At 60.6% G+C, this 41,699-nt stretch carries 43 protein-coding genes and 1 tRNA gene (1 of these 44 only partly in view); 22 read left to right on the forward strand and 22 right to left on the reverse strand.

Features of this window, described 5'->3' with window-relative positions; translation table 11 throughout:
- The 5 genes from F4V60_RS09945 to nrdF form a co-directional block, all read right to left on the reverse strand.
- Nucleotides 1–89 carry the beginning of an aminoacyl-tRNA hydrolase gene (locus F4V60_RS09945; protein WP_075730438.1) on the reverse strand. 652 nt of this gene lie to the left of the window's left edge, so the window shows 89 of its 741 coding nt (coding positions 1–89); it begins with the start codon at nucleotides 87–89; its stop codon lies off the left edge, out of view.
- On the reverse strand, nucleotides 82–1,272 hold the full coding sequence (gene serB, locus F4V60_RS09950; protein ID WP_075730439.1) for a phosphoserine phosphatase SerB: 1,191 nt from the start codon (nucleotides 1,270–1,272) through the stop codon (nucleotides 82–84). Before serB ends, F4V60_RS09945 begins: the two co-directional genes overlap by 8 nt.
- Before the next feature lie 163 nt (nucleotides 1,273–1,435).
- Nucleotides 1,436–3,193, reverse strand: a complete 1,758-nt coding sequence (gene ctaD / locus F4V60_RS09955) for an aa3-type cytochrome oxidase subunit I (protein ID WP_075730440.1) — start codon at nucleotides 3,191–3,193, stop codon at nucleotides 1,436–1,438.
- A 302-nt stretch (nucleotides 3,194–3,495) separates the two neighbouring features.
- Nucleotides 3,496–4,656, reverse strand: coding sequence for a pyridoxal phosphate-dependent aminotransferase (locus F4V60_RS09960; RefSeq protein ID WP_075731294.1), 1,161 nt, complete (start codon nucleotides 4,654–4,656; stop codon nucleotides 3,496–3,498).
- Between the two features lie 42 nt (nucleotides 4,657–4,698).
- A complete protein-coding gene (gene nrdF, locus F4V60_RS09965) occupies nucleotides 4,699–5,688 on the reverse strand; it encodes a class 1b ribonucleoside-diphosphate reductase subunit beta (protein WP_075730441.1) in 990 nt (329 codons plus the stop codon).
- 335 nt (nucleotides 5,689–6,023) lie between these two features.
- Between nrdF and F4V60_RS09970 the strand changes: the two genes are divergently transcribed.
- Nucleotides 6,024–6,731 (forward strand): FadR/GntR family transcriptional regulator, encoded by a 708-nt coding sequence (locus tag F4V60_RS09970; RefSeq protein ID WP_075730442.1) that lies wholly within the window; start codon nucleotides 6,024–6,026, stop codon nucleotides 6,729–6,731.
- Between the two features lie 59 nt (nucleotides 6,732–6,790).
- On the opposite strand, the gene nrdE is transcribed toward F4V60_RS09970, so the two are convergent.
- The 5 genes from nrdE to F4V60_RS09995 all read right to left on the reverse strand — a co-directional run bounded on the left by nrdE (nucleotide 6,791) and on the right by F4V60_RS09995 (nucleotide 11,716).
- Nucleotides 6,791–8,953, reverse strand: coding sequence for a class 1b ribonucleoside-diphosphate reductase subunit alpha (gene nrdE, locus F4V60_RS09975; RefSeq protein WP_075730443.1), 2,163 nt, complete (start codon nucleotides 8,951–8,953; stop codon nucleotides 6,791–6,793).
- Between the two features lie 71 nt (nucleotides 8,954–9,024).
- The gene (nrdI, locus tag F4V60_RS09980; RefSeq protein ID WP_075730444.1) at nucleotides 9,025–9,456 is read right to left on the reverse strand and encodes a class Ib ribonucleoside-diphosphate reductase assembly flavoprotein NrdI; all 432 of its coding nucleotides are present in this window, start codon (nucleotides 9,454–9,456) and stop codon (nucleotides 9,025–9,027) included.
- A gap of 11 nt (nucleotides 9,457–9,467) precedes the next feature.
- Nucleotides 9,468–9,713 (reverse strand): glutaredoxin-like protein NrdH, encoded by a 246-nt coding sequence (gene nrdH / locus F4V60_RS09985; RefSeq protein ID WP_075730445.1) that lies wholly within the window; start codon nucleotides 9,711–9,713, stop codon nucleotides 9,468–9,470.
- A 420-nt stretch (nucleotides 9,714–10,133) separates the two neighbouring features.
- Nucleotides 10,134–10,256 (reverse strand): type B 50S ribosomal protein L36, encoded by a 123-nt coding sequence (gene ykgO / locus F4V60_RS09990; RefSeq protein ID WP_003847162.1) that lies wholly within the window; start codon nucleotides 10,254–10,256, stop codon nucleotides 10,134–10,136.
- A 119-nt stretch (nucleotides 10,257–10,375) separates the two neighbouring features.
- Nucleotides 10,376–11,716 (reverse strand): sugar porter family MFS transporter, encoded by a 1,341-nt coding sequence (locus F4V60_RS09995; protein ID WP_075730446.1) that lies wholly within the window; start codon nucleotides 11,714–11,716, stop codon nucleotides 10,376–10,378.
- Nucleotides 11,717–11,743: 27 nt separating this feature from the next.
- On the opposite strand from F4V60_RS09995, the gene nadE reads away from it, so the two are divergent.
- Complete coding sequence (gene nadE, locus F4V60_RS10000; protein ID WP_075730447.1) at nucleotides 11,744–12,568, forward strand: ammonia-dependent NAD(+) synthetase; 825 nt, start codon at nucleotides 11,744–11,746, stop codon at nucleotides 12,566–12,568.
- 58 nt (nucleotides 12,569–12,626) lie between these two features.
- Here the strand turns inward: nadE and F4V60_RS10005 are convergent, their stop codons facing one another.
- Nucleotides 12,627–13,358, reverse strand: a complete 732-nt coding sequence (locus F4V60_RS10005) for a fructosamine kinase family protein (protein WP_075730448.1) — start codon at nucleotides 13,356–13,358, stop codon at nucleotides 12,627–12,629.
- Nucleotides 13,359–13,396: 38 nt separating this feature from the next.
- Nucleotides 13,397–14,344 carry an arsenic resistance protein gene (locus F4V60_RS10010; protein ID WP_075730449.1) on the reverse strand — a complete coding sequence of 316 codons (948 nt, stop codon included), beginning with the start codon at nucleotides 14,342–14,344 and terminating at the stop codon, nucleotides 13,397–13,399.
- 118 nt (nucleotides 14,345–14,462) lie between these two features.
- Here F4V60_RS10010 and F4V60_RS10015 point away from each other — a divergent pair, with 118 nt between their 5' ends.
- The 3 genes from F4V60_RS10015 (at nucleotide 14,463) to F4V60_RS10025 (ending at nucleotide 18,310) form a co-directional block, all read left to right on the forward strand.
- Nucleotides 14,463–15,263 carry an SDR family NAD(P)-dependent oxidoreductase gene (locus F4V60_RS10015; RefSeq protein WP_075730450.1) on the forward strand — a complete coding sequence of 267 codons (801 nt, stop codon included), beginning with the start codon at nucleotides 14,463–14,465 and terminating at the stop codon, nucleotides 15,261–15,263.
- Nucleotides 15,264–15,411: 148 nt separating this feature from the next.
- Nucleotides 15,412–16,101 (forward strand): YdhK family protein, encoded by a 690-nt coding sequence (locus F4V60_RS10020; RefSeq protein WP_249041628.1) that lies wholly within the window; start codon nucleotides 15,412–15,414, stop codon nucleotides 16,099–16,101.
- 46 nt (nucleotides 16,102–16,147) lie between these two features.
- Complete coding sequence (locus tag F4V60_RS10025) at nucleotides 16,148–18,310, forward strand: heavy metal translocating P-type ATPase (protein WP_075730451.1); 2,163 nt, start codon at nucleotides 16,148–16,150, stop codon at nucleotides 18,308–18,310.
- 18 nt (nucleotides 18,311–18,328) lie between these two features.
- On the opposite strand, the gene F4V60_RS10030 is transcribed toward F4V60_RS10025, so the two are convergent.
- Nucleotides 18,329–19,570 carry a cobalamin-independent methionine synthase II family protein gene (locus F4V60_RS10030; protein ID WP_075730452.1) on the reverse strand — a complete coding sequence of 414 codons (1,242 nt, stop codon included), beginning with the start codon at nucleotides 19,568–19,570 and terminating at the stop codon, nucleotides 18,329–18,331.
- Nucleotides 19,571–19,838: 268 nt separating this feature from the next.
- Between F4V60_RS10030 and F4V60_RS10035 the strand changes: the two genes are divergently transcribed.
- The 7 genes from F4V60_RS10035 to F4V60_RS10065 are packed head-to-tail and all read left to right on the forward strand — an operon-like array spanning nucleotide 19,839 to nucleotide 24,554.
- Nucleotides 19,839–20,693 carry an ABC transporter ATP-binding protein gene (locus tag F4V60_RS10035; protein WP_075730453.1) on the forward strand — a complete coding sequence of 285 codons (855 nt, stop codon included), beginning with the start codon at nucleotides 19,839–19,841 and terminating at the stop codon, nucleotides 20,691–20,693.
- Nucleotides 20,690–21,343, forward strand: a complete 654-nt coding sequence (locus tag F4V60_RS10040) for an ABC transporter permease (RefSeq protein WP_075730454.1) — start codon at nucleotides 20,690–20,692, stop codon at nucleotides 21,341–21,343. The genes F4V60_RS10035 and F4V60_RS10040 overlap by 4 nt, the downstream gene beginning before the upstream one ends.
- Nucleotides 21,340–22,026 (forward strand): ABC transporter permease, encoded by a 687-nt coding sequence (locus F4V60_RS10045; protein ID WP_075730455.1) that lies wholly within the window; start codon nucleotides 21,340–21,342, stop codon nucleotides 22,024–22,026. Before F4V60_RS10040 ends, F4V60_RS10045 begins: the two co-directional genes overlap by 4 nt.
- Nucleotides 22,027–22,041: 15 nt before the next feature.
- Nucleotides 22,042–22,959: an ABC transporter substrate-binding protein gene (locus tag F4V60_RS10050; RefSeq protein WP_075730456.1), complete on the forward strand. Its 918-nt coding sequence runs from the start codon at nucleotides 22,042–22,044 to the stop codon at nucleotides 22,957–22,959.
- 34 nt (nucleotides 22,960–22,993) lie between these two features.
- Nucleotides 22,994–23,803, forward strand: a complete 810-nt coding sequence (locus tag F4V60_RS10055) for a glutamate racemase (RefSeq protein WP_075730457.1) — start codon at nucleotides 22,994–22,996, stop codon at nucleotides 23,801–23,803.
- Nucleotides 23,804–23,808: 5 nt separating this feature from the next.
- The gene (locus tag F4V60_RS10060) at nucleotides 23,809–24,198 is read left to right on the forward strand and encodes a hypothetical protein (RefSeq protein WP_075730458.1); all 390 of its coding nucleotides are present in this window, start codon (nucleotides 23,809–23,811) and stop codon (nucleotides 24,196–24,198) included.
- Nucleotides 24,198–24,554 carry an iron chaperone gene (locus F4V60_RS10065; protein WP_075730459.1) on the forward strand — a complete coding sequence of 119 codons (357 nt, stop codon included), beginning with the start codon at nucleotides 24,198–24,200 and terminating at the stop codon, nucleotides 24,552–24,554. The genes F4V60_RS10060 and F4V60_RS10065 overlap by 1 nt, the downstream gene beginning before the upstream one ends.
- Before the next feature lie 53 nt (nucleotides 24,555–24,607).
- On the opposite strand, the gene F4V60_RS10070 is transcribed toward F4V60_RS10065, so the two are convergent.
- Nucleotides 24,608–25,411, reverse strand: coding sequence for a LysR family transcriptional regulator (locus F4V60_RS10070; RefSeq protein ID WP_075730460.1), 804 nt, complete (start codon nucleotides 25,409–25,411; stop codon nucleotides 24,608–24,610).
- 171 nt (nucleotides 25,412–25,582) lie between these two features.
- Between F4V60_RS10070 and F4V60_RS10075 the strand changes: the two genes are divergently transcribed.
- Nucleotides 25,583–26,626: a YeiH family protein gene (locus tag F4V60_RS10075; protein WP_075730461.1), complete on the forward strand. Its 1,044-nt coding sequence runs from the start codon at nucleotides 25,583–25,585 to the stop codon at nucleotides 26,624–26,626.
- Here F4V60_RS10075 and F4V60_RS10080 read toward each other — a convergent pair.
- On the reverse strand, nucleotides 26,615–27,172 hold the full coding sequence (locus F4V60_RS10080) for an alpha/beta fold hydrolase (RefSeq protein ID WP_075730462.1): 558 nt from the start codon (nucleotides 27,170–27,172) through the stop codon (nucleotides 26,615–26,617). The two genes, F4V60_RS10075 and F4V60_RS10080, sit on opposite strands and share 12 nt — an antisense overlap.
- A gap of 329 nt (nucleotides 27,173–27,501) precedes the next feature.
- Between F4V60_RS10080 and F4V60_RS13005 the strand changes: the two genes are divergently transcribed.
- Nucleotides 27,502–27,882, forward strand: a complete 381-nt coding sequence (locus F4V60_RS13005) for an NUDIX hydrolase (RefSeq protein ID WP_366246744.1) — start codon at nucleotides 27,502–27,504, stop codon at nucleotides 27,880–27,882.
- 187 nt (nucleotides 27,883–28,069) lie between these two features.
- On the opposite strand, the gene F4V60_RS10090 is transcribed toward F4V60_RS13005, so the two are convergent.
- From F4V60_RS10090 to pgm, 4 genes are all read right to left on the reverse strand, one after another.
- Nucleotides 28,070–28,145: transfer RNA gene (locus F4V60_RS10090), tRNA-Ala, on the reverse strand.
- 76 nt (nucleotides 28,146–28,221) lie between these two features.
- Entirely contained in the window at nucleotides 28,222–28,971 is a 750-nt protein-coding gene (locus F4V60_RS10095) for a DsbA family protein (RefSeq protein ID WP_075730464.1), read from the reverse strand.
- Between the two features lie 101 nt (nucleotides 28,972–29,072).
- Complete coding sequence (locus tag F4V60_RS10100) at nucleotides 29,073–29,537, reverse strand: MauE/DoxX family redox-associated membrane protein (RefSeq protein WP_075730465.1); 465 nt, start codon at nucleotides 29,535–29,537, stop codon at nucleotides 29,073–29,075.
- 10 nt (nucleotides 29,538–29,547) lie between these two features.
- Complete coding sequence (gene pgm, locus F4V60_RS10105) at nucleotides 29,548–31,170, reverse strand: phosphoglucomutase (alpha-D-glucose-1,6-bisphosphate-dependent) (RefSeq protein WP_075730466.1); 1,623 nt, start codon at nucleotides 31,168–31,170, stop codon at nucleotides 29,548–29,550.
- Nucleotides 31,171–31,360: 190 nt separating this feature from the next.
- Between pgm and F4V60_RS10110 the strand changes: the two genes are divergently transcribed.
- Both F4V60_RS10110 and F4V60_RS10115 read left to right on the forward strand, forming a co-directional pair.
- The gene (locus F4V60_RS10110) at nucleotides 31,361–31,663 is read left to right on the forward strand and encodes a fluoride efflux transporter family protein (RefSeq protein WP_075730467.1); all 303 of its coding nucleotides are present in this window, start codon (nucleotides 31,361–31,363) and stop codon (nucleotides 31,661–31,663) included.
- The gene (locus F4V60_RS10115) at nucleotides 31,660–32,016 is read left to right on the forward strand and encodes a fluoride efflux transporter FluC (protein WP_075730468.1); all 357 of its coding nucleotides are present in this window, start codon (nucleotides 31,660–31,662) and stop codon (nucleotides 32,014–32,016) included. The genes F4V60_RS10110 and F4V60_RS10115 overlap by 4 nt, the downstream gene beginning before the upstream one ends.
- Here the strand turns inward: F4V60_RS10115 and F4V60_RS10120 are convergent.
- Together F4V60_RS10120 and F4V60_RS10125 are read right to left on the reverse strand one after the other, a co-directional pair.
- Nucleotides 32,013–34,517 carry an ABC transporter permease gene (locus F4V60_RS10120; RefSeq protein WP_075730469.1) on the reverse strand — a complete coding sequence of 835 codons (2,505 nt, stop codon included), beginning with the start codon at nucleotides 34,515–34,517 and terminating at the stop codon, nucleotides 32,013–32,015. The genes F4V60_RS10115 and F4V60_RS10120 overlap by 4 nt on opposite strands.
- The gene (locus F4V60_RS10125; protein WP_075730470.1) at nucleotides 34,517–35,245 is read right to left on the reverse strand and encodes an ABC transporter ATP-binding protein; all 729 of its coding nucleotides are present in this window, start codon (nucleotides 35,243–35,245) and stop codon (nucleotides 34,517–34,519) included. Before F4V60_RS10125 ends, F4V60_RS10120 begins: the two co-directional genes overlap by 1 nt.
- Nucleotides 35,246–35,429: 184 nt before the next feature.
- On the opposite strand from F4V60_RS10125, the gene F4V60_RS10130 reads away from it, so the two are divergent.
- Genes F4V60_RS10130 through F4V60_RS10155 form a run of 6 tightly spaced genes read left to right on the forward strand, consistent with a single transcriptional unit; the run spans nucleotide 35,430 to nucleotide 40,583 of the window.
- Nucleotides 35,430–36,467: a polyprenyl synthetase family protein gene (locus tag F4V60_RS10130; protein ID WP_075730471.1), complete on the forward strand. Its 1,038-nt coding sequence runs from the start codon at nucleotides 35,430–35,432 to the stop codon at nucleotides 36,465–36,467.
- Nucleotides 36,460–37,389, forward strand: coding sequence for a phytoene/squalene synthase family protein (locus tag F4V60_RS10135; protein ID WP_075730472.1), 930 nt, complete (start codon nucleotides 36,460–36,462; stop codon nucleotides 37,387–37,389). Before F4V60_RS10130 ends, F4V60_RS10135 begins: the two co-directional genes overlap by 8 nt.
- A 15-nt stretch (nucleotides 37,390–37,404) precedes the next feature.
- Nucleotides 37,405–39,069, forward strand: coding sequence for a phytoene desaturase family protein (gene crtI / locus F4V60_RS10140; RefSeq protein WP_084559199.1), 1,665 nt, complete (start codon nucleotides 37,405–37,407; stop codon nucleotides 39,067–39,069).
- 4 nt (nucleotides 39,070–39,073) lie between these two features.
- The gene (locus tag F4V60_RS10145; RefSeq protein ID WP_075730474.1) at nucleotides 39,074–39,403 is read left to right on the forward strand and encodes a lycopene cyclase domain-containing protein; all 330 of its coding nucleotides are present in this window, start codon (nucleotides 39,074–39,076) and stop codon (nucleotides 39,401–39,403) included.
- Complete coding sequence (locus F4V60_RS10150; RefSeq protein ID WP_075730475.1) at nucleotides 39,400–39,687, forward strand: lycopene cyclase domain-containing protein; 288 nt, start codon at nucleotides 39,400–39,402, stop codon at nucleotides 39,685–39,687. The genes F4V60_RS10145 and F4V60_RS10150 overlap by 4 nt, the downstream gene beginning before the upstream one ends.
- Nucleotides 39,684–40,583, forward strand: a complete 900-nt coding sequence (locus tag F4V60_RS10155) for a prenyltransferase (protein WP_075730476.1) — start codon at nucleotides 39,684–39,686, stop codon at nucleotides 40,581–40,583. Before F4V60_RS10150 ends, F4V60_RS10155 begins: the two co-directional genes overlap by 4 nt.
- A 14-nt stretch (nucleotides 40,584–40,597) precedes the next feature.
- On the opposite strand, the gene F4V60_RS10160 is transcribed toward F4V60_RS10155, so the two are convergent.
- Entirely contained in the window at nucleotides 40,598–41,407 is an 810-nt protein-coding gene (locus F4V60_RS10160) for a glycosyltransferase family 2 protein (RefSeq protein WP_075730477.1), read from the reverse strand.
- Nucleotides 41,408–41,699: the final 292 nt, after the last annotated feature.

Below are 41,699 nucleotides of genomic sequence, written 5' to 3' on the forward strand. Positions count from 1 at the left end.
GGGCGTGCGGGATCCTCTGGATCCTCGTGCCAATCCCGCCCGGTCGCCGCGGCCACAAGGCGCGCGTGTGCAACCTCGAAGTTAGTCAACAACGATCTCCTCGGAAGGGATCCCCAGGAGCTGCAGCACCTCATCCATATATGGGTGGTTGACGGAAGCATCCGCCACCTCACGCAACGCCGGCTTGGCGTTGAAAGCAATGCCGAGTCCCGCAGCCGCAATCATGTCGATATCATTGGCGCCGTCTCCCACCGCGACGGTCTGGCTCATCTGCAAACCGGAATCCGCGGCGAACTCTCGGAGGAACTCCTCCTTGGCCTTGCGGTCCACGACCTTGCCAACGACTCGGCCGGTAAGCTTGCCGTCCTCGATCTCCAACGTGTTGGCCCGAACATAATCAAGGTCGAGCTCCCGAGCCAGGCCCTCGAGGACCTGAATGAAGCCGCCGGAGACCACCGCAACCCGGTACCCCATGTGCTTGAGAGTGCGAATCGTCGTGCGCACGCCCGGGGTCAACTCAATGCCTGCTGCGGTCTTAGCGATGACGGACTCGGGCAGCCCGGCCAAGGTAGCCACGCGCTCGCGCAGGGAGTCCTCGAAATCGAGCTCTCCGCGCATGGCGCGCTCCGTGACGGCGGCGACCTCGGCCTCCTTGCCTGCATGCGCCGCAAGCATCTCGATGACCTCACCGGTAATCAGTGTCGAGTCGCAATCAAAGCAGATGAGGCGCTTGGAACGGCGTTGCAGGCCGGCACGCTCTATAGCAATGTCGATTCCCAGCTCGCCCGAAAGCTGCGTGAGCGCAGCGCGCACGGTGTCCTCGCTTCCCTCCAAGGTGACAAAGAATTCAATGCCGGTCAGCGGCTTGGAGGAAAGGCCGCGAATGCGGTCGATGTTGGCGTTGAAGTTGGCCAGAGTCTGCGCCAGAGAGGAGACGTCGTGCGCCGTAACCCTCGACCCCAGCACGACGAGGACATGGGTGGAGCGCGGACGCGAGCCGCGTGCGCCCTCCTCCACCATGATGGTGATGGACTGCCCGTAGATGCTGAGAGTGTTCTTCAGCCCGCGTTCAATATCTTTAACGCGGGCGGCATCGATGTGAGCGTAGGCAGCCAAGGAGATGCGTCCAGAAAAAATGGCCTGCTCCACATCAACCAGCTCAATGTTGTAGGAGGCTAAGACGCGAAAGAATGCGGCAGAGACCCCGGGCTTGTCTGGCCCCGAGGCGGTGATAACTGCAAAAGATTCGTTGAGAGTATCCACGCAGGACATTATTCCACCGCACGCAGCCGAAGCACACATCGCATCCAGCCTTTGTGCTGCCATGGCTGGCTATGCCCGGCAGTGTCTCAGACCACGGATCACAAAAGCCGCCGTCCCCGGAGAAGAATCTCTGGAGAAGGCGGCCTATCAGGAGCGTTGAATAACGGTCACGCTACTTAGCGGATACCGGCTCGGTAGGAGGTACCGACTGGTGAACATCGCTGCGGTGATCGACGCCTTGGTGGCCAACGTGAGCCTCCGCGCGCATGCGCTGAACCATGTGCGGGTAGTGCAGCTCGAACGCGGGGCGCTCGGAGCGGATACGCGGCAGTGAGACGAAGTTGTGACGCGGCGGCGGGCAAGATGTTGCCCACTCGAGGGAGTTGCCGTAGCCCCAAGGGTCATCAACGGTGACGATCTCGCCGTAGCGCCAAGACTTGAACACGTTCCATACCAGCGGGATAACGGAAGCGCCCAAGACGAAGGAGAAGATGGTGGAGATCTGGTTGAATACGGTGAAACCATCGGTCTCGAGGTAGTCAGCGTAGCGACGCGGCATACCCATGTTGCCGACCCAGTGCTGGACCAAGAAGGTGCCGTGGAAGCCAACGAAGGTCAGCCAGAAGTGAATCTTGCCCAGGCGCTCGTCGAGCATGCGTCCGGTCATCTTGGGGAACCAGAAGTACAGGCCCGCGAAAGCGGAGAATACAACGGTGCCGAACAAGGTGTAGTGGAAGTGCGCGATGAGGAAGTAGGACTCCGCGAGGTGGAAGTCCAGCGCCGGGGAGGCCAGCATAACGCCGGTCATACCACCGAAGAGGAAGGTAGCCATGAAGCCCAGAGCCCAAATCATCGGGGTATCCCAGGTGATGTGCCCCTTCCACATGGTGCCGACCCAGTTGAAGAACTTAACGCCGGTAGGAACCGCAATCAAGAACGTCATGAAGGAGAAGAATGGGAGCAGCACCGCGCCGGTGACGAAGAGGTGGTGAGCCCAGACGGCCATGGACAGGGCGCCGATGGCGAGAACCGCGAAGACCAGGCCAACGTAGCCGAAGACAGGCTTGCGGGCGAAGACCGGGATGACCTCGGAGATAACGCCGAAGAACGGAAGTGCCAGGACGTAGACCTCGGGGTGGCCGAAGAACCAGAACAGGTGCTGCCACAGAATGGCGCCGCCGTTGCCGGAATCAAAGATGTGGCCGCCGAGCTTGCGGTCATAGAGCACGCCCAGAGCCGCAGCGGTCAGCAGCGGGAAGATCATCAGTGCCAATGCGGAAGCGGTAAAGATACACCAGGTGAACACCGGCAGACGGAACATGGTCATGCCCGGTGCGCGAAGAGTCAAGATGGTGGTGAGCATGTTGATGGCGGAAGAAATGGTACCAACGCCTGTTGCGCCCACACCGACAATCCACATATCCGCGCCGATGCCCGGAGTGTGGATGGAGTCAGCCAAAGGCATGTACATAGTCCAACCGAAGTCAGCAGCGCCACCCGGGGTGGCGAAGCCGAGCAGCATCACGATGCCGCCGGTCAGAGTGATCCAGAAACCAAATGCGTTCAAACGCGGGAAAGCCACGTCAGGTGCACCGATTTGCAGCGGCAGAATGTAGTTGGCAAAACCCCAGACAACCGGCGTTGCAAAGAGCAGCAACATGACGGTGCCGTGCAAGGTGAACAGCTGGTTGAATTGCTCGTTGGAAAGGAACTGCAGGCCCGGGCTGAAAAGCTCAGCGCGGATGAGCAGTGCCATGAAGCCACCAAGGAAGAAGAAGCTGAAGGACATGATCAAGTACATGATGCCCAGCTGCTTGTGGTCGGTGGTGGTTAGAAATACCCAAGCCTTGGAACCGGTCTTGGAACTGCCGGTCGGCTCCGGACGTGTTGGTGGGACGTAATCGTCCAACCGTGGCGCCACAGCGGTCATTTAAATCCTCCTGATTTACAAGTGCCACTCGGCGAGGCCGAATGACACCTAGGTTTACTCGAACTATATTAGGGGAATTCACTATCAATTATCCAGCTTGCGGCCATACTCCTCCGCGCACTCACCCCCACCGCTAGGCGCCACATGCGTCACATAGCCCCAGCACGTAGCGCCGCAGAATCTAGCCTGTCCACACTCCCCCACATTAAGAAGTGGGATAGGCCACAATTTTTGGACAGTTCGAGCTCCAAAACGAGCTGTTCTTCTCCCCCGGTATGAATCAACCAATAGATTGATCCCTTCTAGTCCTCTCCTTGAATGCGCTGCGCGGAGGGCAGTCTGCTCAGGCCCTGCAGCAGTTCTTCGCGCTCCGCAGCAATACACACTCGGACCCAGCCCTCCCCCGCGGCCCCGAAAGCCACGCCTGGCGCCAGAGCGACCTTGCACTCGAGGAGGAACTTCTCTGCCCAGGCGGCCACGTCTCCTCCGCTGGCATAAGAAACGTCGATCCACAGGTACAGGGCACCTGCGGGACGCTGATAAGAAATTCCCATCGAATCGAGCAGCCCACAGGCAGCCTGAATGTTGCCTGCATAATGCGCGCGGGCAGCGGCAATATCGGATCCATCCCCGCCGATCGCAGCTAGGGCAGCCGCTTGACCCGGCGCGCTCACACAGCTGACGATTGCTTCTTGGGCCGCGCGGAATCTCTCACTGAGGCCGGGTGGCGTGACCAGGTAACCAATCCGTGCACCGGTAAGGCCATAGGTCTTAGAAAAAGAATAGATACTGAATACGCGGGCCTCGGTGTCTATTGCGGCGAAGCTGGTGAAGCCGGGTTCAAAAGTGAGGTATTCATAGACCTCGTCACTAATGATCCACAGGTCATGGCGCGCGGCGAAGCCCACCAACTCACGCACGGTCTCCTCCGGGAAGATCACGCCGAGAGGATTCGAAGGCGAATTCACCAGCAGCACGCGGGTGCGCGGCTCCACTAGCTTTTCTAGTTCGGCCACATCCGGCAGAAACCCTCGCTCCTGGCGCAGCTCATAGGGCACCGGAACTGCCCCGAGCAAGCGCGGAGCCATGGCGAAGGTGGCATAGCCCGGATCCGGAATCAGGATTTCATCGCCGGCACTCAACGTGAAGGTCATCGCCATGTGCAACGCCTGCGCGCCACCCGCCGTGACGTGGATCTGCTCCTCCTCCACGGCGTATCCATTATGCAGCGCCAGCTTCCCCCGAATGGCACTGCGCAGTGCGGGCAGCCCGCTATTGGGCGTGTAGTTTATCGGGTCCTCCCGCCAAGCGCGTGCCCCTGCAGCGCGAATCTCCTGCGAGACCGCAAGGCCTGGCTCCCCGACGCTAAGCGGGATTACATCCTCCATTCCCGCTGCGAGCTCGAAGATCCTCCGGATGCCAGAGGCGGGAACAGATTGAATGGTACTGGCTATAGGCGGCATGCCAGACACATTAACAGCAGATAAGCGGCTATCGCGCCCTCTTTAGAAGTCCCAGTCGTCGTCCGTGGTGTCCTCGGCCTTGCCGATGACATAGGAGGAACCCGAGCCGGAGAAGAAATCGTGGTTCTCGTCGGCGTTGGGCGAAAGGGAGGACAAGATGGCAGGCGAAACTCGGGTCTCATCCACTGGGAACAGGCCCTCGAATCCCAGGTTATTGAGCGCCTTATTGGCGTTATAACGCAGGAAACGCTTGACGTCCTCGGTCCAGCCCAAGTCATCATAGAGGTCCTCGGTGTAGGAGATCTCGTTGTCGTAGAGATCGTAGAGGAGATCGAAGGTGTACTCCTTGAGCTCCGACTGCTCTTCGGCGCTAAGTTTCTTGTAACCCTGCTGGAACTTGTAGCCGATGTAGTAGCCGTGCACAGCCTCATCGCGGATGATGAGGCGAATGATGTCCGCGGTGTTGGTCAGCTTCGCGCGTGAGGAGAAGTACATCGGCAGGTAGAAGCCGGAGTAGAAGAGGAAAGACTCCAGCAGAGTGGAAGCAGCCTTCTTCTTCAAAGGATCCTCGCCCTCGTAGTAGGACAGGACAATCTTGGCCTTGCGCTGCAGGTTCGCGTTCTCCTCCGACCAACGGAAGGCATCGTTGATGACGGGGGTGGAGGCCAAAGTCATGAAGATATTGGAGTAAGACTTCGCGTGGACGGACTCCATAAACGCAATGTTGGTGTAGACGGCCTCCTCGTGCAGCGTGGCGGCATCGGGAAGCAGGGAGACCGCACCCACGGTGCCCTGGATGGTGTCCAGCAACGTCAGACCCGTGAAGACCCGCATGGTGGTCTCTTTTTCTTTCTCCGTCAAGGTCTTCCAGCTGGGGATGTCATTGGATACTGGAACCTTCTCAGGAAGCCAGAAGTTACCCGTCAACCGCTCCCACACCTCGAGGTCTTTTTCATCGGGGATGGTGTTCCAGTTAATGGCTTTAACCGGCTTTTCGTGGTCTTTTACATATGAGTCGTAGTCGTGAGACACGCGTTATTCCCTCACTTGCTCTCTAGTAGATCGAGGTAGATTACAGAACTTAGTTCAGCACCCCAGCCTACTCAACCTCCGCACTGGCGGGAACTATTAGCTTGACCTGCCAAAGCAGCAATTCGCAGTACTTGAACGAGAAAGCAATGCAAAGGTGATACAAATGTTGCACATTTCGCTGATTTGCTGCAGGAAGCAAGGTATTTTAGAGAGACTTATATCGTTGTTCTAATCTCTAAAGCTTTAAGCGTTGTAGCTTCACCCCCTAACTCGTTGCTACTCCGCTTTCAGCTTCCCCAACCCTCTCCCCTATCCCCTACTGGAGGCCATAAGCCTTGACTACTTCAACGGACCACTCCCTGCCGCTGCTCAATAGCGTCCTCGACTGTGTTGGATCAGACATTGTTAGCGGCGCCATTGTCCCCGGGTCGACTTTTACCTTGCAGAGTCTCTCCGAGCGTTTCAATGTCTCGCGCACCGTGGCGCGTGAGGCCATGCGGGCGCTGGAGCAACTCGGCTTGGTTTCATCCTCACGCAGGGTGGGCATCACAGTGCTGCCCATGCAGGAATGGTCGGTCTTTGATCACGCCATCATTTCTTGGCGCCTGAGCAATGAGAAAACGCGGCAGGAGCAAGTTAGCTCGCTCAACCAACTGCGTCTTTCCATTGAGCCAATGGCGGCGCGTCTAGCAGCCACTAGTGCGCCGGTTGAAGAGCGCCGTGAAATCTTGGCGCTAGCGCGCAAGCTCCATGAACTGGAAAACACGCCATCACCGCGGACCGGGGAGGAGTTGGCCGCAGACCTGCGTTTCCACACAATGGTGCTGCACGCCTCGGGCAACGAGATGTTCGCGGCCTTGGCCCCTTCACTTTTATCCTTGCTCAAGGGCAAGTCTGTCTTTGGCTCGGCCAAGCGCAATCCCCTCGGCGGCACGGCGGAATTGCATCTCGACCTCGCCCGCGCCATCTGTGACTCGCGCCCCGACGAGGCCGAGGCGCTGGCGCGGGCAATCCTCGATACAGCACGCACCAGCATCAACTAAAAGCTGATGCTGGAGCTAATACTGGTACAGATTCTGGAATACTCCGAGCTAGGTGCACCCTAGAGCATGCAGGAAACGCAGCCCTCGACCTCGGTACCCTCCAGAGCCATCTGGCGCAGGCGGATGTAGTAGAGGGTCTTGATTCCCTTGCGCCAGGCGTAGATCTGAGCGCGGTTGATGTCGCGGGTGGTGGCGGTGTCCTTGAAAAACAGCGTCAGCGAGAGTCCCTGATCGACGTACTTGGTGGCCACGGCGTAGGTATCGATGATCTTCTCGTAGCCCACCTCGTAGGCATCCTTGAAGTACTCAAGGTTCTCGTTGTCCATGTGCGGAGCCGGGTAGTACACGCGGCCGATCTTGCCCTCCTTGCGGATCTCGATCTTGGAGGCGATCGGGTGAATCGAGGAGGTGGAGTTGTTGATATAAGAGATCGAACCCGTTGGTGGCACGGCCTGCAGGTTGCGGTTGTAGAGCCCGTAGTTGGCCACGTCCGCCTTCAACGCCGCCCAATCCTCGGCGGAGGGGGTGTGAATGGAGGAAGCAGCGAAAAGCTCCTTGACCTTATCCGTCTGCGGGGCGAACTCGGCGGGATCGTAGCGGTCGAAGAATTCGCCGGAGGCGTATTCAGACTGGGGGAACTCGGTGAAGTACTCGCCGCGCTCGCGGGCGATCCGGTTGGAGGCGCGCAGGGCGGCATAGAGTACCGCAGCGAAGTAGGCGTTGGTAAAGTCCAGTCCTTCCTCCGAGCCGTATTCAATGTGCTCACGCCCGAGGTAGCCGTGCAGGTTCATCTGACCAAGGCCGATGGCGTGGGAGTCATCGTTGCCCTTGCGAACCGAAGGGACCGAATCAATGGCGGTCTTATCGGCCACTGCGGTTAAGCCGCGGATGGCGGTTTCCACCGTGAGGGCGAAGTCAGGCGAATCCATGGTGGCCGCGATGTTGAGCGAGCCCAAGTTGCAGGAGATATCCTCCCCCATCTTCTTGTAGCTTAAGTCATCGGCGAACTCGGAGGCCGAGTTCACCTGGAGGATCTCCGAGCACAGGTTGGACATGTTGATCCAGCCGGTCTTGACCGGGTTGGCCTGGTTTACCGTGTCCTCGTACATGATGTAGGGATAGCCGGACTCGAACTGAATCTCCGCCAAGGTCTGGAAGAAGTGGCGCGCGTTGATCTTCTTTTTCGTGATGCGGGGATCTTCCACCATCTCTTCGTAGTGCTCGCTCACAGAAATATCTGCGAAGGGCTTGCCGTAGACGCGCTCGACGTCATAAGGCGAGAAGAGGTACATGTCCTCGTTGCGCTTGGCCAGATCGAAGGTGATGTCAGGGATGACAACGCCGAGCGACAGGGTTTTGATGCGGATCTTCTCATCCGCGTTCTCGCGCTTGGTGTCGAGGAAGCTCAAGATGTCTGGGTGGTGGGCGTTGAGATAGACCGCACCCGCGCCTTGGCGTGCGCCGAGCTGGTTGGCATAGGAGAAGGAATCCTCGAGCAGCTTCATCACGGGAATGATGCCGGAGGACTGGTTCTCAATGTGCTTGATGGGGGCGCCGGCCTCGCGGATATTCGTCAGCAGAAGGGCCACTCCGCCGCCGCGCTTGGAAAGCTGCAGGGCAGAGTTGATGGAGCGCCCGATGGACTCCATGTTGTCCTCGATGCGCAGGAGGAAGCAGGAAACCAGCTCGCCGCGCTGCGCCTTGCCCGCATTGAGGAAGGTAGGCGTGGCCGGCTGGAAGCGCCCGGTCATAATCTCATCAACCAAGTGCTCGGCGATGGTCTCATCACCATTGGCCAAGAAGAGCGCGGTCATGGAAACGCGATCCTCGAAGCGCTCCAAGTAGCGGCGGCCGTCAAAGGTCTTGAGCGTATAAGAGGTGTAGTACTTGAACGCGCCCAAGAAGGACTTGAAGCGGAACTTGAAAGAGTAAGAGCGCTTGAACAGGGACTTGATGAAGGCGAAGTCATACTGCGCAATTACTGCCGGATCGTAGTACTGGTTGGTGATCAGGTAGTCGATCTTTTCTTCCAAGTCGTGGAAGTAGACGGTGTTTTGGTTGACGTGCTGCAGGAAGAACTGGTTCGCTGCCTCGCGGTCTTTGTCGAACTGAATGTTCCCGTTCTCGTCATAGAGGTTGAGCAGCGCATTGAGTGCGTGATAATCAAGCTGTTCTGCCGCCTTGACGGGCTCAGCTACGGTTTTCCCCATCTGGATAGTCACTTTTTCTAAGAGACCTTTCTGTATTTATTTGACCCGGTAAAACTAAATAAGGTCCCCCGCCCCGCGCCTCATCAGGCAGCGAGCGGCAGACCTAGCGCAGAAGCGTTTTCTAAAAGCCCTTCGCGGCACAGGCGCACGTCTTCTTCGGTACCTAGAAGCTCGAAGCGATAAACATAGGGAACGCCGCATTTCGCGGCGATGACGTCCCCTGCCTTGCCAAAATCTGCGCCGAAGTTGCTATTCCCCCCAGAAATCACTGCCCGGATAAGGGAGCGGTTGTGCTCATTATTGAGGAACTTTATGACCTGCTTCGGAACCGGCCGTGAGTTCTGGTGGCTAATGGAGGCTCCCCCGCCATACGTGGGGCACACGAGGACATAAGGCTCATCGACGATGAGATCTGGGTCCCCGCGGTGGAGTGGGATGCGCGCTGAGGGCAAGCCCAACTTCTCCACGAAGCGGTGCGTATTTTCCGTGGTGGAGGAGAAATACACAACCAGCATGGCTCTAGCTCCTAAGCCGAGGCGGCAACGGCAGTGGTTGCCAGCGCCTTGATGCGCTCGGGGCGGAAACCGGACCAGTGCTCGCCATCAACGTAGACAACGGGCGCTTGTACGTATCCCAGGGCCATGACATAGTCACGGGCCTCATCATCGACGGTGACATCTACCATGGTGTACTCCAGACCTGCGCGGTCGAGAGCCTTCTTGGTGGCGTTGCACTGGACACAAGCTGGCTTGGTGTACAAGGTGATAGACATTCTTCATTCCTTAGACGATGGGCCCGGGGACCTGCGGACGGGGCGGGGTTCTGCTGCTTAAAAATATAGGCTCAGCGGGAGTTTCTTAACTCCGTGAGCGGTACCCATGACACTATACTTTGTGCCTCGTTCTCGCAACCAACACAACATGTAGTAGTTACACGCGTGGTATTCCCAGGATGGAATTTTCCCCGGCCCATATGTTGCCCCCTCCCCTTCACAGCCCCCGAAGCCATCCTGCACATTCGCTAGACGACGCCCCGATTTCGTGACGCATTTCACACGATGCGGGTGGAGGCGACATCGCCAAGCATCTGCCTAGCGGTCCAGGCAACGCAAAAGCCTCCGGACCCTAACTTGAAACGCCTTTCTTTAAAGAAAAGCAGAAGCTAAGGGCCGGAGGCCTTTGTTTATGCGAGACTAGCCTTGACGGGCCTTGAAACGCGGATCCTTCTTATTGATCACGAAGACCTTACCGTGGCGGCGAATAACCTGGGCGCCCGGCTTCTTCTTCAGCGACCGAAGCGACTTGCGGACCTTCATCGGGCGCTCCTTTCGTTATGCGCAATCTAAATGCGGTTGAATAGTTAAAGCAAAGCCGGGCATAAACCCGACCATGACACGATCGAAAATAATACCCCACGTGCACGAAAGAACCAAAACTAGGAAACCTTGGCGTAACGCCGCTCCATTTCCTCACTGACTTGCTCAAGGCTGCGCCCCATTGTTTCCGGAATAAGGACGCGCGTATAGCCCACGGCAACGAGCCCGAGGCAGGCAAAGACTAGGAAAGCCACCGAACCAGAAAGCCATTCCACCAGCGGCAAGAAATATTGAGCCACGGCCCAGTTGGTCAGCCAGAGGGAGAGCCCGGCAATGCCCATGCCCAGGCCTCGCACCTGCGAAGGAACTAGTTCCGAGATAAGCAACCACGTCGCTGGAGAAACCGCAGCCTGTTGGAAGGCGATAAACAACGCCATAAACACGAGCGAAATCATAGCCATCGTGGTCGAGCCATCCGCCTGCGAATAAGCCACGGAGAGAATAAGCAACGAGATGACGTTGCCGCTGAGACCTATAAGCAAAAGGCGCTTGCGACCAATGCGATCGATGACCTTGAGACCGATGATGCAGGCGACCACAGAGGCTAACCCGATGACTATTGAGGTATAGACGGAGTTCTCCGTAGATATGCCCACCTTATTCATCATCGTCGGGGCGAAGTAGATGATGGCGTTGACCCCGGTAATCTGCTGGGTAAGTCCCATGAGCATGGCCAGCAGTACTGTTACCTGCATCCACCGGAAGCGCCTAAGGCTAAACCACTCCGAGCGCCCTGCCCGGCGAGCGGCATTTGCCGAGGCTAATTCCTCAACATGCATCCCGGCGCGGGTAGCGATGGCCCGCGCTTTCTCCCCGTGCCCGCGAGTGGCCAGCCAGATTGGCGTATCTGGCAGGAAGAACATGCCCACCGCCAATAAAAGTCCAGGCACGGCAGCTAGACCCAGCATGAGTTCCCAGTTGGCACTCGTGGCCAGAGCAGAGTTGACCAGATAAGCCATCAGCTGTCCCACGACGATCATCAAGGTATTGAGTGAGACCATGCGCCCGCGCACGGCGGCTGGCACGATCTCGGAGATATACATCGGTGAAACAATAGAAACGCCACCGACTGCCACTCCCAGGAAAGCCCGCGCAAGCGCCAAGCTGCCGATAGTTCCGGCCAGAGCACACCAGATGGACCCGGCGACGAATATGAGGCCACCGAGGATAAGGGTTGTCCGCCGCCCGTAGCGATCTGCCACCCGCCCGGCTAGCAGCGCGCCGAGCATCGCGCCGATCAGCAGCGTCGAAGCCACCCAGCCTTCCTGGTGGGCGGTCATATTAAATTCCGGGGTGATAAACAATAAGGCGCCGGATATAACACCTGTGTCGTAGCCAAATAGCAGTCCACCGAGGGCTGCTATGCCGGCCACGACCTTGACATAAGTTTGGCTATTCACAAACAGTCATTGTGGCAGGCAGCTACCATGAACGTCATGTCAACTACACCACTCACACTGCAAGAAGAGATCATAAACGTCCTGGGTGTTAAGCCCTTTATCGATCCAGAAACAGAGATTGAAACGCGGGTCGAGTTCTTAGCCGATTATCTGCGCCGTACTGACGCCAAGGGCTACGTGCTCGGCATTTCCGGAGGTCAAGACTCCACGCTGGCTGGGCGCTTAGCGCAGCTCGCCGTCGCGCGCGTTGCAGGCGCGGAGTTCTGGGCGGTCCGCCTACCCTATGGCGTCCAGGCCGACGAGGCCGATGCCCAGATTTCGCTGGACTTTATCCGGCCCGCTCACCGCCCCACTATCAATATCGCCACCGCCACCCGCGCCCTCGAGGGCGAGGTGTCCGGAGTCCTCGACGCGCCCGGGCTCGGGGATCTCAACCGCGGCAATATCAAGGCACGCCTGCGCATGACAGCCCAGTACGCCCTGGCCGGTGAGGTCGGTGCACTGGTCATCGGCACCGATCACGCTGCGGAGAACCTCGCCGGATTCTTCACCAAATGGGGCGATGGCGCAGCAGATCTCCTTCCGCTAGAAGGACTCAACAAGCGCCAGGGCGCGCAGCTACTGCGCCACTTGGGAGCGCCGGATTCCACGTGGAAGAAGGTCCCCACGGCAGATCTAGAAGACAATAAGCCGCAGCTGCCCGATGAGGAGGCGCTGGGCGTTACCTATGCCCACATCGATGACTACCTCGAGGGCAAACAGGTTCCAGAGTCAGCCCGCGAGCGTATCGAGTTCCTGTGGAAGAAGGGAGCGCACAAGCGAGTCATGCCGAGTGGGCCTGCCACTGCTTAGGGCCGCGACGCCGCCAAGCAGCGTCAGCTGCTCAACAACCGCAAGGACATAGCAGGCTTTAAGCTGTGAGCAGTTCGAGGGTGAGTGCGGCAGCGCGCTGGAGCGGGCGGTGATAAGCAGCGCCGTGGGTCAAGGAGTGCACTGCCAGGGGGTGGAGCTGGTGCAGGGGAATCCAACGTTCGATATCGCGCGGGGCACCGTAGCCGCGGAAAATCTCCTCCAGATAAGGTGCCCCAAACAGTGCCAACATGCCCAAATCTGTGTGCGGGTGACCGCCGTGAGCGGCCGGGTCAATGACTATTCCTCCTGCCACACTAAAAAGTAGGTTTCCGGCCCAGAGATCCCCATGCAGGCGCGCAGGAGCAATGTCCCAGCTGGCTTCCTCGATGGCGGCGCAGGCGCGCTTAACGCTGTCGAGCTGCTCTGGGCGCAGCCCAGCCCCCTCGGCGAAGGGCAGCACACGTTGCTCGGCGTAGAACTGGCCCCAATCGTCGCTCGGCGTACATTCCTGGCTAACACGCCCGATGTAGTTTTTTCCCTCCCATCCCTGCGGTGGGCTGCCGAAGGCGGGGGCTCCGGCATCGTGGATGCGCCGGAGGTTAACGCCAAACTCGAAGGCAGCTTTTGGGGTCGGCCGCACCTCACGTACCTGTTGTGTCTCGACGAAGTCGGCACCATAGGATACGACGCGAACCACCGTTTCCGGGCAGGCCTGGGCGAGCCAGCGCAGGCCGGCTGCCTCCGCTCCGGCTTGGTCGCTTTCTTGCACTCTTTTCCGAAAGGTCTCCATGGCCCCCACCCTACGGCGCCCGGCGAGACTCGCACAGGTTATTTCACCCAGCGCGGTAGCGCTCGAACCAGAATGACCATGAGCACCAACTCCACCAGTGTCTGGGTCACCACGACGAGGGGTGCCAGCGCGAACTCCGCCGGCAGGGAGAGGACGAGCGGCAATACTACCAGCGAGTTGCGCGTGATAGCGCTAAAGGCCAGCGCGCGGGTACCTGCGGAGTCCATCCGGGACACCCGGGACACCGCCAGCGCGACCAGCAGCATGACGACCGCGAAAGAGACGAAGACCGGTACCACGGCCCAGAGCCGTCCAGACTGGGCGCTGACCTTGTCGATCTGCGAGGCGACCACCACCGCCAGCGTCGCCATCATTAGCGGCACCATCGCCGCGGCGACCGTTTCCTCCCAGTCGCTCGCCGACTTCGAGCGCTTCGCCGACCCCTGCGTGAGGATGGCCGCCGCAAGTGGTACCGCGATAAAAAGTACGAAAGCCTCAAGGAAAGGCCCGAATTCTCCTGCGCCAACCACGCCTCCTCCCGCGAAGAGCCTTAGGTAGAGAGGCAAGATAAGCATCTGCAGGCCCATGAGCAAGGGAGTGGCGGCGAGCAGCCGCTTGCTATCACCGCCGGCTAGTCCGGCGAAGACGATGACATAGTCCACACACGGGCACAGCAGCACGAAAAGCGCCCCCACCAGCAGTGCTTGGTCGTGGGCAAGCGGCCTGGTCAGCAGCCACACCACCGCTGGGCCCACCCCGAAGTTAAGCACAAGGATGGCCGCCAGGAACCGCCAGTCCCGAAAAGCCTGGGTCACCTTGGCAAAGGGGATGGCGAGGAAGGTGGCATAAAGCAACGCCATCAGACACGGCGTGATGGCTAACTGCGCGGGATGGGCCAAACCGGGAAACGCGAGGCCGACAAGCACACCCGCAGCGATGCTGAGTACATACAGCGCCACCTGCCAGCGCTCCATCCAGCCTCTCATGAGTTTCTCACCACGATTCCCATTGTCTCTTATCGCTCCCCCACCCGAATACCAAAGAGTAGAGTGATCTATGCAATTAGATCGGCCAATTGTGTGCCAATACACAAAAGATGCTCTCATGGACAGGTCAGGCAAGACCATCGTGGTAACCGGCGCAGGAAACGGAATCGGCCGCGCGGTCACCCTCCTTCTACTTACTAAGGGCGCGTTGGTCGCCGGCGTGGATCTCAACGCTGTCGGCTTGGCAGAGACTGCGAATCAAGCCGGTGCCGGCTCGCGCTTCACGCAACACGCCGTCAATATCACAGACCGAGAGGCCGTCGCCGCCTTGCCCGCCCAAGTCACAGAGGCGGATGGCCAGGTCGATGGCCTCATCAATATTACTGGCGTCATCCAGCAATTTGTGCGCGTCAACGATCTTCCTTTCTCCGAAATTGAGAAGGTCATGAACGTCAACTTCTGGGGCACGATGAACACCTGCAAGGCTTTCTTGCCGGTTCTCCTCGAGCGGCCCCAAGCCGCGCTATTCAATGTCGCCAGCATGGCCGCCTTCGCCCCAGTGCCAGGCCAGGCGGCCTACGGGGCATCGAAGGCGGCGGTGACGCTGCTTACCGAGGCCCTCTACGCCGAGCTTCTCGACACCAATGTGGCCGTGGGTGTCATCTTCCCCGGCGCCATCGCCACCGATATCGCCACCAACTCCGGACTGCGGGTGCGCAGCGAATCTAGCGAGGCTGCACAGCAAAAGACCACGAGCCCTCAGGAAGCCGCAGAGTCCATCGGCGAGGCCATAGAGAAGGAAAAGTTTCGCGCCACCATCGGCAGTGATGCTGCGATGATGGATAGGATCTCGCGGTTGAACCCAAAGCTCGCCACCAAGATGATTGCAAAAAAGATGGGCAGCCTGCTCGATTCATAGCTACTCGTGCCGGCCCACGACGGGGGAGACGGCACCCCACTGCCGCCTCGATCTTTGAGGCGGCTTTCTTCCTTCTGCCCCTTGAATTATACCCCCATGGGGTATAATGTCGATCGTGGATAGTACCGATCCCAAGGAGCTGAAGAGCATGCTATTTGCACTAAAAGACTCAATGGAAGCCGACTCCGGGCCCCGATCGCCCCTCCCCCGCACGCCGCGCCATGCCCTAAGTCTCGCCTCCGCGGGACTCCTCGCCGCTGCACTGACGCTGAATGCCTGTTCCACCGGAACCGATGAGCAGGCCTCCCCGACCACACAAACGGATGAAAACGAGATGCACAGCGGGCACGGCGAGGGGGAAATGAAGGACGGCGAAATGCACGCAGGCATGAACCTCGGCGACATGAAACATCCGGCCGATGGCGGGCCAGTGCCCGCGGGGATGACCGAGGCCACCGATCCGAAATACCCGGTCGGCAATGAAGTAACGTTGAGTACTGACCACATGGAGGGCATGCAGGGAGCAAAGGCCACCATCGTGGGCGCCTACGCCACCTATGTCTATGCCATCGACTACACGCCCACAACCGGTGGCGATCCCGTGCGTGATCATCGCTGGGTAGTCCAAGAGGAGATTGCGGACGCCGGCTCCGAGCGCCTAGCCGATGGCGCCTCGGTCACCGTCAACGCCGACCACGTGGAGGGCATGGACGGTGGCGCCGCGACCGTTTCCTCCTCGACCGACGAGACCGTCTATGTCGTCGATTACGAGGCGGGAGGCATGAAAATGACCAATCATAAGTGGGTAACCGAAAGCGAGATACAACCGGCCGCATAGTCGAACCACGACCGAGGCAGACTAAACAAGGAAGCTGGAACCGAGTATGAGCAAAGCACACAAACACCACTCCGAACACGCACACGCCATGCACGGCGATCACAAGACTATGCATTCCGAATCCGACGCTCATTCCGGGCATGACATGGCCAACATGCACGATATGAAGAGCATGCACGATATGGCTGGAATGCCGGGTATGGCTGGCATGCACGGCGGTCACGGCGACCATGTCGCGCGCTTCCGAGGACTGTTTTGGATCATGCTCGCTTTGGCCGTTCCAGTCGTGGGGTTCAACGCCATGTTCGCCCATCTCATTGGTTATCAGCTGCCCGCTGCCGCGTGGATCCCCTGGGTATCCCCGGTACTCGGTACGATTATGTACTTCTGGGGCGGACGCCCCTTCCTCAGCGGCGGGATAGGTGAAATTCGCTCCCGCCAGCCCGGAATGATGCTGCTTATTGCCCTGGCCATCACGGTGGCCTTCTTGGCCTCGTGGGGTGCGAGCCTTGAACTCCTCGACCACCAGCTCGACTTCTGGTGGGAACTGGCGCTGCTCATAGTCATCATGCTTTTGGGGCATTGGATTGAGATGCGCTCACTGGCCCAGACCAGCTCCGCGCTTGATTCCCTGGCAGCGCTGCTGCCCGACGAAGCTGAGAAGGTTGTCGGCGATGACGTGGTAGCCGTGGCCCCATCTGAGCTGGCGGTCGGCGACGTCGTGATCGTGCGCCCGGGCGCTGCGGTTCCAGCGGATGGCAAGATCGTCGAGGGATCGGCGGCGTTGGATGAGTCTATGGTCACCGGCGAATCCCGCGCGGTGCGCCGCGAGGTCGGTGACAAGGTCGTCGCCGGAACCATCGCCACTGACTCCGGGCTGCGCGTTGAGGTCACAGCAACCGGCGAAGATACAGCACTGGCCGGAATCCAGAAACTCGTCTCTGCTGCCCAATCCTCGACTTCCCGCGCCCAGCGCATCGCCGATACTGCAGCGGCGTGGTTGTTCTGGTTCGCTCTGGGTTCTGCGGCAATGACCGCGCTGGTCTGGAACCTCATTGGCCTGCCGGCGGAGGCAGTGGTGCGCACCATTACCGTGCTCGTCATCGCCTGCCCGCACGCACTGGGGCTGGCCATCCCGCTGGTGGTTTCCATTGCCACCGAGCGCGCCGCCCGCGGCGGAGTGCTTATCAAGGATCGCCTCGCCCTGGAATCGATGCGCAACGTCAACGCCGTGCTCTTCGATAAGACCGGAACCCTGACCAAGGGCGAGCCCACCGTCACCGGCGTCCAACCAGCCGGCGATAAAACCGAAGACGAGGTGCTCTCACTCGCTGCGGCCGCGGAGGCCGATAGCGAGCACCCACTTGCCCGTGCCATCACCCAGGCCGCAGCGGAGCGCGGCCTCGACGTCGCCCGGGCTCACGACTTCGCCTCCTCCCCGGCAGTCGGGGTCACTGCAACCGTCGGCGGCACCGCCATCGAGGTCGGCGGGCCTTACCTCCTCGAGCAACACGGCCTCGCTGAGCTAGGCATTGCGAGGCGTTGGCGGGCGGAAGGCGCCATCATCCTCCACGTTCTCGCCGATTCCCGCGTCATAGGAGCACTGCGGCTGGCGGATGAGATTCGCCCCGAGTCGCGCGCCGCCGTCGACGCACTACATGCCGCAAACGCCCAAGTCATCATGATCACCGGCGATGCCGAGGCCGTCACCGCCACCGTGGCCCATGAGCTGGGAATCGATCGCTACTTTGCCGGGGTGCGCCCCGTAGACAAGGCTGACACAGTCGCACAACTGCAAAAAGAAAGCAAGAAAGTCGCGATGGTCGGGGACGGCGTCAACGACGCTCCGGCACTGGCGCAAGCCGACGTCGGCATCGCCATCGGGGCCGGAACCGACGTCGCCATCGGCTCCGCCGGTGTCATCCTCGCCTCCTCCGATCCGCGTTCCGTGCTCTCGGTCATCGAACTCTCCCGAGCTACCTACCGAAAGATGAAGCAGAACCTGTGGTGGGCGGCAGGCTATAACCTCATTTCCGTCCCGCTGGCGGCCGGGGTGCTCGCACCAATTGGATTCGTCCTACCGATGAGTGTGGGAGCGATCCTCATGTCTGCCTCCACCGTCGTTGTAGCCCTCAACGCACAGTTGCTGCGGCGCCTCGACCTCTCCCCCGCCGCCAGCGCACGCCGGATGCTCGCTCACTCCGCCTAAAAGCGGTGTGCGACCGGCTTAGAAAAGCTCCGCGCTGGCGATCCGCGCGCCCTCCACGAGGGACTCGAGCTTGGCCCAGGCCAGCGTGCCATTGAGGCGTCCGCCGAGGCCGCAGTCGGTGCTAGCGATGACATTCTCGGGGCCGACAAGATCGGCGAATTTAATGATGCGATCGGCTACGGCTCGCGGGTGCTCGAGGATGTTGGTGGAGTGGGCCACCACCCCGGGATAGATGACGGTTTCCTTGGGCAGCGAACGGTTTTGCCACACACGCCATTCGTGAGCATGACGCCCGGTGGAGTTCTCGAAGCTGAATCCGGAGACGTTGGCGCGCAAACACTCGTCCACGATGAGTTCGAAGGGCACATCGGTCGAGTGCGGGCCGTGCCAAGAACCCCAACAGATATGAAGGCGGGCCTGCTCACGTGGCACGTCACGCAGCGCGCGGTTGATGGCGTCAACGCGGCGAGAGATAAAAGCCTGGAAGTCAGCGACATTGGGCTCGGGGTTGATGCGATCCCAGACGTCGGCAAGCTCTGGGGCGTCAATCTGCACGGTCAGGCCGGCGTCGGCGATGGCCTTATACTCCTGACCCATGGCATCGGCGGCCGCGCCGAGGAGTTCTTCCTCTGTCTCGTAGAAGCGGTTGCCGATATCAGCCGCCATGCCTGGGGAAATGGAGGCCACGAAACCTTGCTCGGCGCGAGCCGCACGCATGGCTTCGCGCAGCAGGTGCGCATCCCGCTTCACCAGCTCTTGGCCGGTATAGGTCAAGGGCGCGCCAATATAAGGGGCCTGAGCGCCACGGCCTTGGACCGCCGGGGCGGCGCCGCTGGCGGCATCGGCATAAAGATCGTGGAAGAGCTGCCAATCCCGGCGGGTATCGAAGGAAGCGACGCGTCCGATGTGGACGCGGTTACCTGGTGACTCCGGATCCCCAGCGGGGTTGAGAACTATCTCGCGCTCCGGATTCTCTTCATCAGCGGCGCCGAGTTTAAGCCCGCCGAGGCGAGAGAAGGAATAGCTCCACCACGAGCCCATGTCATCGGGGCCGGAAGCGGGGTGACCGTACTCGCCGTCGTTGACGATGTCGATGCCGATCTCGCGCTGCTTTTTGACCACCCACTCCACGTTTTCCTTCTGGATTTCACGGAACTCTTCTTGCGTGATCTCCCCGGCGGCCACGCTCCGGTTGGCCTCGAGGATCTCCGGGGTGCGCGGGAGCGATCCAACGTGGGTAGTAAGAATGCGATCTGCCATGTCTTTTCGTTTATTATCCAGTGACTCTAGGAGCGAGGGAGTCAGTGCCCGGTGCAACACGCCTAGGCGCGCTGCTGTGCCAAGCACAACCCTAGTGCACGGGCGATGAATACAACCCTATTGCTTTAATTGTTCAACCGCGCCACTGAATCTGTGCTCGCCCAAGGACAATTCTAGACTACGGTGGAGAACTTAGCGCGGGGCAGATATCCCGCCGCCACCTTAAGTAGCGGGTCCGCACTCCCGCAGCGTTGGATAAGGAGTATCCATGATTGAATTCTTGGACGTCAGCAAGGAGTACCCCGGCGAGGCTGTGGCGGTGCGTGATTTTTCCCTCCAGATTCCCGCACACCAGACCACAGTTTTTGTCGGATCTTCCGGCTGCGGAAAGACCACGCTGCTGCGAATGATTAACCGCATGGTGGAGCCCAGTAGCGGGCAGGTCACCATTGATGGGGAGAACATCCGCGAGAAAGACCCCGTGCGCCTGCGCCGTGGCATCGGCTACGTGCTGCAAAACGCCGGGCTCTTGCCGCATCTGCGGGTCATCGACAATGTGGCGTGCGTGCTGCGGCTGGGCGGCGTCGCCAAGCACGAGGCCCGGCAGCGCGGTGAGGAGATGATGGCGGCCGTGGGCCTTGACCCCGCCCTTGCGGGGCGTTATCCGGGGCAGCTCTCCGGCGGGCAGCAGCAGCGCGTGGGCGTGGCCAGGGCCTTGGCAGCGGACCCAAATATCTTGTTGATGGATGAGCCCTTCGGCGCGGTCGATCCCATCGTCCGTAGCGAATTGCAGGATGAGGTGGCGCGTCTCCAGCGTGATCTGCGCAAGACCATCGTCTTTGTCACCCACGACATCGACGAGGCTTTTCGCCTCGGCGACCAAATTGTCATCCTGCAGGCCGAAGGCCAGATTGCCCAGGTCGGCTCCCCCGCGCAGATTCTGGCCTCCCCCGCCAGTGATTTTGTGGCTGACTTCGTAGGCCTCAAGCGTGGTTCGCGCGCGCTTTATTCCCGCGAGACCGAGAAGGGCACCGTGCTTGTCGACGGCGCTGGGCGCCCTCAAGGCCGCCTCATCAAGGCCGCAGAAGCGGATGCGGCTAGGGAGACCGGGGTGGGCGAGTGAATTGGCTCAGTGAGAACTACCCGCTGGTGTTCAGTCTTTCGGTGGAGCACCTGCGCCAATGCCTCGTGCCAATTCTCCTCGGGCTGCTTATTTCCGTGCCCATCGGCTGGGTGGCATTCCGCTACGCGCGCACCCGTTCGGCACTGTTGGCCTTGACGGGGATTCTCTATGTCATCCCCTCCCTGGCACTCTTCGCGCTGCTCCCGCCGCTTTTGGGCATCAGCTTTCTTTCGGAGACCAATCTGAGCATTGCGCTGACCATCTATGCCGTGGCCACGATGACGCAATTCGCCGCCGACGCCTTCGGCTCGGTGTCCCCGCAGACGCGCTCTGCCGCCACGGCGGTGGGCTACAGCGGTTGGGGCAGGTTCTGGAAGGTGGAGCTACCCTTGGCGGGCCCGGTGATTTTGGCCGGGCTGCGGGTGACGGCGATGTCCACGGTGTCGCTGGCCACCGTGGGTGTGCTCATCGGCGTGAGCAACCTGGGGTACCTCTTCACCAACGGCTATCAACGCCAGATCACCGCCGAGATTCTCAGCGGCGTCCTCGCCGTTGCCCTCATCGCGGTGGTGCTTGATCGCTTCCTGCTCCTGGCCGGACGCGCACTCATGCCGTGGCAAGTCGACCAGCGGAAGGCGGCACGCGCATGAATCTCTTTTCCGAGGCTTTAGCCTGGATCTTTTCCCCCGAACGCACTACTGGCGCGCTACCGCTGGGCCAGGCCATTGCCACTCACCTGGGGTTTAGCTTCGCCGCGCTGCTCATTGCCGCGCTTATTGCTATTCCCACTGGCTGGTTCATCGGTCACACCGGACTAGGGCGCGACCTCGTCATCGCGCTTACGGGCGCCAGCCGCGCTATCCCCTCCTTTGGTCTACTCCTGCTCCTCGTAGTTCTGTTGGGCGTAACGCACAAGGAGGCGGCCACCGTCACGGCGCTAGTGCTGCTGGCGCTCGCCCCGATCCTCGCCGGTGCCTACTCAGGTATCGAGGGCGTTCCCGCCGCCACGAGGGACGCCGCCTCCGCCATCGGAATGAGTCAGTGGCAGGTGCTCTTTCGCGTCGAAGTCCCGCTCTCCCTGCCCATCCTCTTAGGCGCCATACGCTCCGCGTTGCTGCAGGTGGTTGCCACCGTCACCATCGCCGGATACATCAGCAATTGGGGGCTGGGCTTCTACATCATCCAAGGCATCCAGCTGCGAGATTATGCGCAGATCCTCGGGGCCTCGCTCCTCATCGTCGTCCTAGCCCTAGCCCTCGACTTCATCTTCGCCGGGCTGAACAAAGGTCTGAGCAGGTTTTTCGACCCGCTTGGAGCTTCGACCTCCACTTAGAAAGGCAACATCCCCATGCGTCTCAATTCACTTCGCTCCCGCACTGCAATCGTCGCCGCGCTTGGCGCCCTCGCCCTAAGCCTGACTGCCTGTGGCACCTCCTCAGATCCTCTCGCCACGGACGAAGGCGCCTCCGGCCAAGACCCCGACACCATCGTCGTGGGCTCTCAGGCCTACTACTCCAACGAGATCCTCGCCGAGATCTACGCCCAGGCGCTGGAGGCTGACGGCCACAAGGTGGAGCGCAAGCTCAACATTGGCCAACGTGATGCCTACATGCCTGCCTTGGAAAGCGGCGAGGTTGAGGTCTTCCCCGAGTACACGGGCAACCTCCTGCAGTACCTCGACCCGCAGACGCAGGCCAAGTCACCCGAGGAAGTGACCGCGGCGCTGCAGGGAGCGTTGCCGGATTCGCTGCGCGCGCTAGACCCGGCGCAGGCAACGGATCAGGATTCCTATAACGTCACTGCGGATTTCGCCGCCGAGCATGGACTCTCCTCCCTCGAGGATCTTGCAGGTCTCGACGTTCCAATCACCTTGGGTGGGCCCGCCGAGCTGGAGAAACGCCCCTATGGCCCCATAGGGCTCAAGGACGTCTACGGCGTGGACAGCACTTTCGAGGCCACGGGCGATACCACCGTTCCGGATCTGGTGGCAGGCACGGTCAACGTGGCCAATGTCTTCAGCGCCGATCCGCGCATCAGCACCGATAACCTCGTCACTCTAAAGGATCCGAAGAACCTCTTCCTCGCTTCCCAGGTGGTGCCGTTGGTCTCATCCTCGGTCTCCGAGGAGGTCGCGCCCGTGCTCAACGCCGTCAGCGCCCAGTTAAGCGCCGAAGACCTCGTGGCACTCAACGTGCAATCCACCGTGGACCAGCGCTCCAGCGCCGACATCGCCCGGCAGTGGCTGCAGGCGCATAATCTGGCCTAAACCGCTACCTGCTCACCGGAAGAAGATACCCCTTATGACATATATCCCGGCTCTCGCCCACCCGGTGGCAGTGTTCGACGCGGGGCTGGGCAGCTTCGACCTAGTGCGCCGGCTGCGCGCGGCCTATCCCACGCAGGACATCATCTATTTAGCTGATCGCGCCAGTTTCCCCTACGGCGCCAAGTCCGTGCCAGACCTCCTGCATTCGGTCGCTCGCGCATGCCAGTCCCTCGTGGTGCACGGCGCTAGCGCCATCGTGCTGGCCTCCAACGCGCCCAGCGTCACCGTACTCGACGAGCTACGGCCCCGCTTCGGCATTCCCATCTTTGGTATCACTCCCCCGATTCGCGCGGGCTTAGACCTGCTTGGCGAAGACTCCTTTCTCGCCATCGCCGGCGCCCGCGTCATGGTGGAAAGCACTGCCCTGCGTGCGCTCATCTCAGCCGAGGCCGGGCCCGACGCTGCCCGAGTAGTCTCGGTGGCCGCAGAAGAGCTCATCGGACTCGTCGAGTCTGGCGCCTTCTTAGATAAGGCGAGAATCCGCCATCCACTCGAGGACTTCCTGCACGCCTTGCGCACCCAGTATCCCAACCTTGCCGGCATGACCCTCTCCAGCACGCACCTTCCTTGGTTGGCCCCGGCCCTGCAGGAACTCGCCCCAGACCTCCGGCTTTTTGACCCAGCCGATGACGTTGTCGCTGACTTCGCCCCCTTTGTCATCCCCGGCTCGGGCCGGCTGCTCACCCTGGTCACTGAGTCCCCGGCGCACCCATTATCGGAGTTCAACGCCATGACCAAACAACTGGGCCTCAACCTTAATCCCCAACTTATCGAAATCCCCTGATACCCATGGACATCAACCTTCCTACCGATTGCGGCAATGCGCCGCGCATCGGCATCGTCTCCGAATTCGCCGTGAGCTGGGCTCAGGGCAATGCCGCGATGGTGCGCGCTGGGCTCGTCGAAGGCGCCGCTCTATCCGTGGCAGGCAGCAAGCACGCGGGCGCGTCCTCGGTGGAGGAATTCCTGCAGCTGCCCTTTTCTCCTGAGAGTATGGAGCTCTACTCCGTCATCACCCACGGGCGGCTCGCCTCCTGCGATGGAGTCCTGCGCGCCGGTGACAAGCGCCTTGATTTCAACCTCGTGTTCCGCTTTGCCAGCACTTCCAAGACCGCCAAGATAGCGCAGCTGCGCCTGTACTGTATTGAATCATCTCCCCCGGAAAGGAAGGCGCGTTGATGTCAACGGTCGATAGCTACCTAGAAAAGTTCCCTGAGGCCCACGCGGCACGTCTGAGCGAACTGCGGGCTTTGATTAGGGAGGAACTGCCCAAGGCCCAAGAAGAAATCAAGTGGAGCTCCCCCGCCTACTCAACAGAGACTATTTTGGTGACCTTTGCGGGATTCAAGAAGCACTTCAACGTCTACTTCACGCCCAGCACCATGCAGGCCTGCGCGGAACTGCTGGCCGAGTATAAGACCGGCAAAAGCGCCCTCAGCTTGGACTATGACAAGCCCCTGCCCCGCGCGCTGCTCACTAAGCTCCTCGCCTTCCGCCGCGCGGAGTATGAGCGCGATGACATCGGTTGGATGTAAGCCTTTTTCAGGCTTTCCCCTTGCTCTCCTGCATTTTTTCAGCCTTAGTCTCCTCAAACCCGCGGCAGGGAACCTTCAAACAGGGGCCGAACGTGCCGGGGAAGGCGCTTGCCGGCCCAGATGACAGTCAGCGGGCGCTGGATCGATAGACCGGTTACCTGGACCCTACACAGCCGGCCAGCCTCAATATCTTGTGCAACCGCCAAGGAGCTCAAAGGACCAGGGGCTAGCCCGCTGATAATCGCGCTCCTTACCCCAAGCGTGGTTTCCAGCACCGCCGCCGGTTCTGCGCTGCGCGGATAGCCTGCATCAGCCAGAGCGTGCTCAAAAGCCTCGCGGGTTCCGCTGCCCAGCTCCCGCAGCACCAACGGGGTCCGCGCCAGCTCCTGAAGGGCCACTCCCCTCTTCTGTGCCCAGGGATGTTTCCTCGCCACCACGACCTCGATGACCTTGCTGCTATTCTCTGCCTTGAGCTGGATGACGGGCCCTGCCCCACCCACCTTCTCGCGCCATTGCGCTATCCATTGCGGCATGAGGTGCTCCGCAATAGTCAGGCTGGCTTCCACCCGTACCTTGCTTCCTGAGTCATTGCGCAGGTTGACCGCCGAGGCATGAAAGCTCTCCGCAGCGGCGAGAACTGGACGCGCCCAGCCAATGACGAGCTCCCCCGCTGCGGTAGGCAGAGAGCCCCTCGCCGAGCGCTGCAGCAAACGCACCCCCATCTCCTTCTCGAGCCGCCGAATCCGCAGCGACACCGCCTGCTGGCTCAGCCCCAACGAAGCGCTCGCCGCCGAGATGCTGTGCTCCTGGCCTACCAGGGTGAGCGCGCGCAGTGCCGCCAGATCCAGATCCTGCATGCTCCTCTCCTGTCTTTGTTTATTACTACTTCTACTGCTTGTGCTGCTTCTTGTTCTTCTGCTTCCTGACTTCAGCACTCCACCGCGGTGCGCCCAGCCACAAGCTTTACTTGTAGCCTACGCGGCTCCCCGTACTTCCCCTCCCCCGACATCGACGCGCAAGCTAGATGCATGAGTTCTCTCCGCCTCGTCGACAAGCAACGCGCACTACTACCTGGAGTTGCTGTGTCCTTCGCCGCCGCCGCAGTATCCTACGAAGCCTCCCGCCTTATCCCCGGAGTCAGCGCGCTGCTCATTGCGATAATCCTCGGCATTCTTCTCACCAACGTCACAACGCTGCCGCAGTCTCTAGCCCCCGGGATCGACTTCGCGGCCAAGAAGCTCCTGCGCCTGGGCATCGTCTTCCTCGGGCTCCAGCTGGTGCTTTCCGACATCCTGGCCCTCGGCGCGCCAACGCTGCTCGTGGTGGTCTGCATCGTCACCGGCGGCATCGCCAGCACCCTCTTGCTTGGCCGGCTTCTTCGTGTCAGGTCCCAGCTCAGCCTGCTTATCGCCTGCGGCTTCTCTATCTGCGGCGCCGCCGCCGTGGCCGGAGTCGCCGGGGTCACAGATCCGGAGGATAAGAAGGAGGAAGACACCGTGACCGCCGTCGCTCTCGTGGTCATCTTCGGCACGCTGATGATTCCGCTTATCTCGCTTCTCTCCACCGCCTTCGGCCTAGATCCAGAAACCGCCGGCAAGTGGGCCGGAGGTTCCATTCACGAGATCGCCCAGGTGGTAGCCGTGGGCGGCATCATCGGTGGAAGCGCCCTGAGCACCGCCGTAGTCATCAAACTGGCCCGCGTCTTGCTCCTTGCTCCGGTGGCATTGATCTTGAGCATTCATCAGCGCCAACAACAACGTACCGCCGCAAAATCAGCCGATCCCGCTAGCAACAAACCGGAAGCCAAACTCCCTCCGCTTGTGCCGCCCTTCATCATCGGCTTTCTCGCCCTTGTGGCTCTGCGCTCTCTCCTCCCCGTGCCCGAATTCGTGCTTGACCTAGGCCAGTTTGCCCAAACCTGGCTCTTAGCAGCAGCAATGTTTGGCTTGGGCTGCGGAGTCAAGATCCGCAGCCTCATCACGGTCGGCCTACGGCCCTTCATTCTGGCAGCGCAAGCTACGCTCGTGGTCGCCACCATAAGCTTTATCGGAATGACAACGCTAGCGGCCTAGAGACTTTCTTAACAAGAAGTCGTTGAGAACGGAGGAAAATAGCTCTGGTGTCTGGGTGTTAGCTAGGTGCCCGGCGCCGTCGATAATGCGCAACTCGGAATCGCGGCTACCGCTCGCAAGTGCCCGAGGCGCTGGAATACTTGCCCAGTCCTTAGAACCGCAGATCACCAGCGTGGGAGCTGCAATCAACGCGAGCTTACTCGAGAAATCGGTATGAGAAACTGCATCCACGACCGCGATGAGCTGGGACTTGCTGACGCCTGCCGACGAGATCATCCTCGCCGGCAGCAGACGCATAAACGCCCTTTGGATCTTCATCAGCACCCTAGGTGGTTTCACTTGTCCGGCCGCCACTGTGAGCGTAATCGTTCGCTCGGGATGCTCGACCGCGATCTCGAACGCAAGCATCGCTCCCAGCGAAAGGCCGCAAAAATGCGCGGCCCCAATCTCAAGCCGGTCGAGGTCTGCAAGGATGCCTTCAGCGGCTTCGGCAAGCGCGAAATCCTCGGCACCCAAATTACCTTTCACGAGGCCCGGTGCGTCCATGCATCAGTAGTGTCTCCGAGCCCGTGGATGAAAACAACTACCTGTTCCATTCCCATGCTTTCATTCCTCACCCATCTATTGGCCAACGCTGCTGCTCAATGTAAGCAGCTCCTATTCCCGACGAGGATACCCACGCGCAGTACGACTCTGCCTCGCTCTCTGCCGCGGCGACTGGACGCACTCATCTACATCCAGAATCCGCCCGCATCCAAGCTAGAGTTATCAGCGTGGCCGGGTACCAAGGAGAGGATCGCCGTGAAGCGTTTAACGCCCCTGCGTGATGGTGAGAATATGCGCACCCACTCAAACGGCCAAGACTGGGTTGTGTCCTGGCATCACAGCACCGAGAAACCCACGGGGCCGCCGGCGTTTGCCTGACCCACCCCGGAGAGTTGGTTCTCATCAGCCACGAAGGCGATCACTGGGGTTTACCTGCGGGTCGCCCCGAGGGAAACGAACAACCCGAAGAGACCTTGGTGCGGGAAATACTGGAAGAGGCCTGCGCCCTAGTCACCGGTTACCGGTTGCTCGGATTCTCCCGCAGCCTCTGCATCGAGGGTCACGAGCGGGGCTTAGTACTAGTGCGATCGTACTGGCGAGCGGAAGTCATGGTGCAACCATACGAGCCCCGCTTCGAGGTCCGGCATCGCCGACTGATTCCAGCTGATCCCGGATCCACGTTCCCACTCCCGAGAATCCTAGCCATCTAGGCTGTCATATAGCCCAGTGCGAGCACCAAAAGGCCTACCACCCCCAGGTTCACGGTAAATAGGGTGCTCCCGATTGGGCCCCTCAGGGCGTGAACACGGCGTAGATGCCGAGTAGGAACCACGCAACCCCCACGGATCGCAAAAGTCTCGAGCACCGTTTTAGGAACGATGTCTCGAGACTTCATAATGGTGGAGCTAAGGGGATTCGAACCCCTGACCCCCACACTGCCAGTGTGGTGCGCTACCAGCTGCGCCATAGCCCCATTAAGCTCGCTACATTCTTTCGTTTGCAACGGGCTTAACTATATATGGTTCCATTTTGTAGAAACAAATCGCGTGCTAGAACACGGTTTGGGAGGTGACGATGGAGACCCAATCCTCGATGGACTGGCTGTCATCGGCGGGCACGTCCTTGCCGTCTTCGATGATGCGGGGTGAAGAAACCTTGCCGGTGGTCTTTTCCAAGAGGTCGTAGTTGGCCTTGGCCAGCTTATTTCCGTTCTTGATGTCGACGTCCTTAATGTTCTTCACGGTATCCGCGTCCGCGCCGAGCTCCTTGGCGGCGTTGCCGAAGTCCTCAAAGGACCACTGGTTCGCAACGTCCTGCTGGTGCTCAAGCAGGTAAGAACGCAGGTTCCAGTAGACCTTCGCATCCCCAGACTCCGCGACCTGCTCCATGACGGCGGCCGCCTTGGTGGAGTGGCCGGAATTGTTCTCAATGTCCTTGCCGTCCAAGAAGTTCAGCGTGCGAACGTTGACCACGAGTTTGCCTGCCTCGATGGCATCCTTCATCTGACCGTCGGTGGCGATGGCCAGCTCGCCGCAGTGCGGGCAGGAGAAGTCCTCGTAGAGGTCAACTTCGGCGGCATCTGCTGCAGCGTTGGCGGACTTCAAGGTGACGGCATTATCCGCGAACACCATGTCCATTGCGACATCCCGCTGCTCGTACTCTGCCAGTGCGGAGGTCTTGGCGCCGCGGCCATTCCACACGATGTAGCCGATCACGATTGCGATGATGACCAGAAGGACGCCCACAGCCCAGATGAATCCGTTGCTGTTTTTGGCGTTAGGGTCGGTTACTTTGCTCATTGTCTTCCTAAGCTTCTATGCACCGGAGGGCTAACAAGCAGTGCTGCCCGCGGCGCAAAATGAGTATCTATTCTGACTAATTAAGCCTACAGGTTTCCGTTTTAGGGATGCAGGGCAAACTTGGCGAAAGGACGCTTGATAGTCCACACCATCAGCACAATGTAAAACGTGTCACGTGCCAAGGTTGTCATGTAATTCATGACTTGCGCGTTCTCGTTGGGGTCCACGCTAAAGCAGCCACAATCGATGCCCAGTCCGCGCGCCCAGGCCTGCCCGATGCCCACCATGAACAGGCCCAAGACAATGGTGCCGATGACCGCAGACTGACGCAAGAAGATCCCCAATAGGAGAAGCACGCCGCCGATGAGTTCCAGAGGGCCGATGAGAAAAGCCAGGTAGTTGGACCATTCTGGCGTGAAAATCTCATAGGCCTTGATGGACTGGGTCACCGACATGTGCTCACCTATCTTGGCGGCGCCGGCCTTGATCCAGATATAGGCCATGTAGAAGCGCGCTATGGCACTGATGATGTCAAGGACGAGCTTCTTATCAATCTTTTTAGTCACGCAAAATAGTTTAACCCTCAACTTTGAGGGCGTGGGAAACGAGATCGCGTGCTTCCTGCTGAACCTGCTTCAGATGTTGCTCACCTAGGAAAGATTCTGCATAAATCTTGTACTTCTCCTCCGTGCCCGAAGGACGAGCGGCGAACCAGGAGTTCTCCGTCATAACCTTCAGCCCGCCCAGTGGCGCGCCGTTGCCGGGCGCATTGGTCAAGGTGGCGGTAATGGGCTCGCCAGCCAGCTCGGTCGCGGTGACCTGCTCGGGGGAAAGCTCTTTTAGGATTGCCTTCTGCTCGCGGGTGGCGGGGGCGTCGGTACGCGCATAGGCCGGATTGCCAAACTCGGCGGTCAGGCCGGTGTAGAGCTGCGAGGGCGTCTTGCCGGTGACTGCGGTTATCTCCGCCGCGAGCAGGTCCATGATGAGGCCATCCTTGTCAGTGGTCCACACCCCGCCTTCTCGGCGCAGGAAGGAGGCGCCGGCGGATTCTTCGCCGCCGAATCCCAAAGTGCCGTCACTAAGCCCGGGCACAAACCACTTGAAGCCAACGGGAACCTCGACCAAGGTCCGCCCGAGCTTGGCGACGACGCGATCGACCATCGAGGAGGACACCAACGTCTTGCCTACGCCTGCATTTCCCCACTGCGGGCGGTGGCTAAAGAGGTACTCAATGGCAACGGCCAAGTAGTGGTTGGGGTTCATCAGCCCAGCATCCGGGGTGACAATGCCGTGGCGGTCAGAGTCAGCATCATTGCCGGTGGCGAGATCGTATTTATCGCGGTTAGCAATGAGCGAAGCCATGGCGTCCGGCGAGGAGCAGTCCATGCGGATCTTGCCATCGGTATCGAGCGTCATAAACCGGAAGGTGGAATCGACCAGTGGATTGACCACGGTCATATCCAGCCCATAATGATCGGCGATGGCCGCCCAGTAATCCACGGAAGCACCGCCCATCGGGTCAGCGCCGATCTTTAGGCCAGAGGTGGCGATCGCATCCATGTCCACCACGGACTTCAGGTCTTCCACGTAGGACTCGAGGAAGTTATGCCGCAGGCAGCGCTCATCGAGCACGCCGGTGACGCTCACACGTTGCACTCCAGCCAGCCCAGCGCGCAGATACTCATTAGCGCGCTCGGCAATCCAATCGGTGGCGGAAGTATCGGCGGGCCCGCCAGTTGGCGGGTTGTACTTGAAGCCGCCGTCACGCGGCGGGTTATGGGAGGGCGTGACCACGATTCCGTCGGTGCCGGGGTGGGTCAAAATGGCGTGGGAGACGGTCGGAGTGGGCGTATAGCGTCCGCGATCATCGACGAGGACCTCTATCCCATTAGCCAGCAAGACCTCGAGCGCGGAGACCATGGCCGGCTCAGAAAGGGCGTGCGTATCGCGGCCGATGAACAACGCACCGGTGATGTCCTGCCCGCGGCGATAATCCACAATGGCCTGGGTGATGGCGAGAATATGCTGCTCGTTGAAGGCAGAATCAAAAGCAGATCCGCGGTGGCCAGAGGTGCCAAAGGCCACGCGTTGCTCGGGCACATCGACATCAGGGATGCGGGTGTAATAGGCCGTGACGAGAGCGGCGATGTCAACGAGATCCTGGGGTTGTGCTGGCGTACTAGCGCGGGGATCGGACATGTGGAATCATTCTCCTTAAATCAAGCGCAACGAGGCCACTGCGAGTCGAGCACGCTCCGCCGCGAGTAGAAGTTATTCTTCCTCCCCTAGCTTGCCCGCAAATGCGGGTCTTCGCAGCAGGTGCAAGCCCCTGCACGGGGGTAGAGCGTTAAAAGGTCCAATCCTGCTTCCTTCCGAGTAGCCTGAAGCCATGCCTCAAGCCCTCATCGTCGGTTGCGGCGCCGCACTCGGTGCCCTCGCCCGTTTTGCTGTCTCCTGGGCCCTAGCCGGCGGAATGCTTCCGCTACTGCTCATCAATGTCCTTGGCAGCGCGGCGATGGGCTACTGGAAGCCCGGCCCCTTCTGGGGAACGGGATTTTTGGGCGGGTTTACCAGTTTCGCCACTTTCGCTTTCCTCACCGGGGAGGCCTCGGCCGCAGCGGCCGCGGGCTATGTCGCCGCCACCGTCATTGGCTGCGTCGGCGCATATTTGCTGGGAGACAAGCTGCGATGACGCTTTCTGCACTCCTTTATGTGGCGCTGGGCGCCTTCGCAGGCGGCGTGCTGCGCTATGGCTTCACCCGGATTCTGCCCTCCCCCATATGTACTTTTGCTGCCAACCTCGTCGGCTCCCTCGCCATCGGCCTAGCCTATGGGGCACTGAGCCTGGGCGCGGGCGAGGAGATCATCTCCCCCCTCTGCATCGTTGGTTTTGCCGGCGGCTTATCAACGTGGTCGACTTTTGCCAAGGAGCTGGGTGAGATGGTCAAAGAAAAGAGGTACTGGGCCTTCATCCAGTACCTCTTTTGGTCCCTCGGGCTCGGCATAGCCGTGGCCTGGTTGGGCGCGACGTGGATTGCCTTTTAGGCGGCAATCGCCTCCAGCGGTGGCGTCTTGGCCGCACGGTGGGAGGGCCAGAGGGCTGCAACGATGCCAACGAGGCCAGAGCCCAGCAGCATGATGACGATAAGGTCCCAGGGCACGGTGACGGTGTCGAGGCCGACGCCTCCCAAGATGTCGATAAACGCCCAGCCCAGACCCAAGCCAATGATGACGCCGGAAAGGGCGCCGAAGATGGCTATTCCGACTGCCTCCAGGGTGATCATGGTGCGGATCTGGCGGCGCTGCGTACCCACGGCACGCAGCATGCCAATCTCTTGGCGCCGCTCGATGACACCGAGCGTCAACGTATTGACGATGCCCAGGATCGCGATGATGACCGCCAGTGCAAGAAGGCCATAGAGAATGGCAAGCATCTGGTTGATCATGGCCGCGGCCTCACCGGCGAAGTCCTCGCTGGACATCACTTGGACCACGACGAGGTCCTTGACGGAATTCTCGAGGTTCTCGCGCAGATCATCTCCGGTGCCGTTGACGCCCACCATGTAGACGGTTTGGATGCCGGCAGGGATCTGAGGGCTGGCGATGACCATGTTCTCCACTATCCGGTTGGGCGCAAAGATGCCCTTGAGCTCAATCTCGCCCACCGGCTGGCCGTCGACCGCGAGTGGATAGGATTGGCCCACCTTCCAGCCATGGGCGGCGGCGAAGTCGGTGGTGGCGAGGAAGCCCTCGTCAAAGTCGGCGCTTCCCTCCGCCATGTCGAAGGAGATCATGCTGCTCGGGTTGTTGTCGACCACGTAGGACTTCTGCAGCTCAGGGCCGTAATCCATCGACGATGCCCCGTCCACGGTGGCTGAGGCTATGGAGAGCTGCAGCACCTCGGTGACACCGGGCGTATCCGCTGCTACCTGCGCAGTTTGCGCCGGCGTGGGAAAGTTACCGCTGGTAGGGCCGCTAAGAATATAGTCAGCGGTGATATTGGACTCCAGGGTATCGGCCACGGAGGACTTCATGGTCGCCCCGAGCATGCCAATGGCAGTCACCAACGCCACACCCAAGGTCAGCGCGAAGGCGGTGGTTGCCGTGCGCCGCGGGTTGCGGCGGGAGTTGGTCGAGGCAAGCTTGCCGACGGCGCCAAAAGGCGCACCAATAACCCGCCCCAGGCCAGGAACGATACCCAGGGACAGGGCCGGGGAGGCCAGGAAGAAGCCAACGATGACGGCCAAGGCACCCACTCCCACCAGGCTGGCAAGCCGCCCAGTGGAGCCGTCCATCAAGGTGCAGGCAACGGCAAGACCCGCGCCCACGGCAAGCAAGAGAACGCCAATAATGGTGCGCACCTTCAGCGGGGAACCCGCAGCCTGTTCCGTGGTGCGCATGGCCTCGACGGGCTTGACCGCACCCGCCCGGCGCGCCGGCGCCCAGGCGGAGATGACGGTGACCACGGTGCCGAGGACGATGGGCACGACGACCGCGGAGGTCGACAGCCCCAGCGAGGAGCCCATGGGCATGCCCTGCCCGTTGAGCACTGCCTTGATGATGGCGACCAGACCGATGCCGGCTACGACACCGACTGCTGAGCCGATAACGCCGATGATTGCGGCCTCGAATACGACAGAACGCGTGATCTGCCCACGTGAGGCGCCCAGCGCGCGCAGCAACGCGAACTCCTTGGTGCGCTGGGCCACGATCATGGAGAAAGTATTGGCAATAATGAAAGTGCCCACGAGCAGGGCGATGAGGCCGAATGCAATGAGGAAGTAGTTAACAAACTTCAAGGCGGAACTGATGGCATCGGAGATTTGTTTCGCCACCTTCTCCCCCGATTCGGCGCTCAGGGTTGGGTAGGTGACATTGATGTGATCCACCAATTCCTCGGGGCTCACCCCTTCCGCGGCGGAGACCACCAGCTGCTCCGGGTTGCCGTATAACTCGATGAAGGCCGGGGCATCCATCTCCAGCAGCAACGCCTCACCCTGCTCGACGGAGGGCTTGAAGAGTCCGCTCACGGTGACGCTCTCGCGATGATCGGGGTGGACAACGATGATCTCATCGCCGACGTTGATGCCGAATTTCTCCGCAGCGGAGTCATTGACAATGACCTCCCCCGTGCCCTGCGGGGCAGCGCCCTCAACTATCTCGGCGGGCTTGCCCACCATCTCCTCTGCTGGGTAATAGGGATTGAGTGAGGCCGAGCCTCCCCTCGTCTGGAAAGCCTCTGCGTCCTTATTGGCCACGACTACGGTCTGGGTAGATTCCGCGTTGACGTTCGCTATCTCGGAATCCTGCGCCAGCTGGGTGCGAATCTCCTCGTTGAGGCTATCTCCGTTGACCGCCGCATCGACATCGCTGAAAGCATTGGATACCGCAGCATCAAAGGTCGAGGAAAGCGAGTTGGTGAACATGAAGGAACCGGCGATGAAAGAGGTTCCCAGCACCACAGCGAGAAGTGTGAGGGCTAGGCGCAGTTTATGTGCCATGATATTGCGCAAGGAAACTTTGCGCATGGTGTTATTGGCTGCCATTAGCTCTCAATCTCCGCCATCACCTTGTGGATGGCTTCCATAGTTGGATTGTGCAGCTCATTGACCAACTTGCCATCCGCGAGGAATACCACGCGGTCGGCGTAGCTGGCCGCCTTGGCGTCGTGGGTGACAATAACGACGGTCTGGTTATCGCGGTCGACGGCGTTGCGCAGGATAGCGAGCACCTCGGCGGAGGAATTGGAATCCAGGTTTCCTGTGGGCTCATCGCCGAAGATGATCTCCGGACGCGAGACCAAAGCGCGAGCACACGCCACGCGCTGCTGCTGGCCACCCGAGAGCTCAGCGGGACGGTGCGTGAGACGATCCGCCAGGCCAAGGCGCTCAGTGACCTCCGTGTACCACTGCTTGTCCAGCTTCTTGCCGGCGATATCAGTGGGTAGGGTGATGTTTTCTGCCGCCGTAAGCGTGGGAACGAGGTTGAAGGATTGGAAGATAAACCCCAGGCGGTCGCGGCGCAAGGCCGTGATTTGCTTGTCCCCCAGCTGCGACATGTCCGTGTCCCCGATGAAGGCCGAGCCACTCGTGGCCGAGTCGAGGCCCGCCATAGTGTGCATCAGGGTGGACTTGCCCGAACCCGAAGGGCCCATGATGGCGGTGAAGTGGTTCTTGGCAAACTCGACGTTGATGTGATCCAAAGCAGTCACGGCGGTATCGCCCTGGCCGTATTGTTTGAACAGTTCGACGGCGCGGGCCGCGGCTGCAGTCATGGGGAGATCTCCTCAGAAGTAGTGATGTGCTCTTCTACCTTACTTGCCAGCGCGACACGCCTCGCACCGGCGGATCAATCAGTGACATTTGTCAACACCAGGGGGCCACACGAACCCTGTGGCCGATGGACTACACTCGGTGCGAATTAGTCTATCCGCAATTTCTAGAGGAAGACACGCCCCCATGGACAAGCCCGAAGCAACAGCATTCCGTTTGGGTGAAAGCGCACGCACAGTAAAGCCCGCAGATTCTCCCGAAGGTTTTCTCAATAACTGCACCCAAGAATCAGTCACCTACTTGGAGGGATTTCTCCACGATCAGCTCGCCGCTCACCGCTGCGCCACGCAGCACCTCGACGTCCACCTGCTCGAATACTTGCACGACACCCTCACTGCGCTGGCGACTGGGGGCAAACACGTTCGCTGCCGCCTTGTCCATCTCGCGGCAGGGCAGCCGGCGACCCGCGCTGCCTGTGTTTTCGGCGCCTGCGTAGATCTCCTCCATTCGGCTTTCCTTATCCACGATGACATCATCGATGAGGATCTGCTACGTCGCGGGGAGCCTACGGTCCATGCTCTTGCCATCGAGGCGCTGCGCGAGCGGGGAGCCTCGCGCCCCGGGATTGACGGCACGAGCCTCGGACTGCTCATCGGAGACCTCGCGATGTCTTATGTCTATCAAATCCTCGCGGAGGCGGACCTCTCCCCTAACCTGCTCCGGCAGGCCGTGGGAATGTTTGGCACCATCAGCGCGCAGACCATCATCGGCGAGCTTTTCGACGTCGAACACAACGCCCTCCACGAGACCCACATCGCGCATATCGCCCGCAGTAACCACCTCAAGACAAGCTGGTACAGCTTCGTCTTGCCGTTGTGCCTAGGAGCAGCGGCCGCTGGCCGCGATCCGGAGGCTTTTTCCAGCATCGGCATTCATCTGGGAAAGGCCTACCAGGCAGGAGACGATCTCCTCGGGGCCAGCACCACCGGGCTCTCCGGCAAGGCCGCCAGCGATGTCGAGGCGGGGCGCGCAACCCTGCTCACCGCCCAGCTTGCTCGCGGCTTAAGTGTCGAGGAGGCCACCGCAAATGTACTTAGCGCCGTGCGCGGCGAGCTGACCATAGCCCGCAAGGAAATTGACGCCGCCCCCATCCCGAGCGACGTGCGCAGCGGCTTGCGCGGGGTGGCGGATGACATCGAGAAGATGGTGGTGGGCCTTGTTTAAGAACGCAAGAGACAAGGAAGCCTCAGCTGCGGATGCGGGCTACCTCGCGCGCTACGACGCCGCCTCCCTCGCGGCCACGTCACGCATCATCGCCCGCTACTCCTCCAGTTTTTCTCTGGCCACCCGGCTGCTCGGCGGGCAAGTGCGCCAGGATATTCGCAGCCTCTACGCCGTGGTCCGCATCGCCGATGAGATAGTTGACGGCACAGCAGGTGCCGCCGGTCTGAAGCGATCCCAGGTTGCCGAATACCTCGATTCTTATGAACAGGCGGTCCTCGCCGCACCACGTCTGCGCTTCCACGCCAATCCCGTCCTCCACGCCTATGCCATTTCGGCCCGGCGCTGCGGCTTCCGCGACGAGCACATGCGCGCTTTCTTCTCTTCCATGCGCCGCGATCTCACGCAGGACACCTACGCCGAGGATGACTTCGCCGCCTATGTCTACGGCTCCGCCGAGGTCATCGGTCTGCTTTGCCTCGATGCTTTTCTAGCGGGCAAAAAGCTGCGGCCCGGGCGCCGGGCTTTCCTAGAGGATGGCGCGCAAAGACTCGGAGCAGCCTTCCAAAAGATCAACTTTCTACGGGACTTGGCCGAGGACCGCGAGATCCTCGGCCGCAGCTATTTTCCGGGCCTGGCCACACAGGAATTAGATGAGGAGAACAAAGAGGCTCTCATCGCCGATATCCGTTCTGACCTGGTCGTCGCACGCGCCGCTACCGGCTACCTGCCGCTGCGCGCCCGTGTCGGAGTCAACCTCGCCACCGAGCTCTTTAGTGAACTCGCCGAGCGTCTAGCAGAAGTGCCGGCGGCTGAAATCTCCCTCCGCCGCGTGCGCGTGCCCGCAGCACATAAAGCCTTGCTCATTGCCCCGGCTCTCTTTCATTCTTTTTTCCCCGGCTTCTCACCCCAACCCCAGAAATAGGTCGCTGATTACACCATGGCTTTATTGAACAACCGGCTCACCCGTCTGCTTTCCTCACGCACCCATCCTTCTAGTAGATCCGATTCCTCTAGGCAGCCGGAATCCGTCGTGGTCATCGGTGCCGGGGTGGCCGGGCTAGCCACAGCCGCCCTGCTGGCGCGCGATGGCAAACGGGTAACGGTCGTCGACAAGCAACCAGAGGTAGGGGGACGCGCCGGAACCTACAGCGAGGGCGGCTTCCGTTGGGACACGGGCCCGTCCTGGTACCTCATGCCGGAGGCCTTCGACCACTTCTTCGAGCTCTGCGGAACCACCACCGACCAAGAAGTCGAGCTGGTAGACCTTAGCCCGGCTTATCGCGTCTACAGCGATAATGGTAGTGCCGTTGACGTCGAAACCGGCATCGATGAGGTAGCGACGCTCTTCGAAAGCCTCGAGGAGGGCGGCGGGGCCCGCGTGCGCGAGTATCTCAACCGCGCCACGGATGCATATAACCTGGCGCTGGCGCGCTTTTTATACACCACTTTCTCCGACCCGCGGGAGCTGGCCGGTGCTGCGGTTCGCCGCCGCCTGGGCACCCTGGCACAACTGCTGACCCGTAGCCTCGATAGCTACGTCTCCTCGCAGTTTCGCTCCCGCCTCGCGCGTCAGATTCTCTCCTACCCCGCGGTTTTCCTCTCGAGCCAGCCGCGGCACACCCCCGCGCTCTACTCACTGATGAGCCACACCGATCTCGTCGAGGGCGTGCGCTACCCGCGCGGTGGTTTCGCTGCGGTAGTCGAGGCCATCGCCCGCCAGGCCCGCGACGCCGGCGTCGACTTCCTCCTAGGCCAGGAAGTCACCGCGATCCTCACAGCGGGCGGCGACCGGGAGCCCACCCGCGCCACCGGGGTGCAGGTCCTTGGCCCGCAAGGCCCGCAGACGCTGCTTGCCGATGCCGTGGTCTCCGCAGCCGACCTCCACCACACCGAAACCGAATTGCTTCCCCCCGAGCTACGCTCCTACCCCGAGGAATATTTCGCGCGACGCGATCCCGGCCTTGGCACGGTGTTACTCTTGCTCGGCGTGCGCGGTGAGCTGCCCCAGCTCGCACACCATACGCTGCTCTTTTCTCAGGATTGGGACCCGGATTTCCGCGCCGTCTACTCCGGGCCGGAGCCCACCCGCCCGCTCAAGGCCTCGCGCTCCATTTACGTATCGAAGACCTCTGCGAGCGATGCCGCAGTTTCCCCCGCGGGCCACGAGAACCTCTTCGTGCTGGTTCCCACCCCGGCCGAGCCGGGACTGGGCCACGGGGATGCCTATCGCGCGGAGCAGTCGCCGCAGGTGAAGGCCATCGCTGATGCCGCCATCGCCCAGATTGCCGCCTGGGCCGATATCCCGGACCTGCCCGAGCGAATCGTCGTGTGTAAGACCTTAGGCCCGGCCGATTTTGCCGAGCGTTACCACGCCTGGAGCGGCGGCTCGATTGGCCCCGCCCATACGCTGGGCCAATCCGCGTTCCTACGCGGAAGCAACCGCTCCGCCCGCGTGGACAACCTCTACTATGCCGGCGCCACCACCGTGCCGGGAGTCGGCGTGCCCATGTGTCTGATCTCCGCAGAAAATGTGCTCAAGCGCATGCACGGTGACACCACGACTGCTCCTCTCGAGCCTTCCGCGCTACACGGTAGGAGCTAGACCTATGGCGGCGGTTTATCTCCTCATCCTCGGCTTTTCTCTGCTCGGCATGTTCCTGTGCGATCACCGCTGGCGGCTGACCTTCTTCCACGACGCGCGCCGCGCTTGGCTGCTGTGCATTGCCTGCACCGTCCTCTTCCTCGTGTGGGATGCACTCGGCATCGCCACCGGCACCTTCTTCCGCGGCGGTTCACCGTACATGACAGGCATCGAACTCGCCCCCGAGCTCCCCGTCGAGGAGCCGATCTTCCTTTTCTTCTTGTCCTATCTCACCCTCAACCTCATCAGTGCTTTTCGACGTCTCTTCTCCTCCCGGCAGGAGTCCCCCCAATGACTTATCTCCTCATCAGCGCGCCCTTCCTGGCGCTCGCCCTTGTGATATGGGTTCTTTATTCTCGCCGCCTGCCCCACGCCGTGGCAACGACTGCGGCGGTAGGCGCCGTTCTCCTCGTCCTCACAGCGGTTTTTGACAACCTCATGATTCTCGCCGGGCTTGTCGGTTACGGCTCACAGCAGCAGCTCGGTATCCGGGTGGGCCTAGTTCCCGTCGAGGACTTCTTTTACACCATCTTTGTGGTGCTCATTCTATGCGCGCTATGGAAAGGTACCCGCTCATGAATCAGGAACGCACTCCCTCCCTGAGCGCGATTGCGCGCACGGTTTTTGTCTCCTCGCGCCCGATAAGCTGGATCAACACAGCCTTCCCCTTCGGCGTGGGCTACCTCATCAGCGGGGGCTCAATCGATCTGCGTTTAATCCTGGGCTTCCTCTTCTTCCTCATTCCCTATAACGTCGCGATGTACGGCATTAATGATGTCTACGATTATGAATCCGACATCCGCAACCCCCGCAAGGGCGGCGTCGAGGGCGCGGTATTAGGCCGGGAATTCCACCGCCCCATCCTCTGGGCCGCGGCAGTGAGCGTTATTCCCTTGAGCCTTGTACTGCTCGCCATGGGCACGCTCGCCTCTGGGCTCTGGCTGGTCTTTTCGCTCTTCCTTGTCCTTGCCTATTCCTTCAAGGGCCTGCGTTTCAAGGAGAAGCCCTTCCTGGATTCCTTGACTTCCAGCGGGCACTTTGTGACCCCCGCCCTCGTGGGCGCCGCCATGGCACCGACCGCGCCTGGTATCTCCTTCTACGCGGCCTGCATTGCTTTCTTCCTATGGGGTGCAGCCAGCCACGCCCTCGGCGCGGTCCAAGACGTCAAGGCTGACAACGAGGCCGGCATCTCCTCCATTGCCACCGCCTGTGGCGCGCGCCTGACAGCGCGTTTGGCGACATTCTTCTACCTCGCCGCCAGCCTCATCGTTCTCACGCTCCCCTTTCCTGCTCTTATCCCGGGAATCCTCTCCTTGGGATACGTCATCAACGCCGCTCGCTGGTGGAATATCACCGACGAGAACTGCGAGGACGCTAATAAGAGCTGGCGCGTATTCCTGTGGCTGAACTACGTCACTGGTGCCGCCGTGACAATCAGCCTTGTTGCCGCTGGTGTGTTCAACCACCTTCTCTAATGCGATGAGCAACCCTAGCGACGAGCCTGCAGACGCTGCCACAGACGTTGTTGCGGGGATTGCTTCCGCCAATTGCTGAAGATGGTATAAAAGCCGCGATAAAAGCGCCTAGCCATCTGCCTTATCCCGCGTAACGCCCGCGGGTCCATCTCGACGCCAATCTCATCGCGTACAGCGACCGTCTCATCAGGGCGGACGGCAAAAGACAAATGCAAGTCCTCGTGTACAACAGGATCGCTATAGTCGACTCCGTCTCTCACCGACAGCCACCAACTACGCCTGATACTGCAGTTAGTCCCAAAGATGGGCGCGTGCCCCAACGCTGCCCCCGCTGTCAGGCTATAGGCCCCTAGATAAACACGCGATAGCAATCCCGCCCACGGGCTTGGGAGCTCAAATCGCGCTGCGCCGGTCATCGCTACAACCTTGCGGCCACTGCCACGCCCGCCCTGAGCCTGCGAACTCTCCGCAGCCAATACCTCCCGCCAGGCCTCCATACTTTTTGCCACATAGTCACTCCGAAGCACAGTATCGGCGTCTGTGCGCAGGAAAATGTCTCCTCTCGCGGCATTGAAACCGGTGTGCACCGCCCAGGTGATCCCCCTGCGAGGTTCCTCCACCACCCGCGCCCCGAACTCCTTGGCCGCGCTTTCGCTATCATCAGTGGATTCATTATCGACCACGAGAACCTCAGCCGGCGCGACTGTCTGCTTTTGAACGCTACGCAAACAACGCCTCAACAAAACGGCATCATTATAGCAAGGAATGACGATACTGCACGTGAGCGGCGCCGCCGAGGCACCCACCGCGAATTCATGGCTCATGTTTGGCCAGCCTACGGCATACCCGGCCCCTAACACGGACGCTTACCGGTTGCTGTTCCACTTTTGAGGCGCTGGTGCCAGCTTTTCCTTGTTTGTTTTGGTGTGTGTTGTGGGTGTGGGGTTGTGTTGGCGGTAAATAGTGGCGGTTTAAGGGGGGTAGCTTCTAGTCGTGAATGCATCACTCCTAGTAGAGGGAGTGAGTTGTGGGTGTTTCTGTCAAGTTTAGGAAGTTTGGGCGGCAGGCTTTAGACCGGCTTGGTCGTGGTGAGCCGGCTAGTCGTATTGCGGCGGA

Origin of the sequence: Corynebacterium flavescens (assembly GCF_008693105.1) — a bacterium.
Lineage (GTDB): Bacteria > Actinomycetota > Actinomycetes > Mycobacteriales > Mycobacteriaceae > Corynebacterium > Corynebacterium flavescens.

What these genes read in the sequence shown, in the direction of transcription:
- serB (WP_075730439.1), bottom strand. Translation starts at nt 1,272, where the DNA reads ATGTCCTGCGTGGATACTCTCAACGAATCTTTTGCAGTTATCACCGCC.
- ctaD (WP_075730440.1), bottom strand. Translation starts at nt 3,193, where the DNA reads ATGACCGCTGTGGCGCCACGGTTGGACGATTACGTCCCACCAACACGT.
- F4V60_RS09960 (WP_075731294.1), bottom strand. Translation starts at nt 4,656, where the DNA reads ATGCCGCCTATAGCCAGTACCATTCAATCTGTTCCCGCCTCTGGCATC.
- nrdI (WP_075730444.1), bottom strand. Translation starts at nt 9,456, where the DNA reads ATGCTGGTTGTGTATTTCTCCTCCACCACGGAAAATACGCACCGCTTC.
- nrdH (WP_075730445.1), bottom strand. Translation starts at nt 9,713, where the DNA reads ATGTCTATCACCTTGTACACCAAGCCAGCTTGTGTCCAGTGCAACGCC.
- ykgO (WP_003847162.1), bottom strand. Translation starts at nt 10,256, where the DNA reads ATGAAGGTCCGCAAGTCGCTTCGGTCGCTGAAGAAGAAGCCGGGCGCC.
- nadE (WP_075730447.1), top strand. Translation starts at nt 11,744, where the DNA reads ATGAACGTCATGTCAACTACACCACTCACACTGCAAGAAGAGATCATA.
- F4V60_RS10005 (WP_075730448.1), bottom strand. Translation starts at nt 13,358, where the DNA reads ATGGAGACCTTTCGGAAAAGAGTGCAAGAAAGCGACCAAGCCGGAGCG.
- F4V60_RS10010 (WP_075730449.1), bottom strand. Translation starts at nt 14,344, where the DNA reads ATGAGAGGCTGGATGGAGCGCTGGCAGGTGGCGCTGTATGTACTCAGC.
- F4V60_RS10015 (WP_075730450.1), top strand. Translation starts at nt 14,463, where the DNA reads ATGGACAGGTCAGGCAAGACCATCGTGGTAACCGGCGCAGGAAACGGA.
- F4V60_RS10020 (WP_249041628.1), top strand. Translation starts at nt 15,412, where the DNA reads ATGCTATTTGCACTAAAAGACTCAATGGAAGCCGACTCCGGGCCCCGA.
- F4V60_RS10025 (WP_075730451.1), top strand. Translation starts at nt 16,148, where the DNA reads ATGAGCAAAGCACACAAACACCACTCCGAACACGCACACGCCATGCAC.
- F4V60_RS10030 (WP_075730452.1), bottom strand. Translation starts at nt 19,570, where the DNA reads ATGGCAGATCGCATTCTTACTACCCACGTTGGATCGCTCCCGCGCACC.
- F4V60_RS10035 (WP_075730453.1), top strand. Translation starts at nt 19,839, where the DNA reads ATGATTGAATTCTTGGACGTCAGCAAGGAGTACCCCGGCGAGGCTGTG.
- F4V60_RS10045 (WP_075730455.1), top strand. Translation starts at nt 21,340, where the DNA reads ATGAATCTCTTTTCCGAGGCTTTAGCCTGGATCTTTTCCCCCGAACGC.
- F4V60_RS10050 (WP_075730456.1), top strand. Translation starts at nt 22,042, where the DNA reads ATGCGTCTCAATTCACTTCGCTCCCGCACTGCAATCGTCGCCGCGCTT.
- F4V60_RS10055 (WP_075730457.1), top strand. Translation starts at nt 22,994, where the DNA reads ATGACATATATCCCGGCTCTCGCCCACCCGGTGGCAGTGTTCGACGCG.
- F4V60_RS10060 (WP_075730458.1), top strand. Translation starts at nt 23,809, where the DNA reads ATGGACATCAACCTTCCTACCGATTGCGGCAATGCGCCGCGCATCGGC.
- F4V60_RS10065 (WP_075730459.1), top strand. Translation starts at nt 24,198, where the DNA reads ATGTCAACGGTCGATAGCTACCTAGAAAAGTTCCCTGAGGCCCACGCG.
- F4V60_RS10070 (WP_075730460.1), bottom strand. Translation starts at nt 25,411, where the DNA reads ATGCAGGATCTGGATCTGGCGGCACTGCGCGCGCTCACCCTGGTAGGC.
- F4V60_RS10075 (WP_075730461.1), top strand. Translation starts at nt 25,583, where the DNA reads ATGAGTTCTCTCCGCCTCGTCGACAAGCAACGCGCACTACTACCTGGA.
- F4V60_RS10080 (WP_075730462.1), bottom strand. Translation starts at nt 27,172, where the DNA reads ATGGACGCACCGGGCCTCGTGAAAGGTAATTTGGGTGCCGAGGATTTC.
- F4V60_RS10095 (WP_075730464.1), bottom strand. Translation starts at nt 28,971, where the DNA reads ATGAGCAAAGTAACCGACCCTAACGCCAAAAACAGCAACGGATTCATC.
- pgm (WP_075730466.1), bottom strand. Translation starts at nt 31,170, where the DNA reads ATGTCCGATCCCCGCGCTAGTACGCCAGCACAACCCCAGGATCTCGTT.
- F4V60_RS10110 (WP_075730467.1), top strand. Translation starts at nt 31,361, where the DNA reads ATGCCTCAAGCCCTCATCGTCGGTTGCGGCGCCGCACTCGGTGCCCTC.
- F4V60_RS10115 (WP_075730468.1), top strand. Translation starts at nt 31,660, where the DNA reads ATGACGCTTTCTGCACTCCTTTATGTGGCGCTGGGCGCCTTCGCAGGC.
- F4V60_RS10120 (WP_075730469.1), bottom strand. Translation starts at nt 34,517, where the DNA reads ATGGCAGCCAATAACACCATGCGCAAAGTTTCCTTGCGCAATATCATG.
- F4V60_RS10125 (WP_075730470.1), bottom strand. Translation starts at nt 35,245, where the DNA reads ATGACTGCAGCCGCGGCCCGCGCCGTCGAACTGTTCAAACAATACGGC.
- F4V60_RS10130 (WP_075730471.1), top strand. Translation starts at nt 35,430, where the DNA reads ATGGACAAGCCCGAAGCAACAGCATTCCGTTTGGGTGAAAGCGCACGC.
- crtI (WP_084559199.1), top strand. Translation starts at nt 37,405, where the DNA reads ATGGCTTTATTGAACAACCGGCTCACCCGTCTGCTTTCCTCACGCACC.
- F4V60_RS10145 (WP_075730474.1), top strand. Translation starts at nt 39,074, where the DNA reads ATGGCGGCGGTTTATCTCCTCATCCTCGGCTTTTCTCTGCTCGGCATG.
- F4V60_RS10150 (WP_075730475.1), top strand. Translation starts at nt 39,400, where the DNA reads ATGACTTATCTCCTCATCAGCGCGCCCTTCCTGGCGCTCGCCCTTGTG.
- F4V60_RS10155 (WP_075730476.1), top strand. Translation starts at nt 39,684, where the DNA reads ATGAATCAGGAACGCACTCCCTCCCTGAGCGCGATTGCGCGCACGGTT.
- F4V60_RS10160 (WP_075730477.1), bottom strand. Translation starts at nt 41,407, where the DNA reads ATGAGCCATGAATTCGCGGTGGGTGCCTCGGCGGCGCCGCTCACGTGC.